The organism is Asanoa sp. WMMD1127 (genome assembly GCF_029626225.1).
Lineage (GTDB): Bacteria > Actinomycetota > Actinomycetes > Mycobacteriales > Micromonosporaceae > Asanoa.
Window position 1 is genome coordinate 3,075,349 of the sequence record NZ_JARUBP010000001.1, and the last position, 56,776, is coordinate 3,132,124.

Here is a 56,776-nt window from a genome sequence, read left to right on the forward strand (position 1 = left end):
CGGTGGTCGAGGCCGGTCACCGTCACGCCCGTGCGCACGTCGATGCCGAGCGTGCGGAGCCGGTCGGCGACCAGCTCGCCCATATCGGGGTCCACGGTCGACATCGGCTGCGGGCCGCGCTCGACGAGCGTCACGGAGAGGCCGCGGTTGATCATCGCCTCGGCCATCTCGACGCCGATGTAGCCGCCGCCGACCACCACGGCCCGCTCGGGCTTGGGGTCGCGGAGCAGCCAGGCGTGCAAAGCGTCGCCGTCGTCGAGGGTCTGCACGCCGAAGACGCCGCTGATCCCGGACTCCGCCCAGCGGGGGTGCACGGGGGTCGCGCCGACGGCGTACACCAGTTGGTCGAAGGGCTCGCGGACCTCGCGCCGGCCCTCGTCGAGAGCGACGGCGACCACCTCCCGCCGCTCGAGGTCGATGTCGACGACCTCGTGCCGGGTCCGCACGTCGATGTCGTAGTCGGCGCGGAACACCTCCGGCTGCCGGGCCACCAGCTCGTCGCGCTCGTCGACCAGGCCGCCGACCCAGTACGGGATGCCGCAGGCGGAGTAGGAGGTGAACCGGCCGCGCTCGAACGCCACGATCGACAGGTCGTCGGCCTTCCGGCGCCGGCGGGCCTGGGACGCGGCGGACATCCCGGCCGCGTCGCCGCCCAGGACCACGAGCCGCTCAGCCACGGGTCTGCACCGCGAGATAGTCGATCACCTGGCTCATCTCCCCGGTCCGGGTGAACACCGAACGCTGCCGGGCCGCCCCGGTGCCGTGTGTGTGCAGCCGGCCCAGCAGGTAGCTCACCGTCTCCAGGTCGCCGTGCCGTTCGAGGTGCGGGCCGATCCGGTCGAAGAGCCTGCGGACCATCTTCCACGCCGGGTGGCTGCCGCCCTCGAACAGGTCGCAGGCGAGCCCTTCCAGGCCGTCGTGGGCGGCCCGCCAGTGGGCGGCGACCAGCAGGTGGTGCTCGACCGCCAGCGCCGGCCGGCCGGCCTCGATGTCCTCCATCGCGGCCGCCACCAGACCCCGGATCAGGGCGGCGACCAGGATCGTGTCGTCGATGGTGAGGCAGACGTCGCCGATCCGGATCTCCACGGTGGGCAGGTGGGAGGAGAGCCGGGCGTACCAGTAGAGCATCCCCTCGTCGAGCAGCATGCCCGAGTCGATCAGCTCGTCGACGATGCGCAGGTAGTGCGCGTGCGACTCCAGCCAGGGCGTCGGACCGACCGGGGGCCAGCGGTTCCAGAGCACCGAGCGCCAGCTCGCGTAGCCGGTGTCGCGTCCGTTGTAGAACGGGGAGTTCGCGGTCGCCGCGTGCAGGATGGGCAGCCAGGGGCGGAGGTGGTTGAGCACCTCGACGCCGATCTCCGGGCTGGGTATGCCGACGTGCACGTGCATGCCGTTGTAGCCGGGGCCGGGCGACACGTTGCCGTAGCGCTCGATCATGCGGTGGAAGCGCGGGTTCTCGTAGATGCGCGGGCTGTGCTCGTCGTCGGGGCCCGCGGGACCCGTGCCCACCGCGAGCAGCTGGAAGCCGGCGCGTTCGGCGGCGGCGGACAGCCCCGAGCGGAGCAGGCCCAGCGAGTGCGCCAGCGCCTCCAGCTGCAGGCCGGGCGGGCTGCCGATCTCGATCTGGCTGGTCAGGAACTCGTGCTGCACCTGGCCCCGCAGGTCCGGCGGCACCTCCTCGAGGACCTGGTCGACCGCCTCGGCGGCCGCGCCGGTCGCCGGGTCGACCAGGAGGAACTCCTCCTCGACGCCGACGGTCAACAACGAATCGCCGGCGTCCCGCTCGAGCGGGGCATCTGCCACCACGTTTGACATGCATCCATGGTTACCCAGCCTTCCGGTGCGGCTAATCCGTCGAAGACGTCGGCGCGTCCGGGCGTCCGGCGATCATGTTCTGGAGCCAGTCCTTGCCGGCGATCATCGGCCCCCGCAGCCGGCGCTCACGTTCGACCGCGCGGGTCATCTTGCGCTGCGCCCGCGGCTTGTCGCGCTGGTAGCGCCAGCGGGCCCAGGGCGAGTGCGGTCGGGCCAGCCGGATCGCGCCGACCAGGATCAGGATCGGGAGGAACAGGCCGATCAGCCCGGTCCAGATCTTGCCTTTGATCAATGTGATGCCGGCGAGCAGGAAGTTGAGCACCAGCGCCGCCGTGCCGACCAGCCAGGTGGTCAGCGTGGACTCGCCGGCCGCGCGGGCCTCGGTGAAGTTGTCGACGCCGATCGGCCGGATGCCGAGCAGCAGCAGCCCGGTGAACGCGACCGCGATGAACACGGCGTCGATGGAGGTGCGGCCCTTCTCGGACCAGTAGACGTCGTCGAGGTGCAGGATCAGCGAGAACTCGTCGAGTACGAGAGCCGAGCCGAGACCGAATATGCCGGCGAAGACCGCGTTCGCCGCGCCGTTGTCGGTGTTGAGCGCGAAGCCCGTGACGCCGGCGACGATCATGAAGATCACCCCGAACACCACGTGGTGGATGTGATGGCCGCCGGGCGTCACGTTGCCGGGCCACCACTTCACGTTCGCCCGGATCATCCGCACCGAGAACCGGATGAACGCGAACGTGACGATGAACCCCGCGAAGAAGCAGAACAGCGGAAGCCGGTTCGTTTCGACGATCGTGCGGGTGAACCATCCGGCCATGGCGTACCCCACCCCCTCGCCGGCTATAAGTCCGTTTTACGAGAATCATTCTAGGTAGCAACTTATGGTCGGAGTTGGGATCCGCCGCTATCCCGCGGCTCGCTCAGGACATCGGGGGCGCCACGTGACCACGACAGTCGAAGAGGCCGCGGAGATCTCCGCCGCCACACCGATAGCCCGGTCCCGGGGCCTGGGCTGGGGCCGCTACGTTCCCCGGATCTTCGGCCTGGTCATGTGGTTCGTCGCGATCGTCTCGTTCATCGCCGCGATCGGGCACATCTTCCACACCGGTGTGCAGCCCGTCCGCGAGACGATCGACGCGCTGATCATCCCGGCGCCGGCCAACATCGCGTACGCCGTCTTCCTGGCCGCCCTGGCGACCGCGACGCTGCGCCGCAAGCGGGTGGCGTGGTGGCTGCTGACCATCTATTTCAGCCTGAGCGTGCTGATCACCGCGATCCTGGCCATCGTGCTGTCCAGCGTGTCGGACGCCGAGCTGCTCGACGATGCCGGCAACCGGCTCTTCGAGACCACCGGCGAGCTCGCCCTGCTCTGGGGCAGCCTGGCCATCTCGGTCGTCGCGCTGGCCGCGCTGATCCTGTTCCGCAACCAGTTCTACGCGCACGTGGCCAAGGGCAGCGTGCGGCGGGCGCTCACGGTCTTCATCGGCACCCTGATCATCGGCATCGGTTTGGGGCTGAGCCTCGTCACCGCGTTCCCCGGCAGCCTGCAGGGGACCGGCAACCAGCTGGCGTACGCCACCGAGCGGGTGCTGGGCGGCGGGTTCAGCTTCGACATCACCCGGGTCGGTGCGGCGCCCGGCTGGGTCAGCTTCATCCTCGGGCTGTTCGGCGCCGCCGCCGTCTTCGCGGCGCTGGCCACCCTGCTGCGCTCGCAGCGCCGCAACGCCGAGCTGCACGCCGGCGACGAGCGGCAGATCCGCACCCTGTTGGCCAAGTACGGCGACCGCGACTCGCTCGGCTACTTCGCCACCCGGCGGGACAAGTCGGCGATCTTCTCGCCGACCGGCAAGTCCGCGGTCACCTACCGCGTGGTCAACGGCGTCAGCCTGGCCAGCGGCGACCCGGTCGGCGACCCCGAGGCGTGGGGGCCGGCGATCGACGCGTGGCTGGCCCAGGCGCGCTACTACGCGTGGACACCGGCGGTGATGGGGGCCAGCGAGGAGGGCGCGATCGCGTACGCCCGGACCGGTCTCAAGGTCATCCACCTCGGCGACGAGGCGATCCTGCTGACCCGGGAGTTCACCCTGGACGGTCGGGAGATGCGCCCGGTGCGGCAGGCGGTCAACCGGGTCGAGCGGGCCGGCTACACCGCCACCGTCCGCCGGCACTCCGACATCCCCGAGGAGGAGATGAAAGAGCTGACCCGACTCTCCACGGCGTGGCGCGACACGGAGAGCGAGCGCGGCTTCTCGATGGCCCTCGGCCGGCTCGGCGACCCCGCCGACGGGCGCTGCATGCTGGTCGAGGCGATCGACAGGAACAACGCGGTCAAGGCGATCATCTCGTTCAGCCCCTGGGGCACCCACGGCGTCTCCCTCGACCTGATGCGCCGGGCCCCCGACGCCGAGAACGGCGCGATGGAGTTCATGGTCGCGGCGCTGATGGAGAACGCGCCGCGCCTCGGCGTGGACCGGGTCTCGCTGAACTTCGCGGTGTTCCGGGCGGTGTTCGAGGAGGGCGCCCGGATCGGCGCCGGCCCGATCCTGCGGCTCTGGCGCAAGCTGCTGCTGTTCTTCTCCCGCTGGTGGCAGCTCGAGTCGCTGTACCGGTCCAACGCCAAGTACCACCCGGTCTGGCAGCCGCGCTACCTGTGTTACGGCGAGCGCCGCGAGCTGGTCCGCGTCGGCATCTCGTCGGCCATCGCGGAGGGCTTCCTCGCGATCCCGGGCAGCCCCGGCTCCCAGCTCGACGTGCTGCCGCCGGACGCGGGGGAGCGGGCCCGGGCGGCGGAGGAGATCGACGAGGCCGAGGCCCCGCCGCCGCCCGGGGCGATCGACCACAAGGCGCCCGAGCAGATGCGGGTCCGGCTGGCCAAGCGCGCCCGGCTGATCGAGAACGGCGTCGACCCGTACCCCGTGAACTATCCGCGGACCGACACCTGCGCCGAGGTGGTCGCCGCCCACCGCGACCTGGCGCCGGACAAGCGCAGCGGCGACACGGTCGGCGTCGCCGGCCGGGTCATGCTGATGCGCACGCACGGTGGCCTGCTGTTCGCGACCATCCGCGACTGGAGCGGCGACCTGCAGGTCATGCTCGGCGGCCGCGGCGCGGTCGACACGTTCGACGACACGATCGACATCGGCGACCACGTCGGCGTCACCGGCGAGGTGATCACCACCCGGACCGGCGAGCTGACCGTCGAGGCGACCTCGTGGCAGCTCAACGCCAAGTGCCTGCGGCCCTTGCCGGACAAGCACCGCGGCCTGGCCGACCCCGAGGCCCGGGTCCGGCAGCGCTATCTCGACCTCGTGACCAACAAGCGCTCGCGGGACATCCTGCGGGCCCGCAGCAACGCCATCTTCGCGCTGCGCGAGTCGCTGGTCGGCCGCCGCTACCTCGAGGTGGAGACGCCGATCCTCCAGCGGATCCACGGCGGCGCCAACGCCAAGCCGTTCACCACCCACATCAACGCGTACGACCTGAAGCTCTATCTGCGGATCGCGCCCGAGCTCTACCTGAAGCGGCTGGCCGTCGGCGGTGTCGAGCGGGTCTTCGAGCTCGGCCGGACGTTCCGCAACGAGGGCGCCGACTACAGCCACAACCCGGAGTTCACGGTGCTGGAGGCCTACCAGGCCTACGGCGACTACGACACGATGCTGCGGCTGACCCGCGAGCTGATCCAGGAGGCGGCGATCGCGGCGTACGGGCAGGCGGTGGCGCGCCGGCCCGGCACCGACGAGGAGGTCGACATCTCCGGCGACTGGCCGGTGCGGACGGTCAACGAGGCCGTGTCGACCGCGCTCGGCGAGGTGGTCGACGCCGACACCGACGTGGCGACGCTGCGCCGCTACTGCGACAAGGCCGAGATCGCGTACGACCCGAAGTGGACCCGCGGCGCGGTGCTGCTGGAGCTCTACGAGCACCTGGTCGAGTCGAAGACGGACCTGCCGACGTTCTACAAGGACTTCCCGACCGAGGTGTCGCCGCTGACCCGCCAGCACCGGCACGACGGGCGGCTGGCCGAGCGGTGGGACCTCGTGGGCTTCGGCTTCGAGCTGGGCACGGCCTATTCGGAGCTGATCGACCCGGTCGAGCAGCGGCGCCGGCTGACCGAGCAGTCGCTGCTCGCGGCGGGCGGCGACCCCGAGGCCATGGAGCTCGACGAGGACTTCCTGCAGGCGCTGGAGTACGCGATGCCGCCCACCGGTGGCCTCGGCATCGGCGTCGACCGGCTGGTCATGCTGCTCACCGGCCGCTCGATCCGGGAGACGCTGCCGTTCCCCCTCGTCCGCGCCGCGTCGTGAGGCCGCCGCGCTGGCCGGCGGCCGCGTTCGCGGCGTCGTCCGCGCTCTACAGCTCGTGGCTGCTCGGCCCGTGGCTCAACCCGCGGCTGGGCATCGCGGGCGGGTTGGCGAGCGACCTGGCCGCCACGGACCAGCCCTACCACCAGCTGTTCCGGGTGGCCGACCTGGCCGCCGGCTCGCTGGCCCTGCTCGGCTCGGCCCGCCTCCTGGTCGGCCGCCGCGTTCCCACCGCGGAACGGGCGGGCTGGCTGTCCGCGGCGGCGTTCGGCCTGGCCACGATCTTCGACAGCAGCCTGACCGCGCTGTCCTGCGCCCCGTCGATCGACCCGGACTGCCCGGAGCTCTCCGGCGACCTGGCCGACGTGGCGCTGGACCCGCACACGCTGACCTCGGTGTTCGCGGCGCTGGGCGGGATCGGCTCGATCGTCTCGTTCTGGCTCGCGGCGCGGCCCGGCAGCGCCGACCGCACGTGGGCCGGCGGGTTGGCTGTCGGGAGTGTCGTGGTGAACCTCGGCCTGCTGGTCGAGCTGGTGCGGGAGGGGCCGCACGAGGGGGTCTGGCAGCGGGTCGAGCTGGCCAACCTGGCCGCGTGGTTGGTCTACGCCGCGGTGCGGAGCCAGCGGTCGTCGGGCTGGCGGGGGTAGGTTCTGGCGCGGCTTTGCTCTGCAGCCATATACGCAACACGTGCGGCCAGGGGTGTTGCGCCCATGGCTGCAGAGCAAGGCCGGCCCCTCTTGCTCTGCAGCCATATGCGCAACACCCCCGACCGCGGGTGTTGCGTCTTTGGCTGCAGAGCAAAGCCGCTGAACACCACCCCAGCCCGGCCCCGCTATGCGTAAAATGTTCGGGTTCGGAGGTGGGCGCGATGACGATCACCGCGACGACCGTCCAGGGCGGTCTGGCGACCCTGACCGATGAAGTCATCGAGGAGCTGCGCGGGCGGGTCTCCTGCCCGGTGCTGGCGCCCGAAGACACCGGGTTCGGCGACGTCCGCGAGGTGTTCAACGCGATGCACCCCGGCGACCCGGCGCTGGTGGTGAGCTGTTTCGGCGCGGCCGACGTGCGCGACGCGGTCACCTTCGCCCGAGACAACGGCCTGGTCGTCTCCGTGCGCGGCGGTGGGCACTCGATCGCCGGGCTGTCCGCATCGGACAGCTGCATGCTGATCGACCTCGCGCCGATGCACGCCGTGCACGTCGACCCGGCCGCGCGGCTCGCCCGGGCGCAGGGTGGCGCGGTCTGGGCCGACGTCGACCGCGAGACCCAGGCCTACGGGCTGGCCGCGCCGGGCGGCGTGGTCTCCGACACCGGCGTCGCCGGGCTCACCCTCGGCGGCGGCTACGGCTGGCTGCGCCGGAAATACGGTCTCTCCTGCGACCACCTGCTGGCGGCCGAGGTGGTCGGCCCCGACGGTGAGGTGCGGGTGGCCTCCGAGACGGAGAACACCGACCTGCTGTGGGCGCTGCGCGGCGGTGGCGGCAACTTCGGCGTCGTCACCTGGTTCACGTTCGGGCTCGTGGACGTCGGCCCGACCGTCGCCTTCGCCGGCACCTTCTATCCGGTCGAGGAGGCGGCCCAGGTGCTGCGCGGCTGGCGCAACTATGTCGCCGTCGCGCCGGACGAGGTGACCGCGAGCTTCCTGACCGTCACGATGCCGGCCGACCCGGCGTTGCCGCCCGCGCTGCATGACCGGGCCTGCGCGCTGGTCGGCGCGGTCTACGCCGGTGACGCCGCGGCGGGCCTGGACATCCTGCGGCCGCTGCGCGAGCTCGGCACGCCGTTGGCCGACCTGTCGGGGCCGCTGCCGTTCGTCGGCGTGCAGCAGAGCTTCGACACGTTCTTCCCACGCAACACGCTCCAGGCGTACTGGAAGTCGCGTTATCTCTCCTCGCTCGACGACGCGGCGATCGACTTCGTGGCGCGGTGCGCCGAGCAGCGACCCAGCCCGCAGACGCTGGTCAACGTGTTCCACATGGGCGGGGCGATCGCCGCGGTGCCGCCCGACGCGACGGCGTTCGCCCAGCGGTCCTCGCCGTTCCTGCTCTCCATCGACGGCAACTGGACCGACCCGGCGGACAACGCCGACAACATCGCCTGGGTACGCGAGGCGTTCCGCGAGTCGGCCCGACACGGTGACGACGGGGTCTATCTCAACTTCACCGGCCGCGCCGACGAGCCGCCGGACATCGCGGTCGACAGCGCGTTCGGGGCCAACCTGCGCCGGCTGGCGGAGATCAAAGCGAGGTACGACCCGGCCAACATGTTCCGCGCCAACAACAACATCACACCCGCCCCCAGCTGAGCGGGCCCGACCATCAGCATGTTTCCAGGTTTCTCGGGTAGAAATCCCAGATCCCCCGACCCGAGGAGAGTTGAGGCATGGCGCTGGCCGCACAGGGCGACCCGAGCGATCTTGGTGGGCTGACCGGCTGGGTGGCCGGGGTGATCGACTCCCTGGGCGTTCCCGGCGTGGGCCTGCTGGTCGCGCTCGAGAACCTGGTGCCGCCCATCCCCAGCGAGATCGTGCTGACGCTCGGCGGGTTCCTGGCCAACCAGGGGCGGATGAGCCTCCCCTTGGTGATCATCGCGGCGACGGCCGGCTCGGTGGTCGGCGCGCTGATCCTCTACTGGCTCGGCCGCGGCCTCGGCGAGGACCGGCTGAAGCGCTGGCTCGACCACATTCCGCTTGTCGACACCGACGACCTGGAGAAGGCCGACCGGTGGTTCGAGCGGCACGCCAACATGGCCGTCCTGTTAGGACGGTGTGTGCCGGTGGTGCGCAGCCTGGTCTCGATCCCGGCCGGCGCCAACCACATGCCGCTCGGCCGGTTCGTCGCGTTCACCACGCTCGGCAGCGGGGTCTGGAACACGCTGTTCGTCGGCGCCGGCTACGCGCTCGGCTCCCGGTGGCAGCTGGTCGACCAGTACTCCCGCTGGTTCGACTACGCCATCCTCGCGCTGATCGTCGTCAGCATCGCGCTGTGGGTGCGCAAGAAGGTCCGCAAGCGCCGCCGGGCCGACGCGCTGCATCGGTGACCTACGATCGCTCCATGATCTTGAGTGACGCGGAGGTGGCCGTCGCGGCCGCCGAGGCCGGTGCCGCCGTGGTCCGCCACTACTACGGTGCGGCCGTCGACCGGCACGCCAAGACGGGACGGGACTTCGCCACCACCGCCGACATCGAGTCGGAACAGGCGATCCTCGGTGTGATCCGGGAGCATCGGCCCGACGACGGCTTCCTGGGCGAGGAGACCGGCCGCACCGGGCCGGCGGGCGGGCGCACCTGGTTGGTCGACCCGCTCTGCGGCACGCTCAACTTCGCGGTCGAGACCCCACTGGTCGCGGTCAACGTCGCGCTGCGCGACGGCGCCGCGGCCGCGGTCGACCCGCTGACGGGCGAGGTCTTCTGGACCGACGGCACCGGGGCCTGGGTGCGCCGGGCCGGCGTCGACACCCCGCTCACGCCGTCGGCCGAGTCGCGGCTGGTCGACGTCAACCTCGACCCGCCGTTCCCGAACGCCGCCCTCTTCCAGGCGACCAGCCTGCTGGCGGATCCGGCGTTCGGCGCCGAGTTCGGGCCGCGGGTGCTGTCGACGACGCTCGCGCTGACCTGGGTCGCGGGCGGACGCCGGGCCGGTTATGTCACCGACGGCGACCTGCGCGACAGCGTGCACTTTGCGGCCGGCCTGGCGATCTGCCGCGCCGCGGGCTGCGTGGTCACCGGCCTGCACGGCCAGCCCCTGCACACCGGCATCGGCGGCCTGGTGGCCGCGGCCGACCTCGAGACCCACCAGACCCTGTTGCGGTTGATCCACGCACAGGGCTGAGACGCCACACCGCCGCCACGCCTTCCTCGGCAGTGGCGGCGGCGGGTCGTCGGTGCGTTACGAGAACTGTGCGGTGATGCGGGTGAACTCCCAGTCCGGCTGCGCGATGCTGGAGCAGTCGGAGCTGAGCGGGCCGCCGGGGCAGCCGCGGTCGCGGTTGACCGACCAGAACGCCAGCCGGGCCAGGCCGCGGGCCTTGGCCCAGTCGCGGATCGAGGCCCACTGCGCGGTCGTGGTGATCTCGTTCTGGTCGGAGCGGCCGTTCATGCCGGAGATGCCCATGTGGGCGTACGCAGTCGCGTCGGACCAACCGAACGCCGTCTTCAGCGCGTTCCTGAGCCCTTCGGCCGCGCTGACCGTCGACGCGTACATGTCGGCCCCGCCGCCGAAGTTGAACGGCATGATGGTCCAGACGTCCACATTGGCCTGCAGCGCGGCGCCCTGGTTGATCAGGCGGGTGCCCCACCACGACGGGCCGGTGGTCGCGGTCGGGATCGTCACGATGGTCTTCAGGCCGGGGTTGTTCTGCTTGAGGATCTTCAGCGCGCCGAGGATCCGGTCCTGCACGACCTCGCTCTCGAACTCGTCCGTGTTCTCCACGTCGAGGTCGATCGCCTTGAGGCTGTACGTGTTGATCACCTGTTGCAGGGCGCCGGCCAGCGCCGAGGCCGAGGCGCAGTTCGGGCCGAGCTTGTTGCCGCTCCAGCCGCCGACCGACGGGATGATGTCGCCGCCGGCCGCCCGGATCGCCGCGATCTGCTGGGCGTCGCCGGCGCTGTTGATCGGCCGGTTGCCGTCCCAGGCCGGTGTGCAGCCGCCGCCGGAGAGGACGAACGCCTTGGTGAACCACTTGATGCCGGTGGCCGACATGACCGTGTTCAGGTTCGGCACGTTGCCCCAGGAATAGATGTACGGGGCCGCGCTCATCGCGCCCGTCCCACCGCCGGTGCAGCCGGTGGTCGTGCCGGACACCGCGCCGGACTTCGCCGACTCACCCTGCGCGTTGTAGGCGGCCACCGTGTAGGAGCGCGAGGTGCACGCCGGCAGCCCGCCGACCGTGGCGCTGGTGCCGGTGACGGTCGCGCGGACGGTCGTACCCTCGTAGACCCGGTAGCCCGTGGCGCCCGTCGAGGCGTTCCAGGCGACCGAGATCGAGTTGGCGGTGGTGCCGGTGACCCGCACGTTGCCGGGCGTCGGCGGGGCCTGCGGGTTGGTCGGGCCGCCGCCGGCGCACGAGCCGCCGTTGACGGTGCAGTTGGTCGGGTCGCCGCCGCCGGCCGCGATGAACCCGAAGCTGGCCGTAGCGTTGGGACCCAGCGTGCCGTTCCACGACTTGTTGGTGAACGTGAAGCGCTGCCCGGACCGCGTCATGTCGGCGTCCCAGAAGCTGCTCACCGAGGTGCCGCTCGGCAGGTCGAACGCCACGTTCCAGGACGTGATGGTCGACGACGTGTTGTTGGTGACGGTGAACCGGGCCTCGTAGCCGGAGCCCCAGCTCGCGGTGCGGACGAACGCCGCCGTGGCCGCGGAGGCGGCGGGGGCGACCGCCACGCCGACCACCATGGCCGCGAGGGCCAGGCCGGCGGTGACGGCGACCTTTCTGATCGGTCTCACGGTGTCTCCTCAGGGCAGGGTGGCGAGGTGGGGGTCGACGGTGTTGGCGAACTGGTTGCCGTTGCTGACGTCCCAGTTGATGGACCAGGTCATCGCGCCGCGGATGCCCGGGTAGGTGCGCGGCGGGCGGAAGCTGCCGCAGTTGGTGCCGCGGGCCAGGCAGTCCAGCGCCTGGTTGACCAGGCTCGGCGCGACCACGCCACCACCGGCGGCGCCGGGGCCGGCGGGCAGGCCGAGCGCGACCTGGTCGGGCCGCAGCCCGGCTTCGAGCTGGATGCAGGCGAGCGCGGTCATGAAGTTGACCGTGCCCTGGGAGTACGCGAAGGACTGGTCGCAGCCGAGCATCGAGCCGGAGTTGTAGAACTGCGTGTGGACCACGGTGAGGATGTCGCGGATGTCCAGGGCGAGCTTGAAGTAGGACACCGTCGGGTTCTGCATGTCGATCGTCTGCGGCGCCATCGTGATGATCAGGTTGGCGCCGACCCGGCTGCGCAGGCTCCGCAGCGCCTGGGCCATGTAGGTCGGGTTCAGGCCGTTCTCGAGGTCGATGTCGACGCCGTCGAAGCCGTACGACTGGATGAGGTTGAACATCGAGTTGCTGAAGTTGGTCGCGCTCGTGGCGTCGTTGACGGCCACGCGGCCCGCCTCGCCGCCGACGGAGAGGATCACCTTCTTGCCGCGCGCGTGCAGCGTGGCGATGTCGGCCCGGAAGTCGGCGTCGGAGTAGCCGCCGAGCGCGCTCGCCAGGCCCGGGTCGACGGCGAAGGTGACCGCGCCGGGTGTGGCGGTGGCCTCGGCGAAGGCGATGGCGATCAGGTCGTACGCCGCCGGCGTGTCCCGCAGCCGCAGCTCGACGGCCGGGTTGACGAAGTTGTGCCAGTAGCCGGTGAGGAAGTGCGCCGGCAGCGGGCCGGTCGAGCAACCGGTGGTGGTGCCGCTGACGGCCGCGCTGCGGGCGGACTCGCCAGCGGAGTTGTAGGCGGCCACGGTGTAGGTGCGGGAGGAGCAGGCCGGCAGGCCGCTGATCGTCGCGGTGGTGCCGGTGACGGTGGCGCGGACGGTGCTGCCCTCGTAGACGCGGTAGCCGGTGACGGTGCCGCTGCTCGCGTTCCAGGCCAGCGAGATCGCGCTGCCGGTCGTGCCGGTGACCCGGGCGTTGCCGGGCGCGCCGGGCACCTGCGGGCCGGTGCCGCCGCTGGTGGTGCCGGTGACCGCCGCGCTGCGGGCGGACTCGCCGGCCGAGTTGTAGGCGGCGACCGTGTAGGTGTGCGTCGTGTTGGCGGCCAACCCGCCGATCGTGGCGCTCGTGCCGCTGACGGTCGCGCGGACCGCGCTGCCCTCGTAGACGCGGTAGCCGGTGACGGTGCCGCTGCTCGCGCCCCAGGACAGCGCGATGCTGGTCTGGGTGACGCCCGTGACGGTGGGCGCGCCCGGCGTGCCCGGCGGCTGGGTGCCCGGGTCGGTCGTGCCGCCGCAGGAGGCGCCGTTGAGCGTGCAGTTGGCGGGGGAGCCCGAGCCGGTGCCGATGAGCCCGAACGCGGCGGTGCCGCCCGGGGCCAGGGTGCCGTTCCAGGACTTGTTGGTGAACGTGAACCGCTGCCCGGAGCGCGTCATGTCGGCGTCCCAGAAGCTGCTCACCGCGCTGCCCGACGGCAGGTCGAAGGCGACGGACCAGCCGTTCATGGTGGTCGTGCCGCCGTTGGTGATCGTGTACTTGCCCTCCCAGCCGGAGCCCCAGTCGGAGGTCTTGACGAAGGTCGCGGTCGGTCCGGCGGCCAGGGCGGGGGCCGCCACCACGACAGCGGTCACCCCACCGAGCAGGGTGACCGCCGCGGTGACCATCAGAGTCCGCAAGCGCATGAAAGTCCTCCTAGGGCCCGCGCTCACATCGATAGATGGCCAATTATTAAGACTGTTTACAGATACTTGTCAATACCTAGTTTCGGAACTGGAACCAGTTGACGTTGACGAAGTCGTTGGGCTGGCCGCTCGTGAACGTCAGGAAGACGGTGTGGGTTCCGGTGGTTGGGGTGATATTGCCCGGTACGGACCGCCAGCTCTGCCAGCCGCCGGTGTTGGCCAGGGCGAAGCTGCCGATCGGGGCGTTGCTCCGGCTGTCGAGGCGCACCTCGACCAGGCCGCTGACGCCGCCGCCGGCGCCCGACGCGACCCGGGCCACGAAGTCCCGTGCCGGCGTCGAGCCGAAGTTGACGTTGTTGAACTGGACCCAGTCGCCGCTGCGGACCGCGCCGATGTTCTGGCCGCCCTCGCTGCACGCCTCGACGATCACGCCGCTCTGCGCGTTGAACGACTCCGCCTGGATCTGGTTGTACGCGGAGCCACCGCCACCCGGGTTGCCGGTCGGCGGCGGGGTGGTCGGGTTGGTCCCACCGCCGCCGCGGGTCCACACCGCGACGTAGTCGACCAGCATCGGCCGGCCGGAGACAGTGCTGGCCGTCGGCGTGGCCGAGCCCGCGACCCCGTTGGGGAACGCGCCGCCCATCGCGACGTTGAGCAGGATGAAGTAGCCGGCGTGGCTGGTCATGTTGGTCCAGTGCGGCTCGCCGACCTGCGACTGCGTGACGGTGTGGTAGAGCTGGCCGTCCACGTACCACCGCAGCTGTTGCGGGCTGATGCTGGCGTCCCACTCGAAGCGGTAGGTGTGGAACGCGGACTGGCACGTCGAACCGGGGCAGGCCCGGTTGGCGCCGAGGCCGTTGAACTCGTTGCAGGGCCCGCCCGGCGCGACTCCACAGTGGAGCACGGCCCAGACGGAGTTGATGCCGTTGACGTTCTCCATGATGTCGAACTCGCCGATGCCCGGCCAGTTCCAGTAGTTGCCCCGGAACGGCGCGCCGAGGGCCCAGAACGCCGGCCAGTAGCCGGCCGCCTGCGCGCCGGTGACGTTGGGCATCTGGATGCGACCCTCGATCCGCAGCACCCCGCCCGACGGGGGCTTGAAGTTGCTGCGCTGGGTCTCGATCCGAGCGGAGGTCCACTGCCCGGAGCCGTTGCGGATCGGCGTGATCCGCAGGTTGCCGGAGCCGTCGAGGCTCACGTTCGACGTGCTGTTGGTGTAGGTCTGGATCTCGCCGGTGCCCCAGTTGGCGGGCCCGCCCGGGTAGCTGGTGCCGGTGTCGATGATCCAGTTGGCCGACGAGGGCAGGGTGTTGGCCGAGCCGTTGAAGTCGTCGCTCCAGGCCAGGTTCCAGCCCGAAGGCGTGGCCGGCACGGATGCGTTGGCGGTGACCGCCGTGGCGACGGCCGCGACGGTGATCGTCGCGGTGGCGATGGATATCAGGACGCGTCGTCTCATGAATGGCCTCTCTCGTGCGGGGGACGGGCCGTGAGAGCGCTCTCAGACGGGTTGTAACGGACACAACAACGTTTGTCAATGGCTGGGCCGGCGCAGCACCAGGTGCTCGAGCGCGGTCCAGGCGGTGGTGGTGACCAGGTACAACGTGGCCGCGAGGGGCAGCACGAGGGCCGTCGGCACGGTGAGAAAGGACATGAAGGGCAGCACTCGGGCCAATCCGGTCGGGTGTGGACCAATGGCCCGCGGTGAGCGGCGGGCGAAGAAGACCGCGAGCAGGATCAGCGCGACGATGAGGGTGCCGAAGACCGGGATCGTCGCACCGCCGAGGCGCCCCGGACGGCGGCGAGGGTGAGCGGCGAGATCGCGAGCCGCACGAGCAGGGTGAAGGCGACGACCGCCAGGGCCGCGGCGCAGGGGCCGGCCAGCGGCGTAAGCAGGCCGGCTAGGCCGGAAGGACAGAGGTCGCGGCGCCTACGCCGCCGTCGAGCGGAGTGAAAGCAAGCATGGTCGTTCCTCGACCGATCGGGGTCACCGCTCGCCAGGCTTTGCTCTGCAGCCATACACGCAACACCTCCGGCGCGGGGTGTTGCGCATATGGCTGCAGAGCAAGGCGGCGCGCAGCGGTGGGATGGATGGGAGGCGCGGAAGGTCGGCCCGGCCGGTCAGGTCGGCGGGGCAGAGCGCGCGAGCACGGCGATCAGGCGACGTGCGGCGATGGGGCCCGGGGGCGGGGCGGCCGGCGCCGTCCGGGTCGAGGGCGCGGGGGGACGCGGCGCTGGCGGCGAGGGCGGCCAGGAACGCGAGCGGCGTCGGTGAGTCGCCGGCCTCGGCCAGGGCGAACAGGAGCGCCCCGGTGAGGGTGGAGATGGCCGGCCGCGCGACGACCTGTCAACCACTCGGCCGCAAGGTGGCGACGATCTTTAGGGCCGGCTTAACAAACGACCGCTCGCATTGAGGGACGCGGCTGCGTACATCTATGGTCCGCCCTGGATCCGTAGGTGGGGGAAGGCAGGGGTGGGGATGGCGCAACGGCGTGCCGCGTCGCGGCACCGGGCCGTGGACCCGCTGTTGCCCAAGGTCACCCGGCTGGCCAAGGCCGGCGAGCCCACGCTGCTCAAGCTGGTTCGCAACCGGCGGCAGGTGCTGATCGGCGCCGGCGCCGCGGTGGTCGCGACCGGTGCGGTCGGGTCGGCCGCGGCCGTGATGGGCGGCGGCGGCATCTCGGCCGCCCTCGGCGACAGCGCCACCTCGACCCGGTCGCCGCGGGACGCGGGCGCGTTCGCCGACCGGGACGCCAGCTACACCCAGTCGTTGGGTGACTCGATCGACCTCGGCGCCGCGGGTCTCATGGACACCGCGGGCGCCGCCGCCGCGGCCGCCGCGAAGGCGACCCCGACCAACCGCAACCTGCTCAGCCGCGACCCGATCCTGCACATGCTGCGCCGCGCGACCTTCGGGCCGACGCGGGCGCTGGTCGACGCGGCCGGCAAGACGGGCATCGACGAGTGGTTGGAGCAGCAGCTCAACCCGGGCAAGGTCGACGATCCGGTGGCGGCCAAGGCGTTGACCGCGTTCCCGACCGTCTCGATGAGCACCGCGGAGATCCGTCGCACGGTCAAGGAGTTCGACTGGCAGGCGCAGTACGAGCTGGGCCAGGCCACCATCGCCCGCCAGATGTGGAGCAGCCGCCAGCTCTTCGAGGTGATGGTCGACTTCTGGTCGAACCACCTCAACGTGACCAACCCGTTCGACGGCGGTTGGGACGTGCGGACGTCGTACGACAATGACGTGATCCGCAAGCACGCGCTCGGCAAGTTCTCCGACATGCTCAAGGCCAGCGCCCGGCACCCGGCCATGCTGCGCTATCTCGACAACGCCGACTCCGACCGTCGCTCCGTCAACGAGAACTACGGCCGCGAGCTGTTGGAGCTGCACACGGTCGGGATCGACGGCGGCTACAACGAGAAGGACGTGCGCAACAGCGCGTACATCCTGACGGGTCGCACGGTGACCAACGAGGGCGAGTTCCGCTACGCGGCCGAGCGGCACTGGATCGACCCGGTGAAGGTGCTGGGCTTCAAGGACAAGAACCCCTCGCGGTCCAAAGGGCTGCAGGTCGGCGAGAAGTACCTGAGCTACCTGGCCACCCACCCGTCGACCGCGAAGAACATCGCCCGCAAGCTGGCCGTGCGGTTCGTCTGCGACGCGCCGCCCAACGGGCTCGTGCAGCGGCTCGCCGACACCTACCTCGAGCACGGCACCGCGATCGCGCCCGTGCTGCGGGTGCTGTTCCGCTCGCAGGAGTTCTGGATCGCGACGGGCATGAAGACCCGGCGGCCGCTGGAGAACTTCGTGGCCACCGCGCGGGCGCTGGGCATCGCGCCCGGGTCCGACACCCGGGCCGGCGTCGAGGGGCTCTACTTCATGACGCAGCGGTTCGGTCAGGCGCCCATGGCGTGGGTGCCGCCGAACGGCTACCCCGATGTCGCGGCCGCCTGGCGGTCGGCGCACGCCACGCTCGCGCTGTGGAACGCGCACCGTGCGCTGATCGGCGGCTACGAGCGCGGGCTCTCGTACCCGAAGGTCGAGGGTCTGATCGGCAAGCGGCCGAGCACCACGGGGCCCTATGTGGACGGTCTGGCGGAACGCCTCGTGTTCCAGAAGGTCACCGGCGGACACCGCAAGGCGCTGCTCACGTTCCTGTCGGCGAAGGACGGCACCGCGGTACGCAACAGCAGCCTCGGTGGCAAGGTCGAGCACCTGGCGCCGTTGCTGCTCGACTCCATCTACCACGCGTTGCGGTGAGGTCATGACTGTCGACAATGGACCACGCACGGCGGACGAGCTGGCCCGGCACGGCCCGAACCTGCCCGAGGCGGCGATCCGGGTGCAGGCCGAGGCGGTGGCGGCGGACCTGCAGGCGCAACGCGACCAGTGGCGCAAGGGTTTCACCCGCCGCCGCGTGCTGGCCGGCGCCGGCGCGGTCGGCGTCGCCAGCCTGGCCAACCAGGTCGTCACCACGCGGGTCGCGTTCGGCGCGCCGTCCACCACCAACCGCACGCTGGTCGTGGTCTTCCTCCGCGGCGGCATGGACGGCCTGTCGGTGGTGGTGCCGCGGGGCGACCGCAACTATCTCAACGCCCGCCGCGGCATCGCCGTGCAGCCCGGCGCGCTGCTGGCCGGCGACGACCGGTTCGGCCTGCACCCGGGGCTCGCGCCGCTGGTTCCGTTCTGGGAGGCCGGCAAGATGGCCGCCGTGCACGCGGTCGCGTCGCCGGACGCCAGCCGGTCGCACTTCCAGGCCCAGGACTGCCTGGAACGCGGCGCCGCCTCGACCGCCGTACACACCGGTTTTCTGGATCGGGTGCTCGAGCAGCTCGGACCCGGCACGACGTTCCGCGCGATCGCGGAAGGCTCGGCGCTGCCCCGGTCGCTGGTCGGCGGGCAGAGCAAGCTCGTGCTCCAGGGCATCCGCGACTTCGATCTGCGCGCCGGCAGCGGCATGCGGGACAAGACGCTGACCGCGCTGAAGGCGCTCTACACGGGCCTGGGCAACCACCCGCTGGGCAGCCAGGCGGCCGAGACGCTGAAGTCCATCTCGACCGCACGCAAGATCGCCCAGAGCAACTATCAGGGCAGCGGGCAGTGGCCCGGTGGCGGCTTCTCCGACCAGCTCCGCGACGTCGCCCAGCTGATCAAGGCGAAGGTGGGCCTGCGGGTCGCCGCCGTCGACATCGGCGGTTGGGACATGCACACCAACATCGGCGGGCCGGACGGCGGCGACATGCGCAACCGGCTCAACGAGCTGGCCGGCGCGCTGGGCGCGTTCGCCACCGACCTCGGCCCGGCCCTCGACAACACCTCGATCGTCACGATGAGCGAGTTCGGCCGCCGGGTCGAGGCCAACGGCAACTCCGGCACCGACCACGGTCACGGCGGGCTCATGCTGCTGCTGGGCGGCGGCATGAACGGCGGCCGGGTGCACGGGCGGTGGCCGGGCCTGTCGGCCGGCTCGCTCGACCAGGGCGACCTGGCCGGTGCCAACGACTACCGCGACGTGCTGACCGAGTTGCTCGGCGCCCGGATGGGCGTCAAGGACTGGAAGAAGATCTTCCCCGGCTACCAGGCGAAGAAGATCGGCGTCTTCCGCTAGGCCTTTGGGCTGCCTCAGCTGCGCAGGAAGTCCAGCACGTCCTTCTGGAACTTGTCCTTCTCGGTCGCGAACAACCCGTGCGGCGCGCCCGGGTAGACCTTCAGCTCGGCGTCCTTGACGATCTTCACTGCCTTCTTCGACGCGTCCGCGAAGGGCACGATCTGGTCGTCGTCGCCGTGGATGAACAGCGTCGGCACGTCGATCGCCTGCAGGTCGGCCGTCAGGTCGGTCTCGGAGAACGCCTCGATGCAGTCGTAGGCGCCCTTGAGGCCCACGGTCATCGACTGCTCCCAGAAGTCGTCGCGGACGCCCTGCGACACGTGGGAGCCCGGCCGGTTGGCGCCGAAGAAGGGCGCACTGAGGTCTTCGTAGAACTGCGAGCGGTCCGCCGTGAGCCCCTCCCGGAGCTGGTCGAACACCTCGATGGGCGTACCTTCCGGGTTCTGGTCGGTCTTGAGCATGAGCGGCGGGATCGCGCCGACCAGCAACATCTTCGCGACGCGGTCGGTGCCGTGCCGGCCGACGTAGCGGGTGATCTCGCCGCCGCCGGTCGAGTGGCCCACCAGGATGACGTCGTGCAGGTCGTTGCTCTCGATCACGGCCGCCAGGTCGTCCGCGTAGTGGTCCAGGTCGTTGCCGTCCCAGGGCTGGCTGGAGCGCCCACCACCGCGTCGGTCGTGCGCGATGCCACGGAAGCCGTTGTCGGCCACCATCATCATCGTGTCGTCCCACGCGTCGGCCGTCAGCGGCCAACCGTGGCTGAACACGACCGGCTGCCCGCTGCCCCAGTCCTTGAAGAAGATGTCGGTGTTGTCGTTGGTCGAAACGTGTCCGGTGGTCACTGCATCCCCCATGCGTACGTCGGTCAACTGATTCCGACGCTACGACCGGTCGCCGCCCCGGTTCCGGCGTTCCCGCCATCCGCTGCCGCGGCGGCGTTGCCGCTGTGACCGGTGGTGGCGCAGCGACCGGCGGGCCGCGCGGTCAACGGACGCCGGCCGCGTCGAGCAGGGCGGTGGCGGTGGTCAGGCCCAGACCGTCGAGCGCGCTGTCGTGGACGACGGCGCGGGCGGCCGCGCCGTCGAAGACCACCGTGAGCTGCCGGGCCAGCAGGTCCGGATCGGTGGCGCCCCCCGCGCGGGCCTCGGCAGCGAACCAGTCGGTCAGCCGCTGCTTGAAGTCGCGGGCGATCCGCGCCGCCGGGTGGGTCGGGTCGCGCAGGTCGGTCGCGGTGTTGACGAAGCGGCAGCCGACGAAGTCGGGCTGACCGGACAGCTCGTCCTGCGCGCGGAACACGTGCAGGATCCGCTCCCGCGGGCGGCTCTCGGTGTCGTCGGGCAGGAACATCTGGTTGGTCGCCGGGCCGGCGGCCGTGAGCGCCTCGGCGACCAGCGCGTCCTTGGTCGGAAAGAGCTGGTACATCGACCGTTTCGAGACGCCGGCGACGGCGCAGAGCCGTTCGACGCCGGTCGCGGTCACGCCCTCGCGGTAGAAGAGGTCGGCCGCGGCTGCCAGCAGGCGCTCGCGTGGCGATGTGGTGATCCCCGTTGCCATCGCCACAGCCTAACGCGATTTCTTGCCGATGGAAACCGATCGGTTTACCGTTGTGGAAACCGATCGGTTTACTCTTCACCGAGGAGCAGGACATGCAGATCAACGGCGCCACCGTGCTGGTCACGGGTGGCAACCGCGGCTTGGGCAAGGCGCTCGTCGAGGAGTTCCTCGACCGCGGCGCGAAGACCGTCTACGCCGGGGCGCGGGACCCGAGCACCGTCACCGAGCCCCGCGCCGTCCCGTTCGCCCTCGACGTGACCGACCACGCCTCCGTCGAACAGGCCGCGGCCCGCGCGGGCGACGTGACCCTGGTCGTCAACAACGCCGGCATCGATTTGCACAGGCCGAGCCTGATCGACGACGACCGGGCCGGCATCGAGCGCGTCTTCCGCACCAACGTCTTCGGTGTGCTCGACGTCACCCGGGCGTTCGTCCCGGTGCTCGACCGCAACGGCGGCGGCCACGTGCTCAACGTCGCCTCGGTGCTGTCGTGGCTGCCCTCGGGCGCCTACGGCGCCACCAAGGCGGCGGTCTGGTCGGTCACCAACCACCTCCGGCGCGAGCTGGCACCGCGTGGGATCGGCGTGACCGGGCTTTACGTGGCATACCTGGACACCGACATGTCGGCCCACGTCACCCAGCCCAAGAACGACCCGCGGGCCGTCGCTCGGGCCGCCGTCGACGGCATCGAGGCCGACGCCGACGAGGTCCTGGCCGACGAGTTCACCAAGTCGGTCCGCGCCGCCCTCGGCGGCGACCCCACGGCTTTGCTCGGATAACCCCCAGGCCGGGCGGCGGTTCGGTTTGGCCGGACCGCCGCCCGGTTAACACATAGCCGCATGGGTGACCGGTGGTATCAGAAGGCTGTCGTCTACTGCCTCGACGTCGACACGTTCCAGGACTCCGACGGTGACGGCGTGGGCGACCTGCGCGGGCTCATCGGGCGGCTCGACTATCTCGCCCGGCTCGGCGTGACCTGCCTCTGGCTGCACCCGATCCACCCCACACCCGGCCACGACGACGGGTACGACGCGACCGACTTCTACGGCATCGACCCGCGGATCGGCACGCTGGGCGACTTCACCGAGCTGCTGCACCAGGCCGAGGACCGGGGCATCCGGGTCATCATCGACTTGGTGGTCAACCACACCTCCGACGAGCATCCGTGGTTCCAGTCGGCGCGGTCGTCGCCCGATTCGCCGTACCGCGACTGGTATGTCTGGAGTGACACCGCGCCCGACGACCGCAAGCAGGGCATGGTCTTCCCCGGCGAGCAGGACGAGACCTGGAGCTACGACCGCACCGCGAAAGCCTGGTACTACCACCGGTTCTACAAGTTCCAGCCCGACCTCAACTTCGCCAACCCGGCGGTACGCGAGGAGATCAAGCGGGTCGTCTCGTTCTGGCTGCGGCTCGGCGTCAGCGGCTTCCGGATCGACGCGCTGCCGTTCATCATCGAGCTGACCGAGCCCGGCAACCCGGACTCGCCCAAGGATTTCGCCTTCATCTCGGAGCTGCGCCAGCACGCGCAGTGGCGGCGCGGAGACGCGGTGCTGCTCGCGGAGGCCAACGTCGAGCCGGCGCAACTGGTCGACTACTTCGGTGACGGCGGCGGTGCCAACGACCGCGTGCACATGCTCTTCGACTTCATGCTCAACGGGCGGCTGATGCTCGCCCTGGCCCGCGAGGACCCGGAGCAGCTCATCGACGCGCTGCGGGACACGCCGCAACTGCCGCCCGGCGGTCAGTGGGCCACCTTCCTGCGCAACCACGACGAGATCGACCTGTCCCGCCTCACCGCCGAACAGCGCGAGCAGGTGTACGCCGCTTTCGGTCCCGACGAGAACATGCGCCTCTACGACCGGGGCATCCGACGGCGACTCGCGCCGATGCTGGGCAACGACCGCCGGCGGCTGGAACTGGCCTACGCGCTGCAGTTCTCGCTGCGCGGCACGCCGGTCCTGCGTTACGGCGAGGAGATCGGCATGGGGGAGGACCTGTCGTTGAAGGGCCGGTTCGCCATCCGTACGCCGATGCAGTGGTCGCTCCTGCCCAACGGCGGCTTCTCCACCGCCGAGCCAGACAAGCTGATCCGGCCGGTGGTCTCCGGTGGCGAGTTCGGCTACGAGTCCGTCAACGTGACCGACCAGCGGCACGATCCGAAGTCGCTGCTGTCGTGGTTCGAGCGGATGATCCGCACGCTGCGCGAGGCGCCCGAGGTCGGCGCGGGCTCGTGCACCCACGTCGACGTGCCGGTGCCGACCGGCGTGCTGGCGCACCGGGCCGACGGGCCGACGGGCTGCATGCTCTTCGTGCACAACCTCGGCCGGCGTGCGGCGACCGTCGACCTCGGCAAGCTCGCGGCGGAGGCGGACCACCCCAACGACGTGCTGGCGGACCAGGAATATCCCGAGGTGGGCGACCTGTCGCAGCTCAAGGTGGCCGGCCACGGCTACCGCTGGATCAGGCTGAATCGCAACCCTGCCGGTTGAGCCCGGCGTCCGCTACTCTGCGGTAACCACGACGGAAGGCGAAGGTCATGCGGGTTGCGGTGGTCACGGGTGCGGCGCGGGGCATCGGCGCGGCGACGGCGCGGCGGTTGGCCGCCGACGGTCTCGCGGTGGCGGTGGTCGACCTCGACGAAACCGCGACGAAGTCCACTGTGGATGCCATCACGGCGGCCGGTGGCACGGCGGTCGGCGTCGGCGCCGACGTGTCCGACCGCGAGCAGGTCGACACCGCGGTGGCCCGGATCGCGTCCGAGCTGGGCCCGCCGACCGTGCTGGTCAACAACGCCGGCGTGCTGCGCGACAACCTGATCTTCAAGATGACCGACGACGACTGGGACACCGTGCTCTCGGTGCACCTGCGCGGCGCGTTCCTGGTCACCCGGGCCGTCCAGGCGCACATGGTGGCCGAGAAGTGGGGCCGGATCGTCAACCTGTCGAGCACGTCGGCGCTGGGCAACCGCGGCCAGGTCAACTACTCGGCGGCCAAGGCCGGCATGCAGGGCTTCACCAAGACACTGGCGATCGAGCTGGGCCGCTACAACGTGACCGCCAACGCGGTCGCGCCCGGCTTCATCGAGACCGACATGACCGCGGCCACCGCCGCCCGGATGGGCGTCGACTTCGACCTCCTCAAGAAGGGCGCCGCCGAACAGATCGCGGTCCGCCGCGTCGGCCAGCCCGACGACGTGGCCCACACCATCTCGTTCCTCTGCAGCGAGGGCGCGAGCTTCGTCAGCGGCCAGGTCATCTACGTCGCCGGCGGCCCCAGCTCCGGGCTTTAGGCGATCCGGCGCTTGCCGGCGTAGCGGAGCCAGAGCAGGCCGAGGATCGGCAGGATGAGCGGGACGTAGCCGTAGCCGCGGCCGAAGTCTGTCCAGACCGTGTCGTCCGGGAAGGCGGCCGCGTCGAAGACCGTCAGCAGGCCCACCGCGACCACTCCGGCCAGCTCGATCGAGCAGCTGACGAGCGCCACCCGGCGCCAGGTTTCGCCGCCCTTGGCCAGCGCGACCGTCGCCACGATGTAGACCACGGCAGCGAAGGCCGAGAGCAGGTAGGCCAGCGGCGCCTCGGAGAACTTGGCGCCGATCTGCACGGCTGCCCGGGCGCTGGCCGACAGGGCGAAGATGCCGTAGACGGCGATCAGCGCCCGGCCGGGGCCGGTGCCCAGCGTGGTGCGCGGCGCGGTCCGCTCAGCCACTCGTCACCACCTGCCACGTCTGGTGCAGGCGCAACACCAGCACCGGAACGGTCAGCGCGACCACCACGACGATCGCCGAGCCCCACCGGGTCGGTTCGAGCCGGGCGAGCACCCAGCCCAGCGGAGGCAGGCAGAGGACCGTCACGACGTAGCCGAGGAACGTCACCGCGCTGGCCGGGCTGTCGCCGCTGGTCGCCGCGGCGATGAGCAGCACGATCACGGCCAGCTCGACCACGCCGAGCCCGATCAGCTGGGCGCGGCCGGGTGCGCGGTCGCGCAGCGCCTCGACGAGCGCCCACGCGCCGACGAGCAGCGACAGCACGATCACTATCGCGGACAGGGTGCCGTTCACGGGCACACCGTACTCGCAGGCAGCAGGCCCGGACGCAGCGGGCAGAATGGGGCCCATGCCTCTCCGGTTCGGCCTCTTCGGCACCGGCCCCTGGGCCACCGCCACCCAAGCGCCCGCGATCGCCGCCCACCCCGACGCGGAGCTCGTCGGCGTCTGGGGGCGCAACCCCGACAAGGCGGCCGGCCTGGCCGCCGAGACCGGTGCCCGGGCCTACACCGACGTCGACGCGCTCCTGGCCGACGTCGACGCCATCGCCGTGGCGCTGCCGCCCGACGTGCAGGCCGAGATCGCCGAGCGGGCCGCCAAGGCGGGCCGGCACCTGCTGCTCGACAAGCCGCTCGCGCTGACCGTCGAGGCGGCCGACCGGGTGGTCGAGGCTGTCGACGCGGCCGGGGTGGCCTCGGTCGTGTTCTTCACCGCCCGGTTCCAGGACACCATCACCGCCGCGCTGCGCGAGATCACGGCCACCGGCGGCTGGCAGGGCGGCCGCGTGGCCCACCTCAGTTCGATCTTCCAGCCCGGCAACCCGTACGGCGCGTCCCCGTGGCGCCGCACCCACGGCGGGCTGTGGGACGTCGGCCCGCACGCCCTCTCCCAGGTGCTGCCGGTGCTGGGCCCGGTCGCCGAGGTGTCCGCCGTCGAGGGACCGCACCAGACGACCAACCTGTTGCTGCGGCACGCGTCAGGCGCGGTCAGCACGGTCACCCTGACCGTCGACGCCCCGCCGGCCGCGGTGCTGCGCGACATCACCTTCTTCGGCGATCACGGCGTCGTCTCCGTGCCGCGTGGTGAGGGTGAGGTCCGGGACGCGTTCGCCGCGGCCGTCGACCTGCTGATCGCGGAGACCAAGGGCACCGCGCACGACGTCGGTGTCCACTTCGGACGCGACGTGGTCGCGGTGCTGGCGGCGGCCGAGCGGTCGCGCGAGTCCGGCCGGGTGGTCGCGCTCTAGGCCGCGAGCTCCTTGCGGCGCAACCAGCGCAGCGCGTCGGGCAGCGGCATCGGTCGGGAGAAGAGGAAGCCCTGCCCGTACGGGCAACCGATCCGGCGCAGCAGGTCGCGTTCCTCGGTGGTCTCGATGCCCTCGGCGACCACCTCCAGGCCGAGCGTGTGCGCCAGCCGGACGATGCCGTCGACCAGCGCGCGCTGCTGCGTCGAGGTGGCCACCGTGCCCGTGAACAGCCGGTCGATCTTGAGGACGTCCAGCGGCACGTGCCGCAGGTAGCTCAGCGACGAGTAGCCGGTGCCGAAGTCGTCGATCGCCACCCGCACACCGAGGCGGCGCAGCTCGGCGAGGTCGTCCCAGACCTGGTCGTCGTCGCGCAGCAGCAGGCTCTCGGTGATCTCCAGCATCAGGCAGGACGCCGGCAGCCCGTGCCCGGCCAGCGCACCCCGGACCGTGCGGACGAAGCCCGGGGTGCGGAACTGCCGGGCGGAGACGTTGACGGCCACGTACGGCGCGGCGAACGGCTGCCGGCGGCGCCAGGTCGAGGCGGCCGCGATCGCGGTCTTGAGCACCCACTCGCCGATCGGCACGACCAGCCCGGACTCCTCGGCCACGTCGATGAACGCGTCGGGGAGCAACCGCCCGCGGGTCGGGTGGTTCCACCGCAGCAGCGCCTCGAACCCGGCCGTGTGCCCGTCGTTGAGGCTGACGATCGGCTGGAACTCCAGCGCCAGCCCGCCGTCGTGGATCGCGTGGTCGAGCTCGGCCCGCAGCTCCAACCGTTCCACGAACGTCGTGTGCAGCTCCGGCTGGTAGCGCCGCCACTGCGCCTTGCCGGCCCCCTTGGCCACGTAGAGCGCGAGGTCGGCCTGGCGGAGCAGCTCCGGGCCGTCGGACGCGTCGGCCGTGGTGCCGATGCCGATGCTGGCCGAGCAGCTGACCAGCTCGCCGCTGACCGTGTAGGGCTCACGCAGGGTACGGGTGATCCGGTCCGCCGCGTCCTCGACGTCGGCCGGTTCGCCGGCGTCGTCGATCAGCACGGCGAACTCGTCACCGCCGAGGCGGGCGGCCGTGTCGTGCGGGCGCAGGGCGGCGCTGATCCGCTCGGCGACCGCCTTGAGCACCTGGTCGCCGCTGGCGTGCCCGAGGGTGTCGTTGACGACCTTGAAGTCGTCGAGGTCGATGAAGAGCACGCCGACGACGCCGCGGCGGGCCTCGATCGCCTTCTGCATCCGCTCGGCGAACAGCGCCCGGTTGGCCAGGCCGGTCAGCGCGTCGTGGTTGGCCCGGTGCGTCAGCTCGCGCTCGAGGCGGCGTTTGTCGGTCACGTCGCGGAGCGTGAAGACCAGCCCGCGTACGGTCGGGTCGGCCCGCAGGTCGCGGACCGAGATCTCGACCTGCACCGCGGTGCCGTCGGGGCGGCGCAGGGTCCAGTCCGTGCTGCCCAGCGTGTCGGGTTCGACACTGCCGACCGGCCGGTCCTGGATCCGCCGGAACACCCGCTCTGCCCGGTCCCGCTCGGCCGGGTCGCCGTGGTCCAGCAGGTCCGTGCCGACGAGCTCCACCTCGCCGAACATCGCCTTCGCAGACGGGCTGGCGTACGCGATCCGGTCCTCGTTATCGACGATCAGGATGACGTCGGCGGCGTTGTGCACGAGCGCCCGGAAGTACTCCTCGCTGGTCCGCCGCCGTAGCTGCTCGTTGAGCGCCACCCGGTCGATGGCCAGCGCGGCCTGGGAGGCCAGCACCGCCAGCCGGTCCTGGGCCGACAGCAGCGCGCGCTCCTCGGCGGCGACCAGCATGGCGCCGGTCGGCTCGTCCTCGCCGACCGACAGCGGCAACGCCAGGGTGACGGGCTCGGGGCGGTGCCCGGTCGGTGGCTGGCCGGCGCCGAGGGCGTTCGCGATCGGCAGCGACAGCCGTCCCGTGCTGATCAGGCTCGGTTCGCGCAGCCGGGCGATCGCGTGGTGCGCGGACTCGGGCGGCACGGTGCCCATGTGGCGCCCGGGGGTGGCGTCGTCGGTGCCGTCGGTGAGCAGCAGGAAGCGGTAGTCGGTGCCGGTCGGCAGCACGCCGCGGATCCCGTCGTCGAGGGCGTCCGCGATGCCGTCGTTGTCGGCCGCGGCCACCAGCGCGGTGGTGACCGCCCGCAGCCCGCGTTCGCGGCCGATCTGCTCGCGCAGACGTTGGGCGAGGTTTACCAGGCGGGCCAGCACCAGCAGCAGGATGACCAGCGACGCGACCGCGATCACCTCGCCGTGGCGGACCGAACCGGAGCCGAGGGTCTCGAAGAGCAGGATGGCCGGCGGGATCATCGCCGACACCGACAGCAGCACCAGGCGCAACACCGTGGTCTCGCGCGGTCGCTGCGCCCGCCGCTCCGTGACCCCCCGCATCGACGGCACCAGGGCGGCGGCGCCCCAGCAGGCGTAGAGGGCGATGTAGCCCAGGTCCAGCGGAGTGCGCACCAGCCAGATGTCGTCGACCCGGCCGATCCGGAACAGGGCGTCGGCGACCACGTAGCCGACGATGCCCAGCGACAGCAGCAGCACCGCCGGCGAGAAGCGCACGACGATGACCAGGCGCGCCACGAGGCCGAGGATGATGATGTCCACCACCGGGTACGCGATCAGCAGCACGCCCGTGATCACGCCGATGTGTGGCTGCTCGAAGCGCGCCTCGACCGTGAGCACCCAGGCCAGCAGACCCGTGCCCAGCACGAGCACGAGCGCGTCGATCAGCGCCGGCCGGTCCGGTCTCGGCTCCGCGGCCTTGGCGAACTTGGCGAGCGCGACGGCGACGAGGGCCATCCCGATCAGCAGGAGTATGTCGTCGGAGAGCGTGAGCGGCGGTCTGGACGGCCCACCCGCGAACGTCAGGTTGAACGACAGGTCGGACGCGGCGTAGAACACGGTTCCGGCGAAGAAGAGCAGCCACGTGCCGGCCAACCGGGGACGGTTGAGCCGGATGCCGACCAGGATCGCCAGCACGCCGCTGGCGCTGATAGCCGCCCAGATCCCGGTGTGCCAGGACGGCGGTGCCACGTAGTAGACGACCGTCAGCACGGCCATCCACAGTCCGTACGCGGCCAGCCCGAGGCGCCGCGTCATCGACCAACTCCGTTCATTCGCCACAAGACGGGCAAATTAAACGGTACGGCCGACCGCGCCGAGCGTCGAGGCGAGTGCGCTGTGCGGTCGGTCGCTTCGAGCGGACATTACGTACCGCTATGTCTCGATTACGTCAAGTCGCCTTCATGGCATCACGCTGGCTGGTACGAATCTGTGTAAAGCACCTCAAAACCGACATGAGGGGATCTCAGCATCATGCGTGTCTTCAGGACAGCGGGTCTCGCCGTCACGGTGGCCGCGATGGCCCTGGCCATGGCGGCGTGCGGCTCGGACACCAGCCCGTCCACTGCCCTTCAGCCCACCGGCGGCGCGACCGCCACCGGGGGATCGTCGCCCGGTGGGGGTGCGACCCGCAGTCCGCAGCCTACGGGGACGGCGACGGCGGGCGGTGGCGGCCAGGTCTTCGGCCCCGGCTGCTCCTCGTTGCCGAGCTCCGGCGCCGGCAGCCTGTCGTCGATGGCATCGCAGCCGGTCGCCACCGCGGTGGCCAGCAACCCGCAGCTCTCGACGCTGGCGAACGCGATCAAGACGGCCGGGCTCACCGACACCCTCAACAACGCGCAGAACATCACCGTGTTCGCGCCCACCAACGACGCCTTCAACCAGGTCGGCCAGTCGCAGCTCAACGCGCTGCTGGCCAACAGGACGCAGCTGACGCAGACCCTGGAGTACCACGTCGTGCCCCAGCGGCTGAGCCCGGACAACCTGGCCGGCACGCACCGGACCATGGAAGGTCAGAACCTGACCGTGACGGGCAGCGGTGAGGACTTCACCGTCAACAACACCGCCAGCGTGGTCTGCGGCAACATCCAGACCCGCAACGCGACCGTTTACCTGATCGACGCGGTGCTGACGCCGCCGGCCGGCTCGGCCTCGCCGTCGCCGAACGCCACCTGATCGAGCAGTTGACGACGAGGGGCCCCGCGACGCGGGGCCCCTCTCGCCTTGGTCAGCCCAGCTTCGCGAGCAGCTCCGGCCCGCGGCGGGCCAGCCGGTTGATCGCCAGCCGGCCCAGCCCCCAGGCCAGCGCGGCGCCGAGCACCAGCCCGACCGGGGTGGCCAGCCAGCGGAGCAGGTCGTCGTCGCGCATCGTGCCAACGATGAGCAGGGCCAGGGACGGCGACGAGACCAGCGCGGTGGTGAGCAGCGCGAGCCAGATGATCCCGGCCAGACCGCCGCCGTCGGCCCCCGGGTTCGCACCCCGCTTGTGCGGGTCGGCGATCCGCACCGGCACGAACACCGAGATGAACACCAGCACGCCGGCGCCGCCGAGGAGCGCGATCGGCAGCAGGCCGGCCGCCCAGGGGACCATATCGGCCGCCCCGTGCCAGATCGCGCCGGTCACGGTCAGCCCGACCGCCGCCGGTCCGACCAGCAGCAGCCAGGCGCGCTGCCGGCCACGGACGTCGACCCGCTCGGCGCCGGGCAGCAGCAGCGTCTGCCACAGCGCCGTGCCGTCGGAGCTGTGCAGGTGCGCGCAACTGCCCACCGCGAACACCGCGAAGAACACGCCGGCCATCGGGAGGTAGTCGGTCACGTTGATCAGCAGCGGCAGCAGCACGTAGGTCAGCACGTAGACCAGCGCGAAAGCCAGGAAGTGGATCCGGACCAGGTCGCGGCTCCAGGTGCGCAGCTCCTTGCCGACCATGGCGGACAGCGGGGTCGCCGGCCGCCAGCCAGGCCGGCGGGCGCCACGGATCACGGTGGGGCTGACCGGACGGTGCAGCAACAGCGCCCACGCACCCAGGGCGAGCGCGATGCTCGCGATCAGGGCGGCGACCACGCCGAGGACCAGCGCCCAGTCGCCGCGCCCGGCCGCCTCCACTGCCACCACGGGCCAGCCCGACGGGGCCAGCCGCAGCTTGTCGGCGATGAACGGCGGCAGCGCCGTCTCCGGGCCGCCGGTGAGGGCCGCGATGATCACCCAACCCTGGGCGCCGAGGCAGACGAGCACGCCCCACGGCACGGCCATCAGCGCCGCGCTCAGCCTCGTGTTGAGCAGCCGCCCCACCAGTGCGACCACCACGTTGGAGAGCGCCACCAGCAACAGGACGAAGAGCGCGAGGACCACAATGGACACCGGTATGGCGGCCAGGTTCCCGGTCGTGGCCGCGTACCAGACCAGCGCGCCGCCGGCGAGCAGCGTGACGGCCGGACCGACGGCGACCAGGGCGGCGGCGAAGAGGCCGGCGGCCTGCTGCCGGTCGGTCAGCGGGACGTGCCGCAGGTGCTCCCGGCGCAGGCCCGGGTCGACGCCGCCCATCATCGGCCCGACGATCCAGCCGACCAGCCACGACGCCATCGTGAGCAGCAGCGCCCCGCCGGCGCGGTCCGGGCCGGCCGCGACGGTGAGCCAGATCGTGCAGACCGCCGCCGCGACACCGGCCACCAGCCCGCTGGTCATCGTCGCGCGTTTGGTGCCGGTGAAGCTGTTGCGGAGGATCCGCCACTTCGTGCGCATCAGGACGCCAACCACGACAGCTCCTCCTCCCCGGCGGTGCGGGCACCGACCAGCTCGACGAACACCTCGTCGAGCGCGCGGCCGCCGCGTACCTCGTCGATCGGGCCGGCCGCGACGACCCGGCCCGCGTTCATCACCGCGACCGTGTCGCAGAGCTGCTCGACCAGCGCCATCACGTGGCTGGACAGCACCACCGAGCCGCCGCCGGCCACGAACCGGCGCAGGATCGAGCGGATGGTCAGCGCCGACACCGGGTCGACGGCCTCGAACGGCTCGTCGAGCACCAGCAGCCGCGGCGCCCCGAGCAGCGCGCTGGCCAGCGCGATCTTCTTGCGCATGCCGGCCGAGTAGCCCAGGATCAGCGTCCGGCCGGCGTCGGCGAGGTCCAGCACGGTGAGCAGCTCGTCGACCCGGTCCGCGACCACGCCGGCCGGCAGGCCGTGCAGCCGGCCCAGATAGGTGAGCATCTCCCGCCCGGTCAGCCGCTCGGTCATCGCCATCGCGTCGGGCAGCACGCCGACCAGCCGCTTGGCCGCCGTCGGCTGCCGCCACACGTCGGTGCCGAAGATCTCCGCCGTGCCGGCGTCGGGGCGCAGCAGCCCGACCGCCATCGACAGCGCCGTCGTCTTGCCGGCGCCGTTGGGACCGACCAGGCCGAAGAACGAGCCGGCCGGGACGGTCAGGTCGACCCCGTCGACCGCCACCTTCTCGCCGAAGTGTTTGGCCAGTCCGGCCAACCGGAGTGCGTACGTCGTCATGCTTCAAACGCTAAAAATCCGCGGCGTCGGCCGGAATGTGTCCAGCCACCGACCGGGGTGGGGCTGGCTACACCCCCGCGGACGGCGTCTGGCCCCACTGCCCACGCCGGCCCGGTTCGGCGAAACTGTGGCCATGACACGCCGAACGCGCGCCCTGGGGCACGGCCTGCTGCGCGGTTGCCACGCGATCGCGTCCGCCGTGCTGCTGGTCGCGCACGCCGTGCTCTTCGTGCCCGGTCTCGGGCTCGGCCTGGTCTTCCTCCTGCCGTGGCCGGTGGTTCGGATGCGCCGGGTCACCGACGCGGCGCGGCGGACCTCCGGGGTGCCGCGGCCCTACCGCGAGCACCCCGGCCCGCCGGTGCCCGAGGCGGACGGGCGCTACCGGCACGACCGGCGGCTCTACCGCACGCCGTTCTGGCCGCGGCAGTTCGGCTACCTCGACTGGGCGCTGGGCGACCCGGCCACCTGGCGGGACGTCGCCTGGATGGCGACCAACCCGGTGGTCGGCGGCGTGCTGGGGTTCGGCCCGGCCGCGCTGGTGGTCGGCGGGATCGCGGTGGCCGTCGGCGCGGGGCGGGAGACGGCCTGGTGGATCCCGGTGGGGCTCGCCCTGTCGGTCCTCGGCTTCGCGGTCGCTCCGGCCGCGGTGCGGGCCCACGACGCCTGGGCCCGACGGATGCTCGCGCCGCGGGCCGAGCTCGGCTCACTGAAGGTCTGGCTCGGCACGCGCTTCCTGACGCTGACCAAGCTGCTCGCACTCGGCGGGCTGACCGTGGTGAGCGTGGGGCTGGCCGTACTCTCCGCCATCTGTCTCGCGCTCTTCTGCGTGGGAATCGTGGCGGCGCTGCCCGACGGGGCGGGAGCGGTCCGCGACATCACCCGGATCCGGCGGCGGCTGGCGGAGCAGTGGTCGGGTGTGCCGATCCAGACGCCGTACCGGCCTGAGCCGCCGCTGCCGGCGCGGCGGGCCGACGGCCTCTACGAGTTCGGCGACCAGCTCTACAAGTCGAAGGGCTGGACCCGGTTCTTCCAGCGCCTCGACTGGGTCTGGCACGACCCGGCGACCTGGCGCGATCTGTTGTGGACGGTCACGGATCCGATCGCGGGTGGCGCGCTGGTCGCCGGCTCGGTGGGCGCGCTGGTCTACGGCTTCGTCGGCATGGTGGTCCCGGCGCTGGCCGGGCTCACGGGCCTGGACGACGCGCCGGCGCTGCTGGTGCTGAGCGACCGGCCGGTGCTGGCCCTGCTGGTCGGCGTCGCACTGATGGTGGCCGGCACGCTGTTCGCGCCGACGGCGCTGCGCCTGCACGGCCGGTGGACCGCGGTGCTGCTGGCCCCGACCACCAAGGCGCGGCTGGCGTTGCGGGTCGCGCAGCTCACCGAGAGCCGGGCGGACGCGACCTCGGCGCAGGCCGCCGAGCTGCGCCGGATCGAACGCGACCTGCACGACGGCGCGCAGGGGCGGCTGGTCGCCGTCGGGCTGGCGCTGGGCGCGGTCGAGGCGCTGATCGACACCGACCCGGCGGCGGCCCGCCGGCTGGTCGTCGAGGCCCGCGAGAGCACGTCCCGCGCCCTGGCCGAGCTGCGGGACCTGGTCCGCGGCGTACGCCCGCCGGTGCTCGCCGAACGCGGCCTGGTCGAGGCGATCCGCGCGCTGGCGCTGGACAGCCCGGTGCCGACCACGGTGACGGCGTCGCTGGCCGGTCGCGGGCCGGAGCCGGTCGAGGCCGCCGTCTACTTCGCGGTCAGCGAGGCGCTCGTCAACGCGGCCAAGCACGCCGCCGCCGCGACCGTGACGATCACCTTCGGGCACGCGGACGGCGTGCTCACCGCGGTCGTCACCGACGACGGCCGGGGCGGCGCCGACCCGGCGCTGGGCAGTGGGCTGCGGGGCATGCGACACCGGTTGTCGGCGTTCGACGGTACTGTCCGGGTGGTCAGCCCGGTCGGCGGACCGACCACCGTGACGCTGGAGGTGCCGTGCGCGTTGTCCTCGCCGAGGACCTCTACCTCCTCCGGGAGGGGCTCAAGCAGCTCCTGACCGCGCACGGCTTCGAGATCGTGGCGGCCGTCGACAACGGCCCCGACCTGCTGCGCGCCCTGCTCACCGAGCGGCCTGACGTCGCGGTGGTCGACGTGCGGCTGCCGCCGACCCAGACCGACGAAGGGCTGCAGGCCGCGCTGGCCGCTCGCCGCGAGGTGCCCGGCCTGCCGGTGCTGGTGCTCTCCCAGCATGTCGAGCGCCTCTACGCCCGCGAGCTGCTGGCCGACGGCACGGGCGGGGTCGGCTACCTGCTCAAGGACCGGGTGTTCAACGCCGAGCAGTTCGTCGACGCGGTGCGCCGGGTCGCCGCCGGCGGCACCGCCATGGACCCCGACGTGATCGCGAAGCTGTTCGCGACCGGCGACCACAACGTCGGCCGGCTCACGCCCCGCGAACGCGAGGTGCTGGAGCTGATGGCGGAGGGGCGCTCCAACGCGGCGATCGGCCAGCGGCTCTTCCTGAGCGAGAGCGCGGTCGGCAAGCACACCGCGAACATCTTCGGCAAGCTCGGCCTGGCCGCCTCGGACGACGACAACCGCCGCGTGCTGGCCGTCCTCGCTTACCTCGACGCGCGCTAGAAGAGGTTGATGGTGAAGACCTCGAAGGGCGCGGCGTAACGGGTGCCCAGGCGGGTGCCGGAGGCGCGACCGATGCCCTCCAGGAACTCCTCCGGGTCGAAGGCGCCCTCGCCGAGGCCGCGCAGATAGGCCTCGTGCGCCTGCAGCGACTCCAGGCCGCGGTCGAACGTGCCGGTGATGTCGACGGCGTGCCGGCCGGCGGGGGAGCCGGCCGCCCAGACCTGCCGGACCTTGCCCCACGGCTCGAGCCCGTCGGTCAGCTGCTCCCGGAAGATCCACCGGTTGCCCGCGTCGCGTACGGCGTCGAGCGTCGCCCGGCCCGTCGCCATGTGGTCGGCCTGGTTGAGTGCCTCGGCGCCGTCCCAGGTCTCGCGGAAGTTGTTGGTGATGACGATGTCGGGGCGGTGGCGGCGGACGACCTCGGTGATGGCGCGGCGCAGCGGCACGCCATATTCGAGGATGCCGTCCGGCAGGCCGAGGAACTCGACCTCGGAGACGCCGACCACGCCGGCCGAGGCTCGCTGCTCGGCCTCGCGGAGCACCCGCGCCTCGTCGGGGTCGAGCCCGTCGATGCCCGCCTCGCCGGAGGTGACGAGGCAGTAGACGATCTCCTTGCCCTGCGCGGTCCAGCGCGCCACAGCGGCCGCGGAGCCGAACTCCAGGTCGTCGGGGTGAGCGACGACGGCCAGCGCTCGCTGCCAGTCTTCGGGCAGCGACTCGTACGGCGCGATGTCGGACACGACAGGTCTCCTAGGGGTCAGTCGGCGTGGGGGATGCTCGGGCCGACGTAGCTGGCGAGCCACTGGTTGAGCGGCGCCGACGCGCGGAGGAAGGCGGTCACCCGGCGCTTGGCCGCGGCGGTGCCCAGCCAGGGTGCCACCGGCCACTCCTTCCAGGCGACGAGACCCTTGTGCCGCAGCAGGTCGGCGCGCGGATGGTCGGCCGGGTAGCCGCGCGGGATCCGCTTGAGCTGCTCGTGACCGTGGATCCGGACGCCGTCGTCGGCCGCCTCGGCGACGATCTCGGCCAGCCGGGCGCCGGTCTTGTCGTCGTCGACCGCCGCGCGGTAGCGGGCGAGCTGGTCGCGCTCCATGTGGTACATGCCGCTGCCGGCGGCCAGCCCGTCGGCGGAGAGGTGGAGGTAGCCGCCCCGCTCCAGCGTCGCCGCGATCGCCGTCTTGTAGGGCGACTTGTCGGCGCTGAACCGCACGTCGCGGTAGGGCCGGAAGATCCGCCCGCCGCCGAACTCGGGCTCGAGCTCGTCGAGCAGCGCCTGCATCGGGGCGCGCACCAGGTCGTCGTAAACGCTTTTGTGCGCCGTCCAGTAGGTCTTCGAGTTGTCGGCCGCGAGCCCTTCGTAGAACTCCAGCGCCTCACTCGGCCAGCCACGGAACGCCACAGCACGACCCTATCCCCTTACGGCTCCCACACCTGGCCGCCGACGGCCATCTCGACCGGCCCGGCGTACGCCGAGCGGGCCGCGCCCAGCGCCCTCGTGGCCGGCAGGCCGGGCCAGAGGTGGGTGAGCAGCAGCCGGCCGGAGCCCGCGGTCGTGGCGGCCGCACCCGCGTCGAGCGCGCTGCTCAACCGGCCGGCGCTGTCGGCGGGCACCGCCTCCGGATAGGTCGCCTCCGCGATGAGCAGGTCCGCGGCCTCGGCGAGCCGGGCCAGCGCGGGCGCCGGCCCGCTGTCGCCCTGGTATGCGAGAGCCGCGCCGCCGGCCGCGATCCGCACCCCGTTGTTGGGCACGAAATGCGGCAGACCAGCGATGTCCACAGTGAACGGACCGATCCGCAGCCGATCACCGTCACCGACCGGATGGAGCGCGTAGTGGAGCATTCCGGGCCGGTCCAGCGCGAGTACGGCGTCGAGCGCGCCGGGCGGCGCATAGATCGGCAGGGCCGGCGCGGGGTCGTCGGTGAGCGAGCGCGCCCGCAGCAGCGGGTTGAGGTCGACGCAGTGATCCGGGTGGCCGTGCGTGATCAGCGCGGCGTCGACGTCCGCCGCGGCGCAGTGGGCGAGCAGCCGGGGAAACGTCGCATAACCGGCGTCGAGCACCAACCGGAAGCCGTCGTGCTCGACGAGGAAGCCGCTGCAGGCGTCGCCCGCCTCGGGGAAGCCACCCCGGGCGCCGAGCACGGTCAGCCGCACGGGTCGAGGCTACTCTCGGAAGGGTGAGCACTGACGGCGCCGTCACCTTGGCCGGGTTGCCGGCCAGCGTCCTGCTGCCCGGGCACGACGTGCCGCTCGGGCGTTACACCACCGTGCGGCGGTTGTTGCCGCAGCGGCCGCGCCGGATGATCGGCGCGTGGTGCTTCGTCGACCAGTTCGGGCCCGACGACGTGGTCGGCAAGCCAGGCATGCAGGTGCCGCCGCATCCCCACACCGGCCTCCAGACCGTCACCTGGCTGGTCGCCGGCGAGGTGCTGCACCGCGACAGCCTGGGCAGCCTGCAGACCATCCGGCCCGGCCAGCTCAACCTGATGACCTCGGGGCACGGCATCTCGCACTCGGAGGAGTCGCCGGTCGAGCACCCGCCGCTGATGCACGGGCTGCAGCTGTGGGTGGCGCTGCCCGAGGAGGCGCGGCACCAGCCGGCCCGGTTCGAGCACCACGCGGACCTGCCCGCGGCCACCCGCGCCGGGGTGACCACCACCGTGGTCATCGGCGAGCTGGGTGAGCTGCGCTCGCCGGCCCGCGTGCACAGCCCGCTGCTCGGCGCCGAGCTGCTGTGCGAGCCCGGCGCCCGCGCGGAGCTGACCCTGCGGGCCGACTACGAATATGGCCTGCTCTCGCTTGACGGCGCCGCCGAGGTCGACGGGGCCGAGTTGACCCCGGGCGGCCTGCTCTACCTCGGCGAGGACCGCACGTCGGCCACGGTCACGACCACCGACGGCGCGCGGCTGTTCCTGCTCGGCGGCGAGCCGTTCGAGGAGCCGCTGGTGATGTGGTGGAACTTCGTCGCGCGCAGCGACGCCGAGATCCGCCGGGCGCGGGAGGAGTGGACCTCCGGCGACCGGTTCGGCGTGGTGCGCGGCTACGCCGGCGAGGCGCTGCCGGCCCCGGCGCTGCCGACCACGAAGCTCAAGGTCCGCGACCGGCACGGCAACACGCTCAGCGGAGGATGATCCCGCGCACGTAGGCGGCCTGGCCGACGTGTTGCAGGTCGTCGCCCAGCACGCTGAGCAGGCGTACGCCCATCGTCACCGGCGGGTCCCAGGAGCGGTCGACGATGCGGCTCAGGTCGTCCGCCGTCACGGCCTTGACCAGCGCCGCCGTGCGCTCGTGCACCGCCGCGTAGTAGTCGACCAGCACCTTGCCGCTGGCCGGCCGCACACCGAGGACCTCGTCGGGGCCGTGCGCGTACCCCGTGTCGTCGGGGTCAGGGTCGAGCGCGAAGCGGGGCGCCCATGGCCCGGTCACCCAGATCTGGTCGTCGCCGATCAGGTCGGCGACGTGGTGGTCCTGGATGCGGGTCAGGTGCCAGACCAGCCAGCCGACGGTGTTGGCGCCCGGCGCGGGCGGCCGGCGCAGCTGCTCGGCGTCGAGCCCGGCGACGGCGCCGCGGACCAGCGCCGGCAGGCGGCCGAAGGCGTCGCTCAACAGATCGTTGATGTCCACCCGCACCATGATGCCCCCGTTGGTTAGCGTCGGCGCGTGAACGACGACGGCACGGTCGAGCTGACCCTCACGGGACAGACGGCGACCATCACGATCAACAACCCGCCCCGGCGCAACGCCCTCACGCCGGCGATGTGGCGGCGGCTGCCCGAGCTGCTGGACGCGGCCGCCGCCGACCCCGCGGTGCACGCTCTGGTGCTGACCGGCGCGGGCGGCACGTTCAGCGCGGGCGCCGACCTGACGGGCGTGCGCGACCTGGTGGGGCCGGACAGCCCGCCGACCCGCGCCGAGGAGCGGCTCGCGGCGTTCCCGAAACCGACGATCGCCCGGGTACGCGGTCACTGCGTCGGCGGCGGCTGCCAGCTCGCGGTGGCCTGCGATCTGCGGATCGCCGCGCGGGACGCCCGGTTCGCCGTGCCGCCGGCCCGGCTCGGCATCGCGTACCCGGGGCCGACCACGCGCCGGCTGCTCGGCCTGGTCGGTCCGGCGCGGGCCAAGTGGCTGCTGTTCACGGCCGACCAGATCGACGCGGACCGGGCGGCGGCGATCGGCCTCGTCGACGAGGTCGTGCCGATCGAGGAGCTCGACGCGCACGTGGCCCGGCTGGTCGACACGATCGCGCAGCGGTCGCAGCTGTCGATCGCGGCGGCCAAGGAGACCATCGACCTGGCCGTGGCCGGTCGTCCGTCGGCGGAGCGGGACGCGTTCTGGCAGGCGGAGATGCTGCGCGCCGGCGATGTCGCGGAGGGTGCGGCGGCCTTCCTCGAACGGCGCCGCGCGAATTTCTCCTGGCGTCCGTGAGTCGCAACGCATTTATTGTTGCCAATGGCTTGTTGCATCATCCCGGTGGTATGACCTCGGCCTAATGGTCAGGATCGGTCGCCCGCAAAGCGTTGACGGCGATCTATTCGACTGGAAACATGTCGGCAGATCGATGCCTCCGGATCGGCCGACCGGCCGATCCACATCCCCCGGGAGGATCAGTGAGTATCACCCGTCGCGTCATGCTCTCCGCCACGGCCACGACCCTGGTGGCGGGAGCACTCCTCGGCGTTTCCCCGGCCCAAGCGGCGCAAACCCCGCTGGCCCTGGACGCCGCCAACACCCTCGCCGACTCCCTCGGCGCCGACCGCTCCGCCGGCACCTATGTCGACGCGTCCGGCGCGACCGTCGTCACGGTCACCGACGCCGCCGCTGCCAAGGCCGTCCAGGCCAAGGGTGGCAAGGCCCGCGTCGTCACGCGCAGCGCGGCCGACCTCAACGCGCTGAGCGCCAGCGTTGACAAGGGAGTGGTCGGCACCGCGATCTCGGTCGACCCGGTCGCCAACCAGGTCGTGGTCGAGGTCGACACCACCGTCACCGGCGCCAAGCTCGCCGCCCTCGAGACCGCTGTCGCGGCCAGCAAGGGCGCGGCCCGGATCGAGCGGCTCCCCGGCAAGCTCACCCGGACCATCTCCGGCGGCGACGCCATCTACACCGGTGGCTCGCGTTGCTCGCTGGGCTTCAACGTGCGGTCCGGCAGCACCTACTACTTCCTGACCGCCGGCCACTGCACCAACGCCGGGACGACCTGGACCAACGGCAGCCAGACCCTCGGCACGCGGGCCGGCACCAGCTTCCCGGGCAACGACTACGGCATTGTCCGCTACACCAACACGTCGATCACCATCTCCGGGACGGTGGGCAGCCAGGACATCACCGGCGCCCGCACGCCGAGCGTCGGCGAGACCGTCAACCGTCGCGGCAGCACGACCGGAACCCGAAGCGGCCAGGTGCTCGGCCTGAACGCGACTGTCCGCTACCCGCAGGGCACCGTCACCGGCATGATCCGCACGAGCGTCTGCGCCCAGCCCGGTGACAGCGGCGGCCCGCTCTACCGCGGCACTTCCGCCCTCGGTCTGACCTCTGGCGGCAGCGGCAACTGCAGCACCGGCGGCACGACCTACTTCCAGCCGGTCACCGAGGCGCTGAGCGCCTACGGGGTCTCGGTCTTCTAGTCCTAGCCCTCCCCCTGTGACGGCCCCCGGACCCCGAGCCGGGGGCCGTCGCTTGTCTAGGGTTGGCCCGTGCGCATCGAGGTGAACGGCCGGCCGGCTCTGGCGGAGGACCTGTTCGGCACCTACGGGCATTTCACCGCGATGCAGGTACGCGGCGGCGGCGCCCAGGGCCTCGCCAACCACCTCGACCGCCTCGATGCCGCCAACCGGGAGCTGTTCGACGAACCGCTCGACCCGGATCGCGTGCGGGGGCTGATCCGGCGGGCGCTGGCCGGCGATGCCGACGCGGCCGTCCGGGTCGCCGTGCGGGAGCCGGGCAAGGTGGCGGTCTCGGTCGCGCCGCCGACCCCGCCGGTGGCCGGGCCGCAGCGCCTGCGCTCGGTGCCCTACCTGCGGCCGTTCCCGCATATCAAGCACCTCGGCGGCTTCGCGCAGGGCGAGTGGGCCCGCCGGGTCCGGCGGGACGGCTACGACGACGCGTTGCTCACCGCCGCCGACGGCGCCTTCTCCGAGTCCTCGATCGCCAACATCGGGTTCTTCGCGGCCGACGGCGCGGTGGTGTGGCCTCACCCGCCCTGGCTGCACGGCACCGCGATGCGCCTGGTCGAGGACCACCGCCCGACCATCCGGCGGCGGATCACCCTGGCCGACGTGTCCGGCTTCCACGGCGCGTTCCTGGTCAACTCGATCGGCACCGTCGCGGTCGCGTCGATCGACGACGTCCCGTGCCGCCCGGATCCGCCCCTGATGGACGGTCTCGACGCGCTGCTGGCCGCCGTACCGTGGGATCCGATCTAAAGCAGTTGTCGCTGACCCGGTCACTGGTCATCATTGACGACATGCGCGTGGGTGTGCGGCGAGCTAGTCGCGCCGGGTCGATCGTCGGGGACGCCGTCCTCGCCTGATCCTCGGTGCCGACTCGGCGTGCCCGACTCAACCGATCCACGCGCTCGCGACGTCTCGCGGTGAGGACCCCGCTTCGACAGCCGGGGTCGTGAGCGTGTTCGCGCTGTCCTCCCGAAACGGCGACAGATCATGCGATCCGACCAGATACGCACGACGTTCCTCGACTACTTCCGCGGCCTCGACCATCTCGAGCTGCCGCCCGGTCCGCTCGTCACCGACGAACGCGACCTGCTCTTCACCAACGCGGGCATGGTGCAGTTCAAGCCCTACTTCATCGGCCGGTCCCGGCCCCCGCATGCGCGGCTGATGACGGCGCAGCGCTGCGTGCGCACGGTCGACATCGACCGGATCGGGCTGACCGACCGGCACGCGACCGGGTTCGAGATGCTCGGCAACTTCGCGTTCGGCGACTACTTCAAGCGCGAGTCGATGGTCTGGGCCCTGGAGCTGCTCACGGACGGCTTCGGGCTCGACCGCGACCGGCTCTGGATGACGGTCCTGCGCGGCGACGAGGAGAGCGTCGACCTGTGGCGCTCGCTCGGCGTGCCGGAGAGCCGGATCCAGCGGCTCGGGCCGGACGACAACTTCTGGAGCATGGACATGCCCGGGCCGAGCGGGCCGACCTCGGAGATCTTCTGGGACCGGGGCCCGGCGGTCGGCCGCGACGGTGGTCCGGCGGTCGACAGTGAGCGCTTCGTGGAGCTGTGGAACCTGGTGTTCATGCAGTACCTGCGCGGCGACAGCGACGAGGAGATCCTCGGCGACCTGCCGGGCCGGCACATCGACACCGGGTTGGGCCGCGACCGGCTCGCGATGGTGCTGCAGGGCGTCGACAACCTGCAGGAGACCGACCTCGTGCGGCCGACGCTGGAGGCGGTCCGCGACGCGACGGGCCGCGACGACGAGCCGGCCGGACACCGGCTGGTCACCGACCACGTCCGCACGGCGGTCTTCCTGATCTCGGCGGGTGTCCGGCCGGGCAACGAGGGCCGGGGGTACGTCGTGCGCCGCCTGCTCCGCCGGGCGGTGCGCCGGCTCGTCTTGCTCGGCGTCGACGAGCCGGTGCTCGGGCCGATCGCGGACAGCGTGACCGAGGTGCCGCCGGGCGGCGCGGGTCGCTCGGTGGTGGAGCGGGAGGAGCAGGCCTTCCGCCGGACGCTGCGGGCGGGCAGCCGGCTCCTCGACACCGAGTTGCGGCAGGGCCCGTTGCGCGGTGAGACGGTGTTCAAGCTGCACGACACGTACGGGTTCCCGGTCGACCTCACCGTCGAGATCGCGCGGGAGTCCGGGGTGGCCGTCGACACCGAGGGGTTCGCGCGGCTGATGCGCGAGCATCGCGAACGCAGCCGCGCGGGCCGCCCCTAGTACAGGTTCTTCGCGTAGTCCGGGCCGTAGTGCCGGTCGAGATCCGCCAGGGTGTCGGCCGGCCGCTCGACCTCCTTGATCAGCACCGCGCGGCGCGGCAGCGCGTCCGGCTGCCAGGTGTCGGGCTTCCACAGCTCCGAGCGGAGGAACGCCTTGGCGCAGTGGTAGAAGATCTGCTCGATCTCGACCCGCAGGGCGAACTGCGGGCGGTGGCCCTTGACGGCCAGCTCGTCGAACCACGGCGCGTCGGCCAGGATCGTCGCTCGGCCGTTGATCCGCAGGGTGTCGGTGCGGCCCGGGATCAGATAGATCAGCCCGACGTGCGGGTTGTCGATGATGTTGTGGAAGCCGTCGGCGCGCTTGTTGCCCGGGCGTTCCGGGATGGCGATCGTCGTGTCGTCGAGCACCAGCGTGAAGCCGGCCGGGTCGCCCTTGGGCGAGACGTCGCAGCTGCCGTCGGCGCCGGCCGTGGCGATCAGGCAGAACGGCGCCGCCGCCAGCCAGTCGCGGTCGAGTTGGTGCAGCTCTTTGCGGTCCTTCTCGGCCGCCCTCTTCGCCGGCTCGCCGAGCAGCGCCCGGAGCTGTTCGTGTGACGTCACCGCGGTCATTCGCCCCTCCCCGTGGGTCGATCCCGCTGCTGACCCTAGGCGATTGCGGCAAAGTCCCGCGCGCCGATTATTCGCGCGGTTTCATATGAGAGGAGGTTTTAGTCCGATTCGGAGGGCTGCCCGGTGCAGGACGTGGCGTACATCTTGATCACGGTCGCGCTCTTCGTCGCGCTCGCGGTCATCGTGCGCCTGGTGCAGCGGCTGTGAACGCGGTCAACCTGGCCGGGTTGATCATCGCGTTCCTGGTGGTGCTCTTCCTGGTCGTCGCGCTGCTGTACCCGGAGCGGTTCTAGATGTCGACCACGATCGCCGGCGTCGTCTTCGTGCTGTCGCTCGTGCTGTTCGTCGCGCTCGCGTACCGCTTCTTCGGCGACTATCTCTTCCGGGTCGTCACCGGCACCCGGCACTCCGCGGTCGAGCGCCTCGTCTACCGGGCGGTCGGCGTCAACCCGGCGGGCGAGCAGAGTTGGCCCGCCTACGCCCGCAGCGTGTTCGCCTTCTCACTGATGTCGCTGCTGTTCCTCTATGGCTTCACCCGGTTGCAGAGCAAGTTGCCGCTCTCGCTCGGGCTGCCCGGGATGTCACCGCACCAGGGCTGGAACACCGCGGCCAGCTTCGTGACCAACACCAACTGGCAGTCGTACGCGGGTGAGTCGACTCTCGGCCACCTCGTGCAGATGTCCGGGCTGGCGGTGCAGAACTTCGTCTCGGCGGCCGTCGGCATCGCGGTCTCCGTGGCGTTCGTCCGTGGCTTCGCCCGCAGCCGCACGCAGGTGCTGGGCAACTTCTGGGTCGACCTGACCCGGATCACGCTGCGGGTCCTGCTGCCGGTGGCGATCGTCGGCGCGATCGTGCTGATCGCCGGCGGGGTGGTGCAGAACCTCTCCGGTGGCACCGACGTCAGCACGCTGGCCGGCGCGACCCAGCACCTCTCGGGCGGCCCGGTGGCCAGCCAGGAAGTGATCAAGGAGCTCGGCACCAACGGCGGCGGCTTCTACAACGCCAACAGCGCGCACCCCTTCGAGAACCCGACGCCGTGGACCAACTGGTTCGAGATCTTCCTGATCCTGCTGATCCCGTTCGCGATGCCCCGAGTGTTCGGGCGGATGGTCGGCGACACCCGGCAGGGGCACGCGATCCTGGCCGTGATGGCCGTGCTCGCGGTGGCCAGCGTCATCCTGGTCAACACGTTCGAGCTGCTGCACAACGGGACCGTGCCGCACGCCGTGCACGCCGCCACCGAGGGCAAGGAGGTGCGCTTCGGCGTCTCCGACTCGGCCACGTTCGCGGCGGCGACGACGCTGACCTCGACGGGGGCGGTCAACTCGTTCCTCGACTCGTACACCGCGCTCGGTGGCATGGTTCCGATGGTCAACATGATGCTCGGCGAGGTCGCGCCCGGCGGCGTTGGCTCCGGCCTCTACGGGATCCTTATGCTGGCGGTCATCACCGTGTTCGTGGCCGGGCTGATGGTCGGCCGCACGCCGGAGTACCTCGGCAAGAAGATCTCCGCCCGCGAGATCAAGTTCGCGTCGCTCTATTTCCTCGTCACGCCCGCGGTCGTGCTGATCGGCATGGCGACCGCGATGGCCACGAAGAACCGCGAGACCATGCTCAACGTCGGACCGCACGGCTTCTCGGAGGTGCTCTACGCGTTCACCTCGGCCGGCAACAACAACGGCTCGGCGTTCGCGGGGATCACCGTCAACGACCAGTGGTGGGACACCGCGACCGGGCTGTGCATGGTGATCGGCCGGTTCCTGCCCATGGTGTTCGTGCTGGCGCTGGCCGGATCGTTGGCTCGCCAGCGGCCCGTGCCCGCCTCGGCCGGCACGCTGCCGACCCACCGGCCGCTGTTCATCGGGATGGTGGTCGGCGTCGTGATCATCCTGATCGCGCTCACCTTCCTGCCGGTGCTCGCGCTGGGTCCCCTGGCCGAGGGGCTGTGAGGTGGCGGTGACCGGCGGGGCCGTCGAGCAGCCGGGCCGGATCGGGGGTGGGTTGCTCGACCCGCGCCAGCTGGTGCGGTCGCTGCCGGACGCGGTGCGCAAGCTCAACCCGGCCACGCTGTGGCGCAACCCGGTGATGTTCATCGTGGAGCTCGGCGCGCTGTTCACCACCGCGCTGTCCATACAGGACTCCTCGACGTTCGCCTGGCTGATCACGGTCTGGCTGTGGCTGACCGTGCTGTTCGCGAACCTGGCGGAGGCCGTCGCCGAAGGGCGCGGCAAGGCGCAGGCCGCGACGCTGCGGCGGGCCCGGCGCGAGACGGTGGCCCGGCGGCTTCTCGACTGGACGCCCGGGCAGGCCGATCCGCATGAGGAGACCGTCGACGCGGTCGAGCTGCGGCAGAACGACGTCGTGGTGGTCGAGGCGGGTCAGGTGATCCCGGGCGACGGAGACGTGGTCGAGGGCGTCGCCAGCGTCGACGAGTCGGCGATCACGGGCGAGTCGGCCCCGGTGATCCGCGAGTCCGGTGGCGACCGCAGCGCGGTCACGGGTGGCACGAAGGTGCTCTCGGACCGGATCGTCGTCCAGATCACGCAGAAGCCGGGGGAGAGCTTCATCGACCGGATGATCGGGCTGGTCGAGGGAGCGTCGCGGCAGAAGACGCCCAACGAGATCGCCCTCAACATCCTGCTGGCCGCGCTGAGCATCATCTTTCTGCTGGCGGTGGTGACGCTGCAGCCGGTGGCCATCTTCTCCAAGGCGTTCCAGGGCGCGGCGCCCGACGGGCCGACCATCAACGAGCACGGCGTGACCGGGATCGTGCTCGTCTCGCTGCTGGTGGCGCTGATCCCGACCACGATCGGCGCGCTGCTGTCGGCCATCGGCATCGCGGGCATGGACCGGCTGGTGCAGCGCAACGTGCTGGCGATGTCGGGCCGCGCGGTGGAGGCGGCCGGCGACGTCAACACCCTGCTGCTCGACAAGACCGGCACCATCACCCTCGGCAACCGGCAGGCGACCGAGTTCCTTCCGGTCAGCGGAGTGGCGGCCGGCGAGCTGGCGGACGCCGCGCAGCTGTCGAGCCTGGCCGACCAGACGCCCGAGGGCCGCTCGATCGTGGTGCTGGCCAAGCAGGAGCACGGCCTGCGCGAGCGCGACGAGGGCGTCATCCCGTCGGCGCGGTTCGTGCCGTTCAGCGCCGAGACGCGCATGTCCGGTGTGGACATCGAGGGTGCCGGCGGCCAGCCGGAGCGGCGGATCCGCAAGGGGGCCGCGGCCGCGGTGATGCGCTGGGTGCGGGAGAACGGCGGTCACCCCACCGAAGAGGTCGGCGGCGTGGTCGACGGCATCTCGGCCACCGGCGGCACCCCGCTGGTCGTCGCGACGCACGTCGACGGTCAGCCGGCTCGGGCGCTCGGGGTGGTGCACCTCAAGGACGTGGTCAAGAGCGGCATGCGCGAGCGCTTCGACGAGATGCGGCGCATGGGCATCCGGACGATCATGATCACGGGGGACAACCCGTTGACCGCGCGGGCGATCGCGGAGGAGGCGGGCGTCGACGACTTCCTGGCCGAGGCCAAGCCCGAGGACAAGATGGCGCTGATCCGCCACGAGCAGGAGGGTGGCCGGCTGGTCGCGATGACGGGCGACGGCACCAACGACGCGCCGGCGTTGGCCCAGGCGGACGTCGGGGTGGCGATGAACACCGGCACGTCGGCCGCGAAGGAGGCCGGCAACATGGTCGACCTCGACTCGGACCCGACGAAGCTGATCGAGATCGTCGAGATCGGCAAGCAGCTGTTGATCACCCGGGGCGCGCTGACGACGTTCTCGATCGCCAACGACATCGCGAAGTACTTCGCGATCATCCCGGCCATGTTCGCGGTGATCTACCCGAGCCTCGACAGCCTCAACATCATGCGGCTCAGCTCGCCGGCGTCCGCCATCACGTCGGCGATCATATTCAACGCCCTGGTGATCGTCGTGCTGATCCCGCTCGCCCTGCGCGGAGTGCGCTACCGGCCGAGCAGCGCGTCGAAGTTGCTGAGCCGCAACCTCCTGCTGTACGGCCTCGGCGGCATCGTGGCGCCGTTCGCCGGCATCAAGGTGCTCGACATCGCCATCGTGCAGTGGATTCCGGGGATCTCCTGATGCGGCTACCCAACTGGCTCAGCCAGCACCTGGCGGCGTTCCGGGCGGTGCTGGTGTTCACCGTCCTGCTCGGGATCGCGTACCCCCTGCTGCTCGTCGGGATCGGTCTGTTGCCGGGCCTGCACCACCGCGCGACCGGGTCGCTGCTCTCCTCCGGCGGCCGCGACGTGGGCAGCAGCCTGATCGGGCAGAGCTTCCTCGACGCTGACGGCGAGCCGATCCCGCGCTACTTCCAGTCGCGACCGTCGGCGGCCGGCGACGGCTACGACCCGACGGCGAGCGGGGCGAGCAACCTCGGTCCGGAGAGCGTCGAGGACGAGCTGGCCGACGGCAGCGAGTCGCTGCTCACCCAGGTCTGCGCCCGCAGCCTGGCGGTCGGCCGGCTGGAGGGCGTCTCGGGCGCGCGGCCGTTCTGCACCGCCGACGGCGTGGGCGCGGTGCTGCGGGTGTTCCGTCGCGACGGGCTGACCGGGCCGGCGACCCGGGTCGTCAGCGTCAACCAGACGGGCACGCCGTTCCTGGCCACGTTCGAGGGCGTCCGGGTCGAGAGCGCGGTGCCGGGCGAGGACTACAGCGGGGGAGTGCTCACGCCGGTCCGCGGCGCCGCGCCGGCCGTGCCCGCGGTGCCGGCGGACGCGGTGACGGCCAGCGGTTCGGGACTGGATCCGCACATCTCACCGGCGTACGCGGCGTTGCAGGTGCCCCGGGTGGCCCGCGAGCGCGGTGCCAGCGAGGCGGCGATCCGTGGCCTCGTCGCCGACAACACGGCCGGGCGGTCGGTCGGCTTCATGGGCGCGAGCCGGGTCAACGTCGTGCGCCTCAACCTGGACCTCGATCAGCGGTTCCCGGTGGGCTGATGGGGACCTTGCGCTGCTTCCACGGGCGCATCACGGCCCGTGGTGGCGTTGCGCCCGTCAAACCAGACTAGGGCCGCGCCGCGCCGCGGTGGCCGCGGTCAGGCCGTCAGGAGGAGGTCGAGGGTGCGTTGGAGGTGTGCGGCGACGAGCTTCGCGGCCGTGTCGGCGTCGCGGCCGGCGAGCGCGTCGACGACCGCGCGGTGCTCGGCGGTGGCTTCGGCGAGCCGCTCCGGGTGGGCCTTCATCGACTCGCCGACGTAGCGGGCGGTGCTGCCCTGTGTGCTGGTGACCAAGGAGAAGAGGCGCGGTGAGCGAGACGCCCGACCGAGCAGAGCGTGAAAGGCCCAGTTCAGTTCCAACCAGGCGGCCGGGTCCGTCTCCTGGTCCATCCGGTCCAGCAGGTCGCCGGCCGCAGCCAGTTCGTCGGCCGTGATGTGCCGGGCCGCGCGCCGGATCACCAGTGGTTCGAGGGCGGCCCGGATCTCGTGGATCTCGCGCAGGTCGTCGGGGTCGAGATCGTGCACGACGGCGCCGCGGTGCGGGTCGATGCGGATCAGCCCGTCGGCGGCGAGGTCGCGCAGGGCCTCCCGGACGGGGGTGGTGCTGACCGCGAGCTGGGTGGCGATCTCGGCCTGACCGAGGTGGGTGCCGCCGGTCAGCAGGCCGCTGAAGATCGCCCTGCGTAGGGTGTCACGGACCAGCTCGTGCGCGGTCCGCCGCTGCGGCGCGGGCGCGAGCTTCGCTAGGTCCAGCCCGTCAAGCACACCGGAGACCCTAACAGCCGTGCACATTGCAGGGTCGATTATGTATTAGCGCACGGCGCCTTCGACCGTCTGCAGGGTCTGGTGGAGATGATCGACTGCCAACTTGGCCGCGCTGTCACCGTCGCCGTCGCGGCACGCCTCGAGCAGCTGGTGGTGGTAGCGGTTCGTGGTGTCGAGATGATCGGCCTCGGTCGCCCGCAACGCCATGTTGACGTAGACGGCGACGTTGTCGTCGAGGTGGTTGAGGATCTCGGCGAGCCGGTGCAGACCGCCGGCGCTGTTGAGCAGGCGGTGGAACTCGCGGTTGAGGGCGATCCAGCGGGCGGGGTCGCGGGTGGCGTCGAGGTCGGTCTGCAGCCGCTCCAGGGCGGCGAGCGTCTCAGGGGTCAGGGAGAGGGCGGCCTGCCGGACCGCCTCGGGCTCGAGCAGGCGGCGGATCAGGTAGATCTCGCGGACCTCGTGGACGCTCGTCTCCCGCACGACCGCGCCACGGTGGGCGTCGAGCCGGATCAGCCCTTCGGACGCGAGGTCACGCAGCGCCTCCCGCACGGGCGTGGTGCTGACCCGCAGCCGGGCGGCGATGTCGGCCTGGACGAGCCGGGAACCCGCGGGCAGCGTGCCGTCGAGGATCGCCCTGCGCAGCGAGTCGCGCACCATCTGGTGAGCGGTGCGCCGTTCACCGGGGATGAGCTGCGCCTCCACGACCTGCTCCTTTGAGGGTGGGGCATCAAGCACAATACATTGTGTACGACCTGATGCCTGACGTTCGTCACCTGACCCGCGCCATTGCGGGCCGTGGTGACCATCAATTTCCCAAGCAGGTTATACCAATAGGCCATTTTCCGTTCGTTGGTGTATGGCTGGGCACAATGTCGGCAACTGGCTTGCGCGTGCCACGGTCTGGTGTGGAGCTTTGCTCTGCAGCCAAATACGCAACACCTTCGCGCCGGGGTGTTGCGTATTTGGCTGCAGAGCAAAGCCGCCGTGCGAGGGTGCCCCGCGGGGAGGGGAACTAACGCGGGGAACCGGTACGCACCGCGGGCGGCGGCGCGGAGCCGTCGCGGTGGGCGGGCGGGCGCTGGCTCGTCCTTATCCGAGCGGCGCTCGGGACCGGAGCACCCACAGGTCGGTTGGTGGCATTCCAACGGTCGCTGCGGCGCGGAGCGGCCTGGTTGGCGGCAGGACGCCTGGCGATCGCTTCGGCGCAGGCTGCCGCGAGGTCCGGCGGATAGGGGTCGGTCAGCGGAGGGCGCCGGCCAGGCCGGCGGGGAGTTTGGCCAGGAGGTCCCAGAGGTGGGGTTGGGCGGTCGCGGCGTCGGCGATCACCGGGTCCGTCGTGGCGAGTAGGGCCAGGTGGCGGGCGGCGTGTGCGGCTACCGCCTCCGCGTCGACGCGTGGGGGTGACGGCGCCAGTGCGGCGCCGCCGATGACCATGCGGTCGGGGGACAGCGGCCGCGTCGAGACCGGCGCGGGATCGGGTAGGGCCGCGTAGGTCAGCACCACCGACTCGTCGGCGAAGCGCCAGCTCGTCGAGTGGAGGGTCGCGCCGGGGGTGCACAGGGTCAGGCCCGACAGGTGTAGGGCCAGGTCGTCCGGGTGCACCGCCGCGGGCAGCGCGGCGGACAGCGTGCGGTAGCGCAGCGCGCCGTCGGCCGCCGAGAGGAGGACCACCTCCACGATCGTCACGTGTTGCATCTTCGCGGTTGTTGCCACAGTTGTGCAACAAGACAGGCGATAGGTTGGTCGGCGTGGCGGCGGAGACTGAGGTGGGTCGCACGGTCGAGGCGGTCTGGCGGATCGAGGCGCCGCGCCTGATCGCGGGGCTCGCCGGGATGATGCGCGACGTCGGCGTGGCCGAGGAGCTCGCGCAGGACGCCCTGGTCGCCGCGCTCGAGCAGTGGCCGGCCGAGGGGATTCCGCGCAACCCGGGCGCCTGGCTGATGACCGTGGCCAAGCGGCGGGCGGTCGACCTGGTGCGGCGCAACGAGCGCTATTCCCGCAAGCTGCGGGAGATCGGCCGGACGCTGCCGGAGGTCGTCGACGACGAGATCGAGCCCGACCGGATCGAGGACGACCTGCTGCGGCTCACGTTCGTCGCCTGCCATCCGGTGCTGGCGCCCGAGGCTCGGGTCGCCCTCACGCTGCGGCTGCTGGGCGGGCTGACAACGGCCGAGATCGCGCGGGCGTTCCTCGTCGCCGAGCCGACCGTGGCGCAGCGGATCGTCCGGGCCAAGCGCGTCCTCGCCGACGCGGGGGTGCCGTTCGAGGTGCCCGAGCCGGCCGAGCGACCGGCGCGGCTGGCCTCCGTACTCGAAGTGATCTATCTGATCTTCAACGAGGGCTACACCGCGACCGCCGGTGACGACTGGGTGCGGCCCGCCCTGTGTGAGGACGCGCTGCGGCTCGGGCGCGTGCTGGCCGGGCTCATGCCGGGCGAGTCCGAGGTGCACGGGCTGGTGGCGCTGATGGAGTTCCAGGCGTCCCGGCTGCGGGCCCGGGTCGGTGCCGGCGGCGAGGCGATCCGCCTGGTCGACCAGGACCGCACGCGCTGGGACCCGCTGCTCATCCGCCGCGGGTTCGCCGCCCTCGCCCGGGTGGAGGAGATCGGCGGCGAGCCCGGCCCGTACGCGCTGCAAGCCGCCATCGCCGCCTGCCACGCCCGGTCGCGCAGCCCGGAGGAGACCGACTGGAAGCGGATCGCGGCGCTCTACGACGCCCTGGCGCCGCTGGCCCAGTCGGCCGTCGTCGAGCTCAACCGGGCGGTCGCGGTCGGCATGGCCGACGGCCCGGCCGCCGGTCTCGCCCTGGTCGACGCGATCGTCGCGGAAGGCCTGCTGCCGACCTATCACCTGCTCCCGGCCGTACGCGGCGACCTGCTCGCCCAGCTCGGCCGGACCGACGAGGCCCGGGCGGAGTTCACCCGGGCCGCGTCGTTGACCGCCAACGCCCGCGAGCGCGCCGTCCTGGAAAGCCGCGCTAGCGACCCAGGTGGAACTTCTCGGCCTGCGCCGCCTGCTCCTCGTTGATCGTCGTGATCTCGACCGGCTCGGCCACCTGGCGCACCTCGACGACGGCCTCCCAGTCGGCGCCTGGCGGGATCGCCCGGTCGACCGGACAGCGCCGGGCCCACTCGATCGCCTCGTCGAGCGACTTGACGTCGATCAGGTAGAAGCCCGCGATCAGCTCCTTGGCCTCGGTGAACGGCCCGTCGACGACGGTCCGCGCGCCCTTGGCGTAGATCACCCGGGCTCCCTTGGAGCTGTCCCAGAGCCCTTCGGCCGCGAGCAGGACGCCCGCCTTCTCCAGCTCGACGTCGTATTCGTGCATCGCCTGGACCAGCTCCGGCGGGGGCATGGCACCGGGCGGCGGGTCACCCTTGAGCATCAGCATGAAACGCATCAAAACTCTCCTGTCCGTCGCGACCATTCTGGTCGTCACCCACGCGTCGCACGAGCCCGCCGCTATTCGACAGCGGCCACCAAGAAAATTTGACAGCCGCGCTGACGACGCGGCATCCTTAACCAAGCTGTTCTAAAACAGATTGGTTATCAATGCCCACCGACCAGCTCAGCGCCGTCTTCGGGGCACTCGCCGACCCGACGCGCCGCGCGATCCTCGAGCGACTCACCCAAGGCGACGCGACCGTGGGCGAGATCTGTGCGCCGTTCGCGATGTCGCAGCCGGCGATCTCCCGCCACCTGCGGGTTCTGGAGGAGGCGGGCCTGATCTCCCGGAGCCGAAAGGCGACCGCGCGCCTCAGCCACCTCGAGGCCGAGCCGCTGCGGGCGGCCACGGGCTGGCTCGTGGCCTACCGCGACTACTGGGCCAGGAGCTACGACCGGCTCGACGAGCTGCTGGCCAGGATGGAGGACTAGCCATGGAGATCGTCGCCGAGCCCGGCGTGCCGCAGGTGGTGGTGACCCGCGAGTTCGCGGCGCCGGCCCGCAAGCTCCTGCGCGCGCACACCGAGCCCGACCTGCTGGCGCGGTGGCTCGGTCCGGACTGGCTCAAGATCACTGTGGACGTGCTGGAGCCGCGGGACGGCGGTCGGTGGCGCTACACGCACACCGACCCGTCGGGCGAGCGCTATGCGTTCTTCGGCCTCTACCACGGCACGCCGACGACCGAGCGGATCGTGCAGACCTACGAGTTCGACCACCAGCCCGGCGTCGTCTACCTCAACATCATCACGTTCGACGAGCGGGGCGACCGCACCGTGCTGCGGCAGAACACCGTCTTCCCGTCTGTCGAAGACCGCGACTACTACGTGCGATCCGGCATGGAGAAGGGCCTGCGACCGTCGTGGGACCGGCTGGCCACGCTCGTCACCGAAGGGATCTGACATGTTGCTCCAAGGAAAGAACACCATCGTGTACGGCGGCGCCGGCGCGATCGGCGGCGCGGCGGCAAGGGCGTTCGCCCGCGAGGGCGCCACGGTGCACCTGGTCGGCCGCACGCGCGCCACGCTGGACGAGGTCGCCGGCGACATCCGGTCGGCCGGCGGCGCCGCCGAGGTCGCCGCGTTCGACGTCTTCGACGAGTCGGCGGTCGACGCCCACGCGCAATCGGTGGTCGACGGCTTCGGCAGCCTCGACGTCTCGTTCAACGCGATCGCCCACCCCTACGCGTTCGGCAAGCCCGTGGTCGAGATGGACTACGCCGACCTTGAGCGCGACGTCACGAGCCGGCTCCGGGCGTTCTGGCTGACCACCAAGGCGGCCGCGCCGCACATGATCCGGCAGGGCGCCGGCGTGGTGCTCGCGTTCGGTGGCGACGGGCCGCCTACGCCGAACCTCGGTGGCCTGCAGGTGTCGCTCGGCGCCGTGGAGATGCTGCGCCGGATCCTGGCCTGTGAGCTGGGACCACAGGGCATCCGGGTGCTCACGCTGCAGACCGGCGGCGTGCCGGAGTCGTTGCCTGGCGACATGCCCCAGGAGGCGCGCGAGGAGATCGCCCGCGGCCTGGTCGAGCCGACGATGCTGGGTCGGGCCGCGACCCTCGCCGACGTGGGCAACGCGGCGGCCTTCGCGGCCTCCGACTGGGCCCGCGCGCTGACTGCGACCAAGCTCAACCTGACCGTCGGCGCGGTCGTCGACTAGGAGACGCGGCGGGTGGCGGCCGGGAGGTCCGCGGAGATGCGGGCCGCAGCGGCGAGCAGCGGGGGCACCAGGTCGCGGCGGATGGCCTCGAGCGTGGTGCGGCTGGCGGCGGTCGACACGTTCACCGCCGCCACCACCCGGCCGGCGCGGTCGCGGATCGGCGCCGCCACCGCCCGCAGGCCCTCCTCCAGCTCCTGGTCGACCAGGGCCCAGCCCTGGGCGCGTACGCGTTGCAGCTCGGTCCGCAGCGCCGTCACCCCGCTGATCGTGCGCGGCGTGAGCCGGCCGATGGCCACGGTGTCGAGATAGGCCGCCAGCTCGTCGTCGGGCAGGCCGGCCAGGAGGACCCGACCCATCGAGGTCGCGTACGCCGGGAAGCGGGTGCCCACGTTGATCGCCACGGTCATGATGCGGGACGTCGGCACCCGGGCCACGTAGACCACGTCCGGTCCGTCGAGGACCGACACCGACGACGACTCGTTGACCTCGGCGACCAGCGCCTCGAGGTGCACCTCGGCCACCTCGGGCAGGGACAGGCTCGACAGGTACGCGTAGCCGAGCTCCAGCACCCGCGGGCTCAGCGAGAACAGCCGCCCGTCGGTGCGCACGTACCCGAGGTCCATCAGGGTCAGCAGGAACCGGCGCGCGGCCGCCCGGGTCACGCCGGTGGCCGCGGCGACCTCGCTGAGCGTCAGCTCCGGGTGGGCGCGGTCGAAGGCCCGGATCACCGCCAGGCCGCGTTCGAGCGACTGCACGAAGTCCGCCGACCGCACCGTCGTCACGACGCCTCCTCGAGGCCGAGCTCCGCCAGTACGCGCTGGGCGGTCGCGAACGCGGTGTTGGCGGCCGGTGCGCCGGCGTAGACCGCGGTGTGCAGCAGCACCTCGCGGATCTCCGTCGGCGTGACGCCCTGGCCGATCGCGGCCCGCACGTGCATCGCCAGCTCGGCCGACGCGTGCTGGCTGGCCAGCAGCGCGATGGTGACCAGGCAGCGGGTGCGCCGGTCGAGCTCCGGGCGGCTCCACACCGCGCCCCAGGCGTGCGCGGTGACGTGCTCCTGCCAGGGCGCGCTGAACGCGGTCGCCGCCGCGGCGGCCCGGTCGACGTGCGCGTCGCCGAGCACGGCGCGGCGCACCGCGGCGCCGTCGTCAGCCATCGGTCCTCCGGGACGTGTGTCGGGCCAGCGCCAGGTCGACGAAGTGGCCGGCGTTGCCCACCGGATCGACGGCGCCGGGTTCGGCCTGCCAGCCGGCCCGGTCGAGGTTGGCCCGCATCACATCGGGGCGCACCACCAGGCCGGACAGGCAGGCATCGAGCGCGGCGGCGGCCGAGCCGACCGCGACCAGCAGCTCGCGCAGGGGCCACCACTCGGCCTGCCAGCCGCCGGCGCCCCGCTGGTGCTCCTGCACGGCGCCGGCCAGCAGCGTCGCGACGAGGCCGGGCGCCTGCGCGGCGGCCGCGAGCGCGCTGACGGCGGCGACCGGGTTCTGCTTGTGGGGCATGGCGCTCGAGCCGCCTGGTGCGCCCTCCGCGACCTCGCCGACCTCGTTCTGGGCGAGCAGGGTGACGTCGCGGGCCGGTTTGCCGAGCGCGCCGGCCGTCACGCCGAGCGTGCCCGCGAGGAGGCCGATCCGGCTGCGTTCGGTGTGCCACGGCAGCTCGGGCGCGTGCAGGCCGAGCCGGTCGGCGAAGTCGGCCAGCGCCGCCGGAGGCAGCCCGGCCAGCGTGCCCACCGGCCCGCCGAGCTGCGCGGTGGGGGCGAAACCGGCCAGCGCGGCGGCGGCCGCGTCGAGCCCGGTCAGCCAGCCGGCCGCGGTCAGCCCGAACGTGGTCGGCAGGGCCTGCTGGAGCAGCGTACGGCCGATCATCGGGGTGTCCCGGTGCCGCCGGGCCAGCTCGGCGGCGGCGTCGGCCGCGCCGTCCACATCGGACGAAATCGCGGCCACCGCCCGGCGGGCGACGAGCATCGTGGCCGTGTCGAGCACGTCCTGGCTGGTGGCGCCGGCGTGCACGTGCGGGCGGACGGCCTCCGGCAGGGCGGCCCGGATCGCGGCGACCAGCGGCACGACCGGGGTCGCGTGCGCGGCGGCGGCCCGGCCCAGCTCGGCCGGGTCGGGGTCGAGGTCGGCGCAGGCCGCCGCGATGGCCGCGGCCGAAGAGGCGGGGATGACGCCCGCGGCCGCGCCGGCGTCGGCCAGCGCCGCCTCGGTGTCGAGCATCGCCCGCACCCAGGCGTCGTCGGCGACCGTGGCGGGGACCGCCCCGCGGGCGAGGATCCCGTCGAACAAGCCCTCAGAAGGTGAAGAAGACGGTCTCATCGTCGCCCTGCAGCGTGATGTCGAAGGCGTAGCCGTCGGCGGTCTCCTTCGCCACCAGGGTCGCCTGCCGCACCGGGTCGATGCGGACCAGCACCGGGTCCTCGGCGTTGGCGGGCTCGTCCGGGAAGTAGACCCGGGTGACCAACCGGTCGAGCAGGCCGCGGGCGAGCACGGTGACGTCGATGTGCGGCGCCTGCGGGACGCCGTCGGGACCCGGCACGCGGCCGGGCCGGACCGTGCGGATCGCGTAGCGGCCGTCGGCGTCGGTCGGGCAGCGGGCGAAGCCACGGAACCCCGGCGTCCGCCGGGCGCCGCGTGGGTCGTCCGGATGGTCGAACCGCCCGTCCGGGTCGGCCTGCCACGTCTCCACGAGCGCGTCGGGCACCGGATCGCCGGCCCCGTCGACGATCACGCCGCGCAGCCAGAACGCGCCGGGCGTGCCCTCGCCGACGGCGTCGGGGCCGTCGGCCCACGGCAGGCCGAGGCCCAGGAAGGGCCCGACCGTCTGGGACGGTGTGCAGCCGATCATTCGTCCTCCATCGGCGTCGCCGCGCGCCCGCGCAGCACGATGTC

53 protein-coding genes and 3 pseudogenes (2 of these 56 running past the window's edge) are annotated in these 56,776 nt (G+C 72.0%); 27 read left to right on the forward strand and 29 right to left on the reverse strand.

The genetic code is table 11. The annotated features are described in order from the left end of the window. The 3 genes in view from O7635_RS14700 to O7635_RS14710 are tightly spaced (at most 31 nt apart) and all read right to left on the reverse strand, a layout consistent with a single transcriptional unit that may run on beyond the window. Positions 1-677, reverse strand: partial view of an FAD-dependent oxidoreductase gene (locus O7635_RS14700; RefSeq protein ID WP_278080974.1) — the 5' portion only. Its footprint begins 700 nt before the window's first position; only the first 677 of its 1,377 coding nucleotides appear in the window; it begins with the start codon at positions 675-677; its stop codon lies off the left edge, out of view. Then, positions 670-1,815, reverse strand: a complete 1,146-nt coding sequence (locus tag O7635_RS14705; RefSeq protein ID WP_278080975.1) for a glutamate--cysteine ligase — start codon at positions 1,813-1,815, stop codon at positions 670-672. Before O7635_RS14705 ends, O7635_RS14700 begins: the two co-directional genes overlap by 8 nt. A gap of 31 nt (positions 1,816-1,846) precedes the next feature. After that, positions 1,847-2,638 (reverse strand): hypothetical protein, encoded by a 792-nt coding sequence (locus O7635_RS14710; protein WP_278080976.1) that lies wholly within the window; start codon positions 2,636-2,638, stop codon positions 1,847-1,849. 124 nt (positions 2,639-2,762) lie between these two features. Between O7635_RS14710 and lysX the strand changes: the two genes are divergently transcribed. The 5 genes from lysX to O7635_RS14735 all read left to right on the forward strand — a co-directional run bounded on the left by lysX (position 2,763) and on the right by O7635_RS14735 (position 9,952). Next, positions 2,763-6,125, forward strand: a complete 3,363-nt coding sequence (gene lysX / locus O7635_RS14715) for a bifunctional lysylphosphatidylglycerol synthetase/lysine--tRNA ligase LysX (protein WP_278080977.1) — start codon at positions 2,763-2,765, stop codon at positions 6,123-6,125. Then, positions 6,122-6,769 (forward strand): DUF998 domain-containing protein, encoded by a 648-nt coding sequence (locus tag O7635_RS14720; protein WP_278080978.1) that lies wholly within the window; start codon positions 6,122-6,124, stop codon positions 6,767-6,769. The genes lysX and O7635_RS14720 overlap by 4 nt, the downstream gene beginning before the upstream one ends. Before the next feature lie 221 nt (positions 6,770-6,990). Further along, positions 6,991-8,427 carry an FAD-binding oxidoreductase gene (locus tag O7635_RS14725; protein ID WP_278080979.1) on the forward strand — a complete coding sequence of 479 codons (1,437 nt, stop codon included), beginning with the start codon at positions 6,991-6,993 and terminating at the stop codon, positions 8,425-8,427. Between the two features lie 77 nt (positions 8,428-8,504). Next, positions 8,505-9,161, forward strand: coding sequence for a DedA family protein (locus O7635_RS14730; protein WP_278080980.1), 657 nt, complete (start codon positions 8,505-8,507; stop codon positions 9,159-9,161). A gap of 14 nt (positions 9,162-9,175) precedes the next feature. Then, on the forward strand, positions 9,176-9,952 hold the full coding sequence (locus tag O7635_RS14735) for an inositol monophosphatase family protein (RefSeq protein WP_278080981.1): 777 nt from the start codon (positions 9,176-9,178) through the stop codon (positions 9,950-9,952). Positions 9,953-10,009: 57 nt separating this feature from the next. Here the strand turns inward: O7635_RS14735 and O7635_RS14740 are convergent, their stop codons facing one another. The 5 genes and pseudogenes from O7635_RS14740 to O7635_RS14750 form a co-directional block, all read right to left on the reverse strand. Continuing rightward, positions 10,010-11,566 carry a cellulose binding domain-containing protein gene (locus tag O7635_RS14740; protein ID WP_278080982.1) on the reverse strand — a complete coding sequence of 519 codons (1,557 nt, stop codon included), beginning with the start codon at positions 11,564-11,566 and terminating at the stop codon, positions 10,010-10,012. Positions 11,567-11,575: 9 nt separating this feature from the next. Beyond that, positions 11,576-12,472, reverse strand: a pseudogene (locus tag O7635_RS38130) (chitinase); the annotation flags it as partial. A 102-nt stretch (positions 12,473-12,574) separates the two neighbouring features. Further along, positions 12,575-12,991, reverse strand: a pseudogene (locus O7635_RS38135) (fibronectin type III domain-containing protein); the annotation flags it as partial. Positions 12,992-13,033: 42 nt separating this feature from the next. Continuing rightward, a pseudogene (locus tag O7635_RS38140) lies at positions 13,034-13,408 on the reverse strand (cellulose binding domain-containing protein); the annotation flags it as partial. Positions 13,409-13,502: 94 nt separating this feature from the next. Next, a complete protein-coding gene (locus O7635_RS14750; protein WP_278080984.1) occupies positions 13,503-14,882 on the reverse strand; it encodes a carbohydrate-binding protein in 1,380 nt (459 codons plus the stop codon). A gap of 1,020 nt (positions 14,883-15,902) precedes the next feature. On the opposite strand from O7635_RS14750, the gene O7635_RS14755 reads away from it, so the two are divergent. Together O7635_RS14755 and O7635_RS14760 are read left to right on the forward strand one after the other, a co-directional pair. Beyond that, positions 15,903-17,687 (forward strand): DUF1800 domain-containing protein, encoded by a 1,785-nt coding sequence (locus O7635_RS14755; RefSeq protein WP_278080985.1) that lies wholly within the window; start codon positions 15,903-15,905, stop codon positions 17,685-17,687. 4 nt (positions 17,688-17,691) lie between these two features. Further along, entirely contained in the window at positions 17,692-19,035 is a 1,344-nt protein-coding gene (locus O7635_RS14760) for a DUF1501 domain-containing protein (RefSeq protein ID WP_278080986.1), read from the forward strand. A gap of 14 nt (positions 19,036-19,049) precedes the next feature. Here the strand turns inward: O7635_RS14760 and O7635_RS14765 are convergent, their stop codons facing one another. Together O7635_RS14765 and O7635_RS14770 are read right to left on the reverse strand one after the other, a co-directional pair. Continuing rightward, positions 19,050-19,877 (reverse strand): alpha/beta hydrolase, encoded by an 828-nt coding sequence (locus O7635_RS14765; RefSeq protein ID WP_278080987.1) that lies wholly within the window; start codon positions 19,875-19,877, stop codon positions 19,050-19,052. 142 nt (positions 19,878-20,019) lie between these two features. Further along, complete coding sequence (locus O7635_RS14770; protein ID WP_278080988.1) at positions 20,020-20,589, reverse strand: TetR/AcrR family transcriptional regulator; 570 nt, start codon at positions 20,587-20,589, stop codon at positions 20,020-20,022. Between the two features lie 92 nt (positions 20,590-20,681). On the opposite strand from O7635_RS14770, the gene O7635_RS14775 reads away from it, so the two are divergent. The 3 genes from O7635_RS14775 to fabG are packed head-to-tail and all read left to right on the forward strand — an operon-like array spanning position 20,682 to position 23,881. After that, on the forward strand, positions 20,682-21,368 hold the full coding sequence (locus O7635_RS14775; protein ID WP_278080989.1) for an SDR family oxidoreductase: 687 nt from the start codon (positions 20,682-20,684) through the stop codon (positions 21,366-21,368). Between the two features lie 60 nt (positions 21,369-21,428). Further along, a complete protein-coding gene (locus O7635_RS14780) occupies positions 21,429-23,081 on the forward strand; it encodes an alpha-amylase family protein (RefSeq protein WP_278080990.1) in 1,653 nt (550 codons plus the stop codon). A 47-nt stretch (positions 23,082-23,128) separates the two neighbouring features. After that, on the forward strand, positions 23,129-23,881 hold the full coding sequence (gene fabG, locus O7635_RS14785) for a 3-oxoacyl-ACP reductase FabG (RefSeq protein ID WP_278080991.1): 753 nt from the start codon (positions 23,129-23,131) through the stop codon (positions 23,879-23,881). Here fabG and O7635_RS14790 read toward each other — a convergent pair. Further along, positions 23,878-24,297: a hypothetical protein gene (locus O7635_RS14790; protein ID WP_278080992.1), complete on the reverse strand. Its 420-nt coding sequence runs from the start codon at positions 24,295-24,297 to the stop codon at positions 23,878-23,880. The genes fabG and O7635_RS14790 overlap by 4 nt on opposite strands. Next, positions 24,290-24,706 carry a hypothetical protein gene (locus O7635_RS14795; RefSeq protein ID WP_278080993.1) on the reverse strand — a complete coding sequence of 139 codons (417 nt, stop codon included), beginning with the start codon at positions 24,704-24,706 and terminating at the stop codon, positions 24,290-24,292. Before O7635_RS14795 ends, O7635_RS14790 begins: the two co-directional genes overlap by 8 nt. Between O7635_RS14795 and O7635_RS14800 the strand changes: the two genes are divergently transcribed. Then, positions 24,705-25,601, forward strand: a complete 897-nt coding sequence (locus O7635_RS14800; protein WP_278080994.1) for a Gfo/Idh/MocA family oxidoreductase — start codon at positions 24,705-24,707, stop codon at positions 25,599-25,601. The genes O7635_RS14795 and O7635_RS14800 overlap by 2 nt on opposite strands. Here O7635_RS14800 and O7635_RS14805 read toward each other — a convergent pair. Next, entirely contained in the window at positions 25,598-28,705 is a 3,108-nt protein-coding gene (locus O7635_RS14805) for an EAL domain-containing protein (protein WP_278080995.1), read from the reverse strand. The genes O7635_RS14800 and O7635_RS14805 overlap by 4 nt on opposite strands. 216 nt (positions 28,706-28,921) lie before the next feature. On the opposite strand from O7635_RS14805, the gene O7635_RS14810 reads away from it, so the two are divergent. Further along, entirely contained in the window at positions 28,922-29,623 is a 702-nt protein-coding gene (locus tag O7635_RS14810) for a fasciclin domain-containing protein (protein ID WP_278080996.1), read from the forward strand. A 52-nt stretch (positions 29,624-29,675) separates the two neighbouring features. Here the strand turns inward: O7635_RS14810 and O7635_RS14815 are convergent, their stop codons facing one another. Next, on the reverse strand, positions 29,676-31,202 hold the full coding sequence (locus O7635_RS14815) for a hypothetical protein (RefSeq protein WP_278080997.1): 1,527 nt from the start codon (positions 31,200-31,202) through the stop codon (positions 29,676-29,678). Then, complete coding sequence (locus O7635_RS14820; protein WP_278080998.1) at positions 31,187-31,945, reverse strand: ABC transporter ATP-binding protein; 759 nt, start codon at positions 31,943-31,945, stop codon at positions 31,187-31,189. Before O7635_RS14820 ends, O7635_RS14815 begins: the two co-directional genes overlap by 16 nt. A 133-nt stretch (positions 31,946-32,078) precedes the next feature. On the opposite strand from O7635_RS14820, the gene O7635_RS14825 reads away from it, so the two are divergent. Both O7635_RS14825 and O7635_RS14830 read left to right on the forward strand, forming a co-directional pair. Continuing rightward, positions 32,079-33,986, forward strand: coding sequence for a histidine kinase (locus O7635_RS14825; protein WP_278080999.1), 1,908 nt, complete (start codon positions 32,079-32,081; stop codon positions 33,984-33,986). Beyond that, positions 33,926-34,567, forward strand: a complete 642-nt coding sequence (locus tag O7635_RS14830; protein WP_278081000.1) for a response regulator transcription factor — start codon at positions 33,926-33,928, stop codon at positions 34,565-34,567. The genes O7635_RS14825 and O7635_RS14830 overlap by 61 nt, the downstream gene beginning before the upstream one ends. Here the strand turns inward: O7635_RS14830 and O7635_RS14835 are convergent. The 3 genes from O7635_RS14835 to O7635_RS14845 are packed head-to-tail and all read right to left on the reverse strand — an operon-like array spanning position 34,564 to position 36,718. After that, positions 34,564-35,307: a PIG-L deacetylase family protein gene (locus tag O7635_RS14835; RefSeq protein WP_278081001.1), complete on the reverse strand. Its 744-nt coding sequence runs from the start codon at positions 35,305-35,307 to the stop codon at positions 34,564-34,566. The genes O7635_RS14830 and O7635_RS14835 overlap by 4 nt on opposite strands. Before the next feature lie 17 nt (positions 35,308-35,324). Beyond that, entirely contained in the window at positions 35,325-35,966 is a 642-nt protein-coding gene (locus tag O7635_RS14840; protein ID WP_278081002.1) for a DUF2461 domain-containing protein, read from the reverse strand. A gap of 17 nt (positions 35,967-35,983) precedes the next feature. After that, on the reverse strand, positions 35,984-36,718 hold the full coding sequence (locus O7635_RS14845) for an MBL fold metallo-hydrolase (RefSeq protein WP_278081003.1): 735 nt from the start codon (positions 36,716-36,718) through the stop codon (positions 35,984-35,986). A gap of 23 nt (positions 36,719-36,741) precedes the next feature. Here O7635_RS14845 and O7635_RS14850 point away from each other — a divergent pair, with 23 nt between their 5' ends. Beyond that, a complete protein-coding gene (locus O7635_RS14850) occupies positions 36,742-37,695 on the forward strand; it encodes a pirin family protein (RefSeq protein WP_278081004.1) in 954 nt (317 codons plus the stop codon). On the opposite strand, the gene O7635_RS14855 is transcribed toward O7635_RS14850, so the two are convergent. After that, a complete protein-coding gene (locus O7635_RS14855; RefSeq protein WP_347405281.1) occupies positions 37,682-38,197 on the reverse strand; it encodes a DUF664 domain-containing protein in 516 nt (171 codons plus the stop codon). The two genes, O7635_RS14850 and O7635_RS14855, sit on opposite strands and share 14 nt — an antisense overlap. A gap of 27 nt (positions 38,198-38,224) precedes the next feature. On the opposite strand from O7635_RS14855, the gene O7635_RS14860 reads away from it, so the two are divergent. The 4 genes from O7635_RS14860 to O7635_RS14875 all read left to right on the forward strand — a co-directional run bounded on the left by O7635_RS14860 (position 38,225) and on the right by O7635_RS14875 (position 42,456). Continuing rightward, positions 38,225-38,989 carry an enoyl-CoA hydratase/isomerase family protein gene (locus tag O7635_RS14860; RefSeq protein ID WP_278081006.1) on the forward strand — a complete coding sequence of 255 codons (765 nt, stop codon included), beginning with the start codon at positions 38,225-38,227 and terminating at the stop codon, positions 38,987-38,989. 203 nt (positions 38,990-39,192) lie between these two features. Continuing rightward, positions 39,193-40,185 carry a S1 family peptidase gene (locus O7635_RS14865; protein WP_278085484.1) on the forward strand — a complete coding sequence of 331 codons (993 nt, stop codon included), beginning with the start codon at positions 39,193-39,195 and terminating at the stop codon, positions 40,183-40,185. A gap of 69 nt (positions 40,186-40,254) precedes the next feature. After that, a complete protein-coding gene (locus tag O7635_RS14870; RefSeq protein WP_278081007.1) occupies positions 40,255-40,983 on the forward strand; it encodes an aminotransferase class IV in 729 nt (242 codons plus the stop codon). 237 nt (positions 40,984-41,220) lie between these two features. Beyond that, a complete protein-coding gene (locus O7635_RS14875; protein WP_278081008.1) occupies positions 41,221-42,456 on the forward strand; it encodes an alanine--tRNA ligase-related protein in 1,236 nt (411 codons plus the stop codon). Here O7635_RS14875 and O7635_RS14880 read toward each other — a convergent pair. Further along, a complete protein-coding gene (locus O7635_RS14880) occupies positions 42,453-43,064 on the reverse strand; it encodes a pyridoxamine 5'-phosphate oxidase family protein (RefSeq protein ID WP_278081009.1) in 612 nt (203 codons plus the stop codon). The genes O7635_RS14875 and O7635_RS14880 overlap by 4 nt on opposite strands. Before the next feature lie 203 nt (positions 43,065-43,267). Between O7635_RS14880 and O7635_RS14885 the strand changes: the two genes are divergently transcribed. The 4 genes from O7635_RS14885 to O7635_RS14900 are packed head-to-tail and all read left to right on the forward strand — an operon-like array spanning position 43,268 to position 48,022. Beyond that, positions 43,268-43,357: a potassium-transporting ATPase subunit F gene (locus O7635_RS14885; protein ID WP_278081010.1), complete on the forward strand. Its 90-nt coding sequence runs from the start codon at positions 43,268-43,270 to the stop codon at positions 43,355-43,357. Next, the gene (gene kdpA, locus O7635_RS14890; RefSeq protein WP_278081011.1) at positions 43,358-45,013 is read left to right on the forward strand and encodes a potassium-transporting ATPase subunit KdpA; all 1,656 of its coding nucleotides are present in this window, start codon (positions 43,358-43,360) and stop codon (positions 45,011-45,013) included. 1 nt (position 45,014) lies between these two features. Further along, complete coding sequence (gene kdpB / locus O7635_RS14895) at positions 45,015-47,165, forward strand: potassium-transporting ATPase subunit KdpB (protein WP_278081012.1); 2,151 nt, start codon at positions 45,015-45,017, stop codon at positions 47,163-47,165. Further along, positions 47,165-48,022, forward strand: a complete 858-nt coding sequence (locus O7635_RS14900) for a potassium-transporting ATPase subunit C (protein WP_278081013.1) — start codon at positions 47,165-47,167, stop codon at positions 48,020-48,022. Before kdpB ends, O7635_RS14900 begins: the two co-directional genes overlap by 1 nt. Positions 48,023-48,120: 98 nt before the next feature. On the opposite strand, the gene O7635_RS14905 is transcribed toward O7635_RS14900, so the two are convergent. The 3 genes from O7635_RS14905 to O7635_RS14915 form a co-directional block, all read right to left on the reverse strand. Continuing rightward, the gene (locus O7635_RS14905) at positions 48,121-48,786 is read right to left on the reverse strand and encodes a GntR family transcriptional regulator (RefSeq protein WP_278081014.1); all 666 of its coding nucleotides are present in this window, start codon (positions 48,784-48,786) and stop codon (positions 48,121-48,123) included. Between the two features lie 45 nt (positions 48,787-48,831). Beyond that, a complete protein-coding gene (locus O7635_RS14910; protein WP_278081015.1) occupies positions 48,832-49,488 on the reverse strand; it encodes a GntR family transcriptional regulator in 657 nt (218 codons plus the stop codon). A 537-nt stretch (positions 49,489-50,025) separates the two neighbouring features. Then, positions 50,026-50,472, reverse strand: coding sequence for a hypothetical protein (locus O7635_RS14915; protein WP_278081016.1), 447 nt, complete (start codon positions 50,470-50,472; stop codon positions 50,026-50,028). 62 nt (positions 50,473-50,534) lie between these two features. Here O7635_RS14915 and O7635_RS14920 point away from each other — a divergent pair, with 62 nt between their 5' ends. Further along, positions 50,535-51,812: an RNA polymerase sigma factor gene (locus tag O7635_RS14920; RefSeq protein ID WP_278081017.1), complete on the forward strand. Its 1,278-nt coding sequence runs from the start codon at positions 50,535-50,537 to the stop codon at positions 51,810-51,812. Here O7635_RS14920 and O7635_RS14925 read toward each other — a convergent pair. Further along, positions 51,763-52,185 carry a YciI family protein gene (locus tag O7635_RS14925; protein WP_278081018.1) on the reverse strand — a complete coding sequence of 141 codons (423 nt, stop codon included), beginning with the start codon at positions 52,183-52,185 and terminating at the stop codon, positions 51,763-51,765. The two genes, O7635_RS14920 and O7635_RS14925, sit on opposite strands and share 50 nt — an antisense overlap. Before the next feature lie 152 nt (positions 52,186-52,337). Here O7635_RS14925 and O7635_RS14930 point away from each other — a divergent pair, with 152 nt between their 5' ends. From O7635_RS14930 to O7635_RS14940, 3 genes are read left to right on the forward strand one after another with little or no spacing between them, the layout of a single operon-like run. Further along, on the forward strand, positions 52,338-52,661 hold the full coding sequence (locus O7635_RS14930; RefSeq protein WP_278081019.1) for a metalloregulator ArsR/SmtB family transcription factor: 324 nt from the start codon (positions 52,338-52,340) through the stop codon (positions 52,659-52,661). A 2-nt stretch (positions 52,662-52,663) separates the two neighbouring features. Then, the gene (locus O7635_RS14935; protein ID WP_278081020.1) at positions 52,664-53,128 is read left to right on the forward strand and encodes an SRPBCC domain-containing protein; all 465 of its coding nucleotides are present in this window, start codon (positions 52,664-52,666) and stop codon (positions 53,126-53,128) included. Position 53,129: 1 nt separating this feature from the next. After that, a complete protein-coding gene (locus O7635_RS14940) occupies positions 53,130-53,885 on the forward strand; it encodes an SDR family oxidoreductase (RefSeq protein ID WP_278081021.1) in 756 nt (251 codons plus the stop codon). Here O7635_RS14940 and O7635_RS14945 read toward each other — a convergent pair. The 5 genes in view from O7635_RS14945 to pcaH are tightly spaced (at most 4 nt apart) and all read right to left on the reverse strand, a layout consistent with a single transcriptional unit that may run on beyond the window. Beyond that, complete coding sequence (locus tag O7635_RS14945; protein ID WP_278081022.1) at positions 53,882-54,667, reverse strand: IclR family transcriptional regulator C-terminal domain-containing protein; 786 nt, start codon at positions 54,665-54,667, stop codon at positions 53,882-53,884. The genes O7635_RS14940 and O7635_RS14945 overlap by 4 nt on opposite strands. Continuing rightward, on the reverse strand, positions 54,664-55,041 hold the full coding sequence (locus O7635_RS14950; protein WP_278081023.1) for a carboxymuconolactone decarboxylase family protein: 378 nt from the start codon (positions 55,039-55,041) through the stop codon (positions 54,664-54,666). The genes O7635_RS14945 and O7635_RS14950 overlap by 4 nt, the downstream gene beginning before the upstream one ends. Then, positions 55,034-56,173, reverse strand: coding sequence for a lyase family protein (locus O7635_RS14955; RefSeq protein ID WP_278081024.1), 1,140 nt, complete (start codon positions 56,171-56,173; stop codon positions 55,034-55,036). The genes O7635_RS14950 and O7635_RS14955 overlap by 8 nt, the downstream gene beginning before the upstream one ends. A gap of 4 nt (positions 56,174-56,177) precedes the next feature. After that, entirely contained in the window at positions 56,178-56,732 is a 555-nt protein-coding gene (gene pcaG / locus O7635_RS14960) for a protocatechuate 3,4-dioxygenase subunit alpha (protein ID WP_278081025.1), read from the reverse strand. Continuing rightward, positions 56,729-56,776 carry the 3' portion of a protocatechuate 3,4-dioxygenase subunit beta gene (gene pcaH, locus O7635_RS14965; RefSeq protein WP_278081026.1) on the reverse strand. The gene runs 669 nt beyond the window's last position, so 48 of the gene's 717 nt are visible here — the last part of the coding sequence; the start codon falls outside the window, past its right edge; its stop codon occupies positions 56,729-56,731. The genes pcaG and pcaH overlap by 4 nt, the downstream gene beginning before the upstream one ends.

Coding starts and splice junctions, on each gene's coding strand:
- O7635_RS14705 (WP_278080975.1), bottom strand. CDS start 1,815: ATGTCAAACGTGGTGGCAGATGCCCCGCTCGAGCGGGACGCCGGCGAT.
- O7635_RS14710 (WP_278080976.1), bottom strand. CDS start 2,638: ATGGCCGGATGGTTCACCCGCACGATCGTCGAAACGAACCGGCTTCCG.
- O7635_RS14725 (WP_278080979.1), top strand. CDS start 6,991: ATGACGATCACCGCGACGACCGTCCAGGGCGGTCTGGCGACCCTGACC.
- O7635_RS14730 (WP_278080980.1), top strand. CDS start 8,505: ATGGCGCTGGCCGCACAGGGCGACCCGAGCGATCTTGGTGGGCTGACC.
- O7635_RS14735 (WP_278080981.1), top strand. CDS start 9,176: ATGATCTTGAGTGACGCGGAGGTGGCCGTCGCGGCCGCCGAGGCCGGT.
- O7635_RS14750 (WP_278080984.1), bottom strand. CDS start 14,882: ATGAGACGACGCGTCCTGATATCCATCGCCACCGCGACGATCACCGTC.
- O7635_RS14755 (WP_278080985.1), top strand. CDS start 15,903: ATGGCGCAACGGCGTGCCGCGTCGCGGCACCGGGCCGTGGACCCGCTG.
- O7635_RS14760 (WP_278080986.1), top strand. CDS start 17,692: ATGACTGTCGACAATGGACCACGCACGGCGGACGAGCTGGCCCGGCAC.
- O7635_RS14770 (WP_278080988.1), bottom strand. CDS start 20,589: ATGGCAACGGGGATCACCACATCGCCACGCGAGCGCCTGCTGGCAGCC.
- O7635_RS14775 (WP_278080989.1), top strand. CDS start 20,682: ATGCAGATCAACGGCGCCACCGTGCTGGTCACGGGTGGCAACCGCGGC.
- O7635_RS14780 (WP_278080990.1), top strand. CDS start 21,429: ATGGGTGACCGGTGGTATCAGAAGGCTGTCGTCTACTGCCTCGACGTC.
- fabG (WP_278080991.1), top strand. CDS start 23,129: ATGCGGGTTGCGGTGGTCACGGGTGCGGCGCGGGGCATCGGCGCGGCG.
- O7635_RS14800 (WP_278080994.1), top strand. CDS start 24,705: ATGCCTCTCCGGTTCGGCCTCTTCGGCACCGGCCCCTGGGCCACCGCC.
- O7635_RS14795 (WP_278080993.1), bottom strand. CDS start 24,706: ATGGGCCCCATTCTGCCCGCTGCGTCCGGGCCTGCTGCCTGCGAGTAC.
- O7635_RS14805 (WP_278080995.1), bottom strand. CDS start 28,705: ATGACGCGGCGCCTCGGGCTGGCCGCGTACGGACTGTGGATGGCCGTG.
- O7635_RS14810 (WP_278080996.1), top strand. CDS start 28,922: ATGCGTGTCTTCAGGACAGCGGGTCTCGCCGTCACGGTGGCCGCGATG.
- O7635_RS14820 (WP_278080998.1), bottom strand. CDS start 31,945: ATGACGACGTACGCACTCCGGTTGGCCGGACTGGCCAAACACTTCGGC.
- O7635_RS14825 (WP_278080999.1), top strand. CDS start 32,079: ATGACACGCCGAACGCGCGCCCTGGGGCACGGCCTGCTGCGCGGTTGC.
- O7635_RS14855 (WP_347405281.1), bottom strand. CDS start 38,197: ATGGTGCGGGTGGACATCAACGATCTGTTGAGCGACGCCTTCGGCCGC.
- O7635_RS14865 (WP_278085484.1), top strand. CDS start 39,193: ATGCTCTCCGCCACGGCCACGACCCTGGTGGCGGGAGCACTCCTCGGC.
- O7635_RS14875 (WP_278081008.1), top strand. CDS start 41,221: ATGCGATCCGACCAGATACGCACGACGTTCCTCGACTACTTCCGCGGC.
- O7635_RS14880 (WP_278081009.1), bottom strand. CDS start 43,064: ATGACCGCGGTGACGTCACACGAACAGCTCCGGGCGCTGCTCGGCGAG.
- kdpA (WP_278081011.1), top strand. CDS start 43,358: ATGTCGACCACGATCGCCGGCGTCGTCTTCGTGCTGTCGCTCGTGCTG.
- O7635_RS14900 (WP_278081013.1), top strand. CDS start 47,165: ATGCGGCTACCCAACTGGCTCAGCCAGCACCTGGCGGCGTTCCGGGCG.
- O7635_RS14925 (WP_278081018.1), bottom strand. CDS start 52,185: ATGCGTTTCATGCTGATGCTCAAGGGTGACCCGCCGCCCGGTGCCATG.
- O7635_RS14930 (WP_278081019.1), top strand. CDS start 52,338: ATGCCCACCGACCAGCTCAGCGCCGTCTTCGGGGCACTCGCCGACCCG.
- O7635_RS14935 (WP_278081020.1), top strand. CDS start 52,664: ATGGAGATCGTCGCCGAGCCCGGCGTGCCGCAGGTGGTGGTGACCCGC.
- O7635_RS14940 (WP_278081021.1), top strand. CDS start 53,130: ATGTTGCTCCAAGGAAAGAACACCATCGTGTACGGCGGCGCCGGCGCG.
- O7635_RS14950 (WP_278081023.1), bottom strand. CDS start 55,041: ATGGCTGACGACGGCGCCGCGGTGCGCCGCGCCGTGCTCGGCGACGCG.
- pcaG (WP_278081025.1), bottom strand. CDS start 56,732: ATGATCGGCTGCACACCGTCCCAGACGGTCGGGCCCTTCCTGGGCCTC.